The sequence below is a fragment of the Flaviaestuariibacter flavus genome, assembly GCF_004337505.1.
Lineage (GTDB): Bacteria > Bacteroidota > Bacteroidia > Chitinophagales > Chitinophagaceae > Flavisolibacter > Flavisolibacter flavus.
Window position 1 is genome coordinate 1 of sequence record NZ_SJZI01000042.1, and the last position, 55946, is coordinate 55946.

Here is a 55946-nt window from a genome sequence, read left to right on the forward strand (position 1 = left end):
ACCAGGCCTATGCGCCCTCCGAGGGCGACGTGAGCCGCCACAACGGCAAGGTGGTGGTATACCACAATGGCAAGTGGACGAGCTCGACCTCCGAGGTACGTCTCGACAATGGCGCCACGGTGAACTCCCAGGGCCGCGTAACCTATAACGGTGAAAACCGCGACCTCGAAGAAGGCGAACACGTAACGAAGGCCGGACGCTTCTTCGACAAGGCGGGCAACGCCATCGAGCACGGCTGGGATGCCACCAAGACCGGCGTGAAGAAAGGCGCCCAGGCGGTGGGCCATGCCGCCGAAAAAGTGGGCAGCAAGGTGAAGGACGCCGTTACTCCCGATAAGAAGGATCAATAAGCGTTCTTTTTAGCAATAAAGATCCCCGCGGGCTGTTTGCTCGCGGGGATTTTTTTGGCTTGGTCCACGGGAATATTTCTCGCAGAGGGCGCGGAGCGTTTCGCAGCGGGCACGGAGATGCTCGAGCTACCAACAGAAAGGTTTGGAGACATTCCTGCTGCTGGCAATCAACTTCCTGCTCAAGACAGCGGGAGGGGCCCTGCGGGCGGAGTTGGTTGGTGACGACTTTGCCGATACATTACCACCTTACTACGAAGGTGTTACCAGTTGCGGACATAGCGGTGGAAACCGTGCTTCAGGAGGGATACGTTGAAGTTGATCAGGTAGCCCAGCTTCTTTTCGTGGAGGCGGAGGTAGGTGAGCATCTGCGATTCCGCTACCGGCTCCAGCGCCTTCACTGCTTTTAGCTCAATGATGACTTCGTCGTTTACCACGAGGTCCATGTAATAGACGTCGCCCAGGTCTTCGCCTTCGAAAATAAAGGTGATCGGAACTTCGGTGCTGACCCGGAAGCCGCGCTTGCGCAATACAACAGCAAGGGCTTTCTGATAAGCCGATTCCAGCAACCCGGGACCTAAGGCCTTATGCACATAAATAGACGCATCCAGGATGGCGCCGCCGATTTGGTTGAGTTCTTCTTTTTCCATACCCCCAAACCTGCGGCAGCCAGCACAGGATTCCATGTGAAAAACAACAGAATTTCCTGGGTTTTTTCCCATGGAAATCTCCCCCCTCCGCCCGTAGGGCGTCTCTCGCTGTCTCCGTTACAGCGCAAGGGTAGCTACCGTTAAGCGTGCCTCCCAACCTAAATGTTGGTAGCTCGAAGGCCTCCGTGCCCTCTGCGAAACGCTCCGTGTTCTCTGCGAGAAAAAAACCACTTGCGCGGGAAGAAACCTCCTTCCAGCCGGCGCGGGCTTTCTGCGCGTGGAAGAACCCTTGCTCCAATCCGGAGCGCCCTTTTGCGCGCGGAAGAAAGGCTCCTCCAAAATGGCGGGCGCTTTTGCGCGGGCGCAGTAGCCCGCTGCCATGGGCGCGGCCCTTTCTTCCGGGCGCAGCAGCCCCGCGCCGCCGGCGCCTGCAACAAGGGTGCAAAAAGAAACGGGCCGCCGCTTGCAAAGGCCCAATCCCTGCCGTAACTTAATAGGAACAAAAAACCCTTGTCATATGAGATCAAAAGCTTTACACTTAACCCCGCTCACGAACGAGGAATTCATCCAGTTTTTCACCCAGCTTCTCAAGGCCATCGACACCGACCCGCTGCCGATGCCGGCCGTCATGCTGGGCGCCAAGGCCAGCGTTGCCGCGCACCTCGAAGACATCAGCCTGCTCTTCAAGCGCGACCACGCCTCGCGTCTCACCCAGAAGCTCGTGCAGCTGGACGGGCGCCGCGACGACTTCGTAGTCGGGCTGCAGGACCTCTGCGAGGGCCACTGCTATAACCCCGACGAAGCCCTCCGCGAGCAGGCCGCCCTCCTCGACCGCCGTCTCGAGGTGTACGGGCCCCGCATCTACAAGCAGAACTACCAGCAGGAGACAGCCATCATCAACGCCCTCGTGCGCGACTTCCGCGAGGACCCCGACTGCGCCGCCGCCGTCGCTGCCCTCGGCCTCCGCACCTGGATCGACGCCCTCGACCGCACCAACAAAGAGTTCGACGCCCTCTTCCTCGAGCGCGCCGCCCTCGAAGTCGACAAAGACATCCCCTACACCATGATCCAGAAGCGCGACGAGATGCGCGTGGCCTACGAGAACCTGCTCAACAAGCTCGATGGCTTCTACCACACCGCCGAAGGCGCCGAACCCTGGGGCCGCATGGTGAAGCTGGTGGAGATACTGACGCAGGAGTATCGGGAGATTGTGAGTGCCAGGAAAGGAAGGAAGGAGGCGAGGAAGGAGAAGGAGGGAACGGCGGAGGCGTGAATTCTTTAATGGATTGTAATAATAAAGCCGCTGCGGGTGCAGTGGCTTTTGCTTTTTAATAATGCTGCGGCCGGCCCGCCACCAATCAATCGGTGCGGGAATGCCGGTCGGGCCGGTTTCTTTTTCTAAAAAGAGGGTTTGTCATCCTGATGCGCAGCATCAGGATCTCTCTAGGTACTAGTAGGAGGCGGCCTGCTGATGCCCGGCAAGATCCTGATCGCAAGCGGCATCCTGATGCGAAGCATTAGCGGGTCTCTGTACCTACTGGAAAGGGTCGGGGCCTTGGTTACGGGTGGCATCTTGTGCTTCCCGTCAGGAGCTCTGTAAGTACTGCCAGGAAGAGACGTTCTGCGCCGTTAAGATCCTGATCGCAGGCGATCAGGATGACAAAGCGTTTATTGTTCAAAAGGTGCGCCCCGCGAGACACTCAGGTGGCCGGTAGATGCGTGTGCGGGGCGCAGGGAAGTGCCAGGACAAGAAGACTCTTTAATAGCGAGGCCTGTTCCGCGGCAAGTTCCTGATGCTGCGCATCAGGATGACAATAGCTCAATAAGAGATAAGTGCGCCCCGCAAAGGATTTAGTGTAGCCGGTAGATGCGTGTGCGGGGCGCACGGTAAGTGTTGCGTATACCTCAACAGGAGGTGCTGTTGAAAACAACAGAAATTCAATGGGATTTTCACCGGGTTATTCCAGCAGGCAGCTGGAGTTTTGATTCATGAAAGAACACCGCTACTTCGTCTACATCCTTACCAATGCAGGGCGCACGGTGCTCTATACCGGCGTCACCAACGACCTGGCGCGGCGCCTGCAGGAGCATGCGGGTGGCACTCATGACGGCTTCACCAAAAAATACCGGGTGCGCCACCTGTTGTACTACGAAGAATTTGGATGGATACAGGAAGCTATCGCCCGCGAGAAGCAAATCAAAAGCTGGCCGCGGAGGAGGAAGGAGGCGTTGGTGGGGTCGGTGAATCCGGGGTGGGTGTTTCTTGAAGGGAGTTTTCGCAATGTTATTCCAGGTGACAAGCCCTGATGCTGTCGGGAAGCCATGGCGCCTGATAGGTTGCTATGGGCTTGGGCAGGGTTATTGATGATGAACACGGGCGCCCGGCTTCGCCGGATGTAACCTATATGGCGCCCCTTCAGGCCGCGATAGCTGGTCTTCGCCGCGCTGCTTTCTTACCGTTATACCCTACAGGCTGTTGCAGCATTACCTGAATATCAATTTCCCGGTTTCTGTTTCGTCCGAATAAAGCATCCCAAGCCGCTTCATTGGATCCTGCTAAAAATCCTAGCAACTCTTCCTACCTTTACCCTCTCCCAAACCAACCCCAGAACCTCAAAACCCCAGAACCTTCCCTATGGCCTACCGCACCGAACTGCTCGAGAAATTCCAGACTGAATACGCACGCCTCAACGAACAGCAAAAGAAGGCGGTGGACCAGATCGAGGGGCCGGTGATGGTGATCGCGGGGCCGGGCACGGGCAAGACGCAGATCCTGTCGGCGCGCATCGGCCGCATCCTGCTCTCCGACGCGCAGATCGAGCCCGATAATATCCTTTGCCTCACCTACACCGACGCGGGCGTGGTGGCCATGCGCCGCCGCCTCGCCGGATTTATCGGCCCGGATGCCTACCGCGTGGCCATCCACACCTTTCACGCCTTCTGCAACGACGTTATACAAGACAACCTGGGCCTCTTTGAAAAGACCGCCCTCGACCCCATTTCCGACCTGGAGCGCATCGAGCTGCTCAAAGAGCTGATCGACGGCTTCGGCAAAGACCATCCCCTCAAGCGCTACCGCGGCGACGTGTACTTCGAGATGCATTCGCTGCAAAACCTCTTTTCGCTCATGAAGCGCGAAGGCTGGAGCCCCGACTTCATCTGCCAGAAGGTAGACGAGTACCTCAAGAGCCTGCCGGAGCGCGACGAATACATCTGCAAGCGCGCCACCAAGGAATTCAAGAAGGGCGACGTGCGCACCGACAAGATCGCCGAGCAGGAAGAGCGCATGCAGAAGCTGCTGGCCGCCTGCAAGGAGTTCACGAAGTTCCAGACGATGATGCGCCAGCGCAACCGCTACGACTTCGACGATATGATCAACTGGGTCATCGCGGCCTTCCAGGAAAACGAAGACCTGCTGCGCCAGTACCAGGAGAAATACCAGTACATCCTCGTTGACGAATACCAGGATACCTCGGGCTCGCAGAACCGAATCGTGGAGCTGCTCATTAATTACTGGGACAAGCCCAACGTGTTCGTGGTGGGCGACGACGATCAATCCATCTACCGCTTCCAGGGCGCCAACGTGGAAAACATGATGGCCTTCGGCTCCTCCTTCGGGCAGGACCTCATGACCGTAGTGCTCACCAACAACTACCGCTCCACGCAACCCATTCTCGATATCTCCAAAACCCTCATCGACCGCAACGAGGAGCGCCTCGTGAAGCAGATGGGCGGCCTTTCGAAAGACCTGAGAGCTTCCAACGAAGCCCTCGCCGCGCTGGAGCACGGTCCGGAGGTGCACGCCTACCGCACGCAGGGACAGGAGCTCATTGGCATCACCACGCGCATCGAAAAGCTCATCGCCGACGGCGTGGCGCCCAACGAGATCGGCGTCATCTACCGCGAAAACAAGTACGGCGAGGAGCTGGCGCAATACCTGCGCCTCAAGGGCATTCCCTTTTACACGCGCCGCAACCTTAATATCCTCGAGCAGCCCCTCATCCAGCAGCTGCTGCGCGTGCTCGACTACCTCTGCGCGGAGCACGACACGCCCTACGGCGGCGACGGCCTCCTCTTCGAGATCCTCCACTACGAGTGGTTCGGCATCCCGCCGCTGGCCATCGCCAAGGCCGCCATCGAGGTGAGCGACTTCAACTACAACGCCCGCGGCAAAGACAAGACCTCGCTGCGCCGCTATGTGTGCGAGCAGGCGCAACCCAAAGACCTTTTCGACTCGGGCCTGCACCCGCGTATTTGCGAAACGGTGCACATCCTCGAGCGCCTCATCGGCGCCGTGAAAAACGAAACGCTCCAGAACCTGCTGGAGCGCGTGCTCCGCGAGGCGGGCTTCCTCGGCCACATCATGGATTCGCCCGAGCGCGGCTGGCTGCTGCAGCTCGTCACCGGCTTCTACAATCACCTCCGCGACGAAACGCGCCGCCACCCCTATGCAACACTGGATGACTTCATGGGCCGCATCGAGCTGATGCGCCGCGAAGGCCTCGTGCTGCCGCTGGTGCAGGTGGCGGGCCACGAGCGCGGCGTAAACCTGCTTACCGCGCACGGCTCCAAGGGCCTCGAGTTCGACCACGTGTTTCTCGCCGGCTCTACGGCCTCCTCCTGGGAGAAGAAGCGCAAGCCTTTCTCCGGCTTCGCCTTCCCCGACACCCTCTTCGCCTCCAGCGCCAAGGGCAACGACACCGAGGAGCTGCGCCGCCTCTTTTACGTGGCGCTCACCCGCGCCAAGCAACACCTGTACATCTCTTTCTCCAACAGCACCGACGAAGGCAAGCTGCTGGAAGCCTCTATGTTCATCGCCGAGATCTTCGAGGAGCACCAGCTGCCCGTGCAGGCACAGGAGCTGCCGGAAGAAACGATCGCTGAGTTCCAGGTGCTGCAGCTCACGGGCGTGTTCGCGCCCGAGGTGGCACCGCTGGAAGAGGAACTGCTGAACCGCGTGCTGGGCAACTTCCAGATGAACGTGTCGGCGCTCAACAACTACCTGCGCTGCCCGCTGGAGTTCTACTTCAAGAACGTGGTGCGCATTCCCTCGCCGCGCAACGAAGCGGCTGAATTCGGATCGGCCGTGCACCATGCGCTGGAGCAGCTTTTTGTCAAGATGAAGAAAGACGAGCAGCAGAACTTCCCGCAGCTCGACGACTTCCTCAACGACTTCACCTGGTATATGAACCGCAACCGCGAGTGCTTTACCCGTGAGCAGTTTGCGCGCCGCATGGAATACGGCCTCGAAATCCTGAAGCAGTACTACAACCGACACGTGGCGCACCTCAATAAGTTCGTGCTCATCGAGCACAACGTGAAGAGCGTGAACGTGGATGGCCTCCTGCTCAAGGGAAAGCTGGACAAGCTCGAGTTCAGCGGCAACAACGTCACCATCGTCGACTACAAGACCGGCGACCCCGAGAAGAACAACGAGAAGTTTGCCCGCCCCAACCCGAAGATCCCCGCCGGTGGCGACTATTGGCGCCAGGCGGTGTTTTACAAGATCATGATCGGCAACTACAAGCCCGAATGGAACGTGGAGCGCGTGGTGTTCGACTTCGTGGAGCCCAATAAGAAGAAGGAATACGTGCGCGAGGAGGTGCTGATCAACGAGATGGACCTGCAGGATGTGAAGGCGCAGATCCGCGATACCTATGCGGCCATACAGGAGAAGAAGTTTTATACCGGCTGTGGCTCGGAAGATTGCCACTGGTGCCGTTTTGTGAAGACCAACAAGATGGCTGTGGCGCTCCATGAACTGAAGCTGGATGAGGAGGAGAATAAGCGGAGCCTCCTGCGGGTGGTGGATTAGGAAAGAATTGAATTCTGGAGCCAAAGGCGTCGCGCAAGCGACGCCTTTGGCGTCATTGCGAGCGGAGCGAAGCAAACTCCCTGAATAAAAGACTGACCGTAGCCAGTAAAAGCTTCAGCTGGCAAATTCTTGTGGCTTCGAACGCCCTGCGTAAATCCGGAGTTTGCTTCGCTCCGCTCGCAATGACAGCTTCGCTGTCGCTTCGCCCGTTACCTGCAACCTCAGAACCCTAGAACCATAAAACCTTCTTTTAGCCCTTCCTTAACCCGTCGCTATCCGCCATTGCCCTGAAAGACGTTAAGTTTGCCTTCTCCATGAAGAAGGCATTTTTCCTCTTTATTACCGCGCTGGGCGGCGTACTGGCCCTTACGGGCGGCACGGGCTGCGCCACCATCATTCCGCCGCAGGGCGGCCCGCGCGACTCGCTGCCACCGAAGCTGGTGAAGGCCACACCCGCCGAAGGCGCGGTGAACGTCAACACCCGCACCATCGAGCTCACCTTCGACGAGTTTGTGGATATCAGCCGCGAGGGCGGCGGCGAGCTGGTGATGTCGCCGCTTTATACGAAGCGCCCGGATGTCCGCACGCGCCTGCGTACGGTTACCATCGAGCTCAAGGACAGCCTCGAACCCAACACCACCTACAGCTTTAACTTCGACGGGGCCATCAAAGACATCAACGAGGGCAACACGCTCCGCAACTTCACGTATACCTTTTCCACCGGCCCGGCGCTCGACTCGCTCACCTATAGCGGCTCGGTGCAGCTGGCCGAAACGGGTGGCATCGACACGACACTTACGGTGGCGCTCTACCGCAACCTGCGCGACAGCGCCGTGGTGCTGGAGTCGCCCCGCTACATCACCCGTGTTAACGGCAGCGGCAACTTTACCTTCCGCAACCTGCCGGGCGGCACTTTTGCGGTTTATGCGTTCGACGATAAGTCGCGCACCCGCCGCTACCTGAGCAAGAGCCAGCTTTTCGCTTTTGCCGATTCGCCCATCGTGGTGCGTCCCGGCGCCCCTGAGCTGCGGCTCTTCGCCTACGTGGAGCAGCCTGTTGCGGCCGCCGGCGCCAATGGTGCCCGCACCGCGCCGCAGCCCGCCACCGACCGGCGCCTTAAGTATACCCCGGCCGTCACCACCGCCCAGGAGCTGCAGGGCGACTACCGCATCAACTTCGACAACCGGGTGCGCAGCCTCGACAGCGGTAAGGTGCGCCTCGTGCGCGATAGCGTATTTACGGAGGTGCCGCGTCGCCTCTCGCTCGACAGCACCGGCCGCGTGCTGGCGGTGCGGGCCGCCTGGGCCAGCGGCGAGCGCTATGCCCTCATCCTCGGGAAGGATTTTGCTACCGACACCACCGGCCGCAGCCAGCTGCGCAACGATACACTGCGCTTTGCGGCAAAAAAGACCTCCGACTACGGCAACCTGCTGCTGCGCTTCCGCAATGTGAAGGCGGGCCTGAACCCGGTGCTGCAGATGATCCAGAACAACAGCGTGGTGTTCTCGGCGCCGATCGGCTCGGGTGAGCTGTCGCGGGCGCTCTTCATCCCGGGCGACTACGAGTTGCGGGTGCTCTTCGACACCAATGGCAACGGTAAATGGGATCCCGGTGCTTTCTTCAATGGTCGCCGCCAGCCCGAGATCGTGGTGCCGGTAGACAGGCGCCTGGTGGTGAAGCCGGATATCGAAAACGAGATCGAGATCGCGGTGCCGGATATGCCACGGAGATAATCTGAAGATCTCGGATCTCCGATCTCAGATCTTGGTTCCTGGTTTTGACCGCTTCTCTTGTACCTACCGATCCTATTCTTTCATTCGCAACTTCGATCAGAAGAAATGATTCCCCTTCCGTGAGGCAGCAGAGTCTCCGAACTATAGTCCGGCTCCCTAAAAATATCCTTCGCGTTAAATAAAAACGTCCCCGGAAAGGGCAATGCATCAATGGCACGGGGCGGCCTCTACTCGCATAGGCTAGCGTACACGGATGCCTTGCCTGTAGCGGGTTTCAAGAGAATGTTAATCATCATTTTCTGTCGTCAAAGCGGCCCTTTTTTGATGCCTTTTTAACCACTTCCCGGGCCTATATTTTGTATCTTTGGAGCCTTATGCAATTTTCCTCAGCCCTTCTTGAAAACGCGGTCAACGAGTTCGCCAAGCTGCCCGGTATCGGGCGCAAAACGGCCCTGCGCCTCGTGCTGCACCTGTTGAAGCAGGAGCCCGAGGAAGTGCAGCATTTTTCGGAGATCATGAGCCGGATGCGGGGCGAGATCAAGTTCTGCCAGCGCTGCCACAACGTGGCCGATGCTGATATCTGCTCCATCTGCTCCAACTCGATGCGCAAGCAGGATCTCATCTGCGTAGTGGAAAATATCCGCGACGTCATCGCCCTCGAAAGCACGCAGCAGTTCAGCGGTACTTACCATGTGCTCGGCGGCGTTATCTCCCCGCTCGACGGCGTGGGGCCATCGCAGCTCAATATCGACACGCTGGTGCACCGCATCGCCAAGGAAGAGACGGCCGAGGTGATCTTCGCGCTGAGTCCCACGATCCAGGGCGACACTACCATCTACTATATCCAGAAGAAGCTGCCCGCTACCTGCCGGGTAACCACCATCGCCCGCGGTATCGCCTTTGGCGGCGAGCTCGAATATGCCGACGAGATGACCCTGGCCCGCTCGCTGCAGAACCGCCTGCCGATCGAGAGCTATGTGTCGCAGGCAGCGCGCTGAGGCGCAATGTTTAATCAATAATCTTAATGTCCAATGTTGTAGTGAGTTCATCGCTACTTAAGCATTGGACAATATCCATTATAAATTTTCTATTGCCTTATCTTTGCACCCACAGCGGATTTGTTTATTGTTCGGCTCCACAGAACTAATAAACGCAGGCTCCCCTCCTTTAATGGTTCCCCTACGTTTATTGTCCCAACTGCCGGGCAGCCGCCGCTGCTAAATCATTTCTTTATGGCAGATATACGCAAGGCCCTGCAGGAACGCATCCTTATCATCGACGGCGCGATGGGCACCATGATCCAGCGGCACGGGCTGCAGGAGGCCGATTACCGCGGCGCGCGCTTCGCCGACTGGCCCAGCGACCTCAAGGGCAATAACGACCTGCTGTGCCTCACACAGCCCGACATTATCCGCGGCATCCACCGCCAGTACCTGGAGGCCGGCGCCGACATCATTGAAACAAACACCTTCAATGCGCAGCGCGTGTCGCTGGAAGACTACGGCATGCAGTCGCTGGCCTACGAGCTCAACGTGGCCGCGGCGCGCGTAGCCAGGGAAGCCGTAGCCGAATACGTGGCCGCCAACCCCGGCGCGGTAAATAACAGCCCCTGGGTGGCCGGCGCCATCGGTCCGCTCAATAAAACGCTCTCCCTTTCCCCCGACGTCAACAACCCCGGCTACCGGGCGCTCACCTTCGACGAGGCGGCCGACGCCTACTACGAGCAGGTAAAAGGCCTCGTGGACGGCGGCGCCGACCTGCTGCTGGTGGAAACGATCTTCGATACGCTCAACGCCAAGGCGGCGATCTTCGCCATCCGCAAGTATTTCCGCGAAACAGGCAAGGAGCTGCCGATCCTGATCTCCGGCACCATCACCGACGCTTCGGGCCGCACGCTCAGCGGGCAGACGCTGGAGGCTTTCTACACCTCGGTGCGTCATGCGCGCCCGCTCAGCATCGGCCTCAACTGCGCCCTTGGCGCCAAAGAGATGCGCCCGCACATCGAAGAGCTCAGCACCATTGCCGAATGCTTTACCTCGGCCTATCCCAACGCCGGCCTGCCCAACGCCATGGGTGAATACGACGAGCATCCCGCCGACACCGCGCACTTCATCGAAGACTGGGCGAAAGAAGGTTTCGTGAATATCGTGGGGGGCTGCTGCGGCACCACGCCCGATCATATCCGCCACATCGCGGAGCAGGTGCGCACCATCAAGCCAAGACCATTACCGACACTCGAAAAAGAATTAGCATCGTGAGTGAACCCACAGTGATCCATCCCTACCTGCGCCTTGCCGGCCTCGAGCCGCTCGTTGTACGTCCCGAAACGAACTTTATCAACGTAGGTGAGCGCACCAACGTTACCGGCTCCAAGAAATTCGCCCGCCTCATCCGCGAAAACAAATACGAGGAAGCCCTCTCCGTTGCCCGCCAGCAGGTGGAGAGCGGCGCCCAGGTGATCGACGTGAACATGGATGACGCCCTGCTCGACGGGGTGCACGCCATGACCACCTTCCTCAACCTGGTGCAGGCTGAGCCCGACATCGCGCGGGTGCCCATCATGATCGACTCTTCGAAGTTTGCCATCATCGAGGCCGGTCTCAAGTGCGTGCAGGGCAAGTGCATCGTCAACTCCATCTCCATGAAAGAGGGCGTCGGCGAGTTTGTGCGCCAGGCGCATATCTGTCTCGACTACGGCGCTTCTGTAGTGGTGATGGCCTTCGACGAGCAGGGGCAGGCCGATACGCTGCAGCGCCGTGTAGACATCTGCGGGCGTGCCTACAAGATTCTCACGGAAGAAGTGGGTTTCGATCCGCAGGACATCATCTTCGACCCCAACATCTTCGCAGTAGCCACCGGCATCGAGGAGCACAATAACTACGCGGTAGACTTCATCGAAGCCACGCGTATCATCAAGCAGAAGATGCCGCTGGCCAAGATTAGCGGCGGTGTGAGCAACGTATCATTCTCCTTCCGGGGCAACGACCACGTGCGGGAAGCGATCCACTCGGTGTTCCTGCTGCATGCCATCCGTGCCGGTATGGATATGGGCATCGTCAATGCCGGGCAGCTGGTGGTGTACGACGAGATCGAGCCGCAGCTGCGGGAGCTCTGCGAGGATGTGATCCTCAACCGCCGCCCCGATGCGACGGAGCGCCTCGTGTCTTTTGCTGAAACGGTAAAGGCGAAGGGCAAGGAAGAAGTGAAGGATGAAGCCTGGCGCAACAATACGGTGGAGGAACGCCTGAAGCATGCGCTGGTGAACGGCATCACCGAGTATATCGATGCCGATACGGAGGAAGCACGCCAGAAGTACCCGAAACCCCTCGACGTGATCGAAGGCCCGCTGATGGCCGGTATGGACGTGGTCGGTGATCTCTTTGGCTCGGGCAAGATGTTCCTGCCCCAGGTGGTAAAGAGTGCCCGTGTGATGAAGAAGGCCGTGGCAGTGCTGACGCCCTATATTGAAAAGGAAAAAGAAGAGCGCGCCGCGCGCGGGGAGATCTCTCCGGCGGGCGCTGCGAAAATATTGATGGCTACCGTCAAGGGCGACGTGCACGATATCGGCAAGAACATCGTGGGCGTGGTGCTGGGCTGCAATGGCTACGAGGTGATCGATATGGGTGTGATGGTGCCGGCGGATAAGATCCTCGACGCAGCCCAGAAAGAAAACGTGGACGTGATCGGGCTTTCGGGGCTCATTACACCTTCGCTCGACGAGATGGTGCACATTGCCCGAGAGATGAAGCGCCGCAATATGAAACAGCCCCTGCTGATCGGCGGGGCCACCACTTCGCGCACGCACACGGCGGTGAAGATCGCGCCGGAGTATGACGGCGGCGTGCTGCACGTGCTCGACGCCTCGCGCTCGGTAACGGCGGTGAGCAGCCTGCTCAGCCAGGACAACCGCGCACAGTTCCTGAAGGATACGGCGAAAGAATACAACGGGCTGCGCGAGCAGTTCCTGGGCAAGCAGCGCCAGAAGGTGCTCATTCCCTACGAGGAGGCCGTGGTGACCAAAGAGCGTTTCGACTGGAAAAGCTATATGCCTGTGAAGCCGGCTGTGGATGGCGTAAAGGTGTTTCATGAATTCGACCTGGGCACGATCGCCCGCTACATCGACTGGGGGCCGTTCTTTATCGGCTGGGAGATGCCGGGCCGCTTCCCCGAGGTGCTGAGCGATCCCATCTTTGGTGCCGAAGCCACGCGCCTGCACACCGATGCGCTGAAGATGGTGGATACGATCGTGCGGGAAAAATGGTTCACGGCCAACGGCGTCATCGGCTTCTGGCCGGCGCTTTCCAACAACCGGGATACGATCACGCTGCAAACGAAGGATGGAGAGGTCCGGCTTGAAAGCCTGCGCCAGCAGCTCAAGAAAGCCATCGGCCAGCCTAGCTTCTCTCTTGCAGACTTTGTTAAGCCTGGCCCCGCCCAGGCCCAGGCCCCGAGCCCTTCTGAAGGAGAGGAGCGCGGGACCGATTATATGGGTGCCTTCGCCGTCACCATCCAGGGTGCGCGCGAGCACATCGACCGCTTTGCCGCCGACCACGACGAATACAACAAGATCCTTGTGCAGATACTGGCCGACCGTTTTGTAGAGGCCTTTGCCGAGTGCCTGCACGAGCAGGTGCGGAAGAAGTATTGGGGTTATGAGCAAGGAGAGCAGTTCACCAACGAGCAACTCATTCGTGAAGAATACAAAGGCATCCGACCGGCGCCGGGCTACCCGGCCTGTCCCGATCACACGGAAAAGCTGAAGCTGTTTTCGCTGCTTAATGCTAGCGAAAACATTGGTATCGAGTTGACCGAAAGCCTGGCCATGAACCCGCCGGCCTCGGTGTGCGGCTGGTATTTCGCCCACCCCGGAAGCCACTATTTCGGGCTCGGCAAGATCGGCCTCGACCAGCTGGAAGATTACGCGCAGCGCAAAGGCATGACGATCGCGGAAGCGGAGAAGTGGCTGCGGCCCGTGCTCGAATAATTTGGAAAGATTAAATGCAGAAGGCGACGCTTGGGCGTCGCCTTCTGCATTTGGTAGAGCGCGAAGCGACGGCCTCCGGCCGTCATTGCGAGCGGAGCGAAGCAAACTCCCCGATCTGAAGACTGACCGTAGCCGGCAAAAGCTTTAGTTCGTAAACTCTTTCAGATTCGACCACCCTGCGTAAATCCGGAGTTTGCTTCGCTTCGCTCGCAATGACAGCTACGCTGTCGGCTTCGCGCGTAGCATGCTACAGCAAACCTGTTGCTTTCAGCTCTGCTTCCAGTTGCTCCGGCGCCGTAAAGCGGATGCACTGAATTCCCAGCTCCTCTGCCGCCTTTACATTACGCGCATTGTCGTCAATGAAAAGCGTGTTGGCTGCTTCGAGGCCGAAGCGCTCCAGTGTGAGCTGGTAAAATTCCGGGAAGGGCTTGCGCATCTTTTCTTCACCGCTTACCACGCGCCCGTCGAACCAGTGAAGAAACTCGTAGCGCTCCAGCGCGATGGGAAAGAGCTCGGCGCTCCAGTTGGTCAGTGCGTAAATCTTATAGCGGCCGCTTTCCTTTAGCTGCCGGAAGATCTCCACGGTGCCTTCGATGGGCCCGCCGAGCATTTCCTCCCAGCGGCCGTAGTAGGCTTCGATCTGCTCCTTCCATTCGGGATGGCGGTCTACCAACAGTTGCGTGGCTTCGCGCAGGGAGCGGCCGGCGTCCTGCTCCTCGTTCCAGTCGGAGGTGCAGATTTTTTCGAAGAAGTGCCTCTTGTCTTCAGGGCGGCCTTCAAAAACTTTATTAAATACATAGTCGGGGTTCCAGTCGATGAGAACGCCCCCGAGATCGAAAATGATATCCTGGATCACGATGGTTGTTTGTGCGGCAAAGGTAGAAAGCGGCCGGACGTGGAGCGAAAGAACGCTGATTACGCATGCGGAATGCGCAGGTTGTTTATGATTTGCATTCGCCCGCAACCTTATCTGCGTTAATCTTAATAAATCATAAGAAATCTGCGTTCTTTCTCACTCAAAGCAGGCCACGCAATTTCAGGTCGCGGCGCAGGGTTTCGGGGTCACGGAAGACGATGCCGTCCATGCCCAGGTTAACAGCGGTGGCTACATTGCTTTCCCGGTCGTCGATATATACCGCAGTAGCAGCATTGATGTTGAAACGCTCTAACAGTACGAGGTATAGCCCGGGATGCGGCTTGGTCATTCGCTCGGCGCCGCTGAGTACGATGCCGTCGAACCAGTCGAGGAAGGGAAAGTCGCAGCGCGATTGCTCAAAGAGCTCGGCGCTCCAGTTGCTGAGGGCGTATTGCGAAAATCCTTTCTCTTTCAGGGTGCGCAGAATTGCCACAGAGCCTTCGATTTCGCCCTGGAACATTTCTTTCCAGCGTGCGTAAAAGGCACGGATCGGTTGCTCCCACGCAGGGTGCTGCCGCACGAGTTGTTCGGTGGCCTCTTTCACCGGCCGGCCGCCATCAACGGTGTTGTGCCACTCCATGGTGCAGATATGCTCCAGGAAGTGGTCGCGCTCTTTGCTGTCTTTGAAGATTTTATCATAGAGGTAACGCGGGCTCCAGTCTACCAGCACGTTACCCAGGTCCCAGATGATGCTGCGGGTACTCATGAAGTCACCTGCTCTTTGGGTAGCACTACTTTCACCGTGCCTCCGGTTGCCGTTGTGTGGCTTTTGCCGTAGCGAAACTTGAAATACAGCATGATGACCGAGAAGACGAGCACGAGGCTGTTGGTATAAATAATGGGAACGCTCTTTTTGACGATGCCGTACACCAGCCACAGGATGACCGAGATGGTGGCGAAGGTGAACATGAGCAGCGAGATGTCGGCCGCCGACTTCGTGCGCCAGGTCTTGATCACCTGCGGCAGGAAGGTGATGGCGGATATGGAGCCGGCGACCATGCCGAGGATTTCGATGAGTTCCATGTCGTTGTGTTTAAGTGAAGGTACAGCGCGACGGCGATAGCCGTCATTGCGAGCGAAGCGAAGCAAGCTCCTGATTCACGCAGGGTGGTCGAAACGCAAACGGTTTCCGCATAGGTGCTCTCTTTGGTTTCAATCAGCCTTTAGGTCGGGGAGTTTGCTTCGCTACGCTCGCAATGACGAGAAAGGCCCGCGGAGCGGGCCTTTCTCTTAATTACTTCTTGCTTTTCGGCACAATGCTGATCGCGCATCCGCCGCCCGCGGCGAGCTTCAGCGGAAGCTTTGTGGCGGACGTAACCGTCATCGTTTCGATCTTGTAGGCCTTCGGGTTGTTTTGCCAATGGGCATCGTCGGCATCGCGGTAGATCGTTGCGATGTAGGCACCGGGCCCGAGGAAAGACAGGTCGGCTTCGACGCTGCGCGGTTTTTCGTTGCTGATGGCGCCGAGGAACCAGGCATTGCGGCCTTTCGCCTTTCGCGCCACGAGGAGGTATTCGCCGGGCTCAGCGGCGAGGTAACGCGTGTCGTCCCAGTCGGTAGGAACGTCTTTAATGAACTGGAATGCATCCAGGTGCTTCTCGTAGTTCTCCGGCAGGTCGGCAGCCATCTGCAGCGGGCTGTACATCGTTACGTAAAGCGCCAGCTGCTTGGCGAGCGTTGTATGCACCTGCTCCTTCTTCTTCGGGTCATAAGCGCTCATCTTGATCTCGAAGATGCCCGGCGTATAATCCATGGGACCACCCATGAGGCGTGTAAAGGGCAATATGGTTTCATGCGCCGGCGGGTTGCCCACGCTCCAGGCGTTGAACTCGTTGCCCCGTGCGGCTTCCGAAGCCAGCCAGTTGGGATAGGTGCGGTGCAGGCCGGTGGGTCGGGTGGGTTCGTGCATATCCACCATGATGCCGTAGCGGCCGGTCTTTTCTGCCACGCGCACATAATGATTCACCATCCACTGCCCGTCGTGGTGCTCGCCGCGCGGAATGATGCGGCCCACATATCCCGTCTTCACGGCGTCGTAGCCATGCTGCTTCATAAAGCGGTAAGCGGTATCCATCCAGCGCTCGTAGTTGGTGACCGAGCCCGAGGTTTCGTGGTGCATGATCAGCTTCACGCCTTTCTTCTTTGCATAGGCCTGCAGCTCCTTTACGTTGAAGTCGGGGTAAGGCGTCACAAAGTCGAACACATTCTCCTTCCATTTGCCGTACCAGTCTTCCCAGCCCACGTTCCAGCCTTCCACCAGCACCCCGGGGATGCCGTGCTTTGCGGCAAAGTCGATATAGCGCTTCACGTTGGGGGTGTTGGCCCCGTGGTGGCCGTGCGCCACCAGCGTGGAGGCGGATTGCGTGGCGGCGTAGTCCCAGCTGCTTTTGCCCACGTGCATCTCCCACCATACGCCCACAAACTTCTGCGGGCGGATAAAGGCCGTCGACTTCAGCTTCGTGGGCTCGTTGAGGTTGAGGATCATTTTGGTGGAAGCCAGCACTTCGGTTGCCTTGTCGCTGACGATGATGGTGCGCCAGGGCGTATGCGCCGGCGCCTGCAGGTAGGCTGCGTTGCCCACCGCATCGGGCACCAGCACCGATTGCAGCGTATTGTTGCTTTTGTTGACGGCGAGGTCCATCGCGGGGTAGTTCACCAGCGCGGCCTCGTGTATGTTGATATAAAGACCGTCGTCGCTCTTCAGCATGAGCGGTGTCTGCACATAGTCTTTGCCGATGATGCTTTTTACGCCGATCTCGCTATGCGTGCTGTCGGCCCAGGCATCTACGGCGCTGAGGCGCGTGCGGTGGTAAGGATATTCGTTGGAGTCGAAGTCACCGGGGATCCAGAAGGCGTTGTGATCGCCGGCGAGGTGAAACTGCGTGTTCTCGCTGGCCACCACGAAATGCTGCAGGGCTGCCTGCGCCGGGAATTCGTAGCGGAAGCCGAGGCCTTCGTTGAAGAGCCGGAATACCACATCCACGCGTAGGTGCTGGTCGCCGAGGTCTTCGAGCCCGAGGCGCAGCTCGTAGTGGCGGTCGCGGATGCTGGCCCACTCGCCCCACACGGGCTGCCAGCTGGCGTCGTGGGTGCTGGTGGTGTTGGCCGTTATGCGGAACAGCGAGAGGTTTACGTTGGGCTCCTTCAGGGTGATGCCCAGCGTTCCGGGAAGCAGCACCGGTTTGTTTTTGTAGGTGAGGCTATAGCGGAGCTGTCCGGTGGCCTCGTTGGCAACATCAAGGCGCAGGGCGCCGTCGGGCGACTGCAGGCTGAATGTTTTCTGACCAAAGGCAAACAGCCCGGAGGCCAGTGCCACAAGAAGGGAGAGGTAGCGTTTCATAATCATTTGTTTTCAAAGAGCCACCACCGCCGGCGGCGGGGCTTGATCTTGTAATTGGACTGAATGAACTTCCGGATATGCTCCATGCCTTCGTCGACATTGTCGGTAAGGAGTACGAGCTCGAGGTCGGCGGTGGAGATGGTGCCGCGTTTTGCCATATCCTTGATGGCTTCCATCAGCTCCTTGTAATACTCGGTGCCCCACATCACCACGGGGAAGCCCGAAATGGTCTTGGTTTGAATGAGGGTGAGTGTTTCAAAGAATTCATCCATCGTGCCGAAGCCACCCGGCATGATGATGAAGGCGTAGGAATACTTGATCAGCATTGTTTTGCGGGTGAAGAAGTATTCGAAGGTTTTGCTTTTGTGCAGCCACTTGTTTTCCACCTGCTCGAAGGGCAGCTTGATGTTGCAGCCTACCGACATGCCGCCGGCGTCGAAGGCGCCGCGGTTGGCGGCTTCCATAATGCCGGGGCCGCCGCCGGTCATGGTGGTGAACCCGATCTCGGCGATGCGCTTTCCGAATTCCACGGCGGCCTTGTAATAGGGATGTTCCTCCTTGAAGCGCGCCGACCCGAAGACGGTGATGCAGGGGCCGACAAAGTGCAGGACGCGGATGGCGGTAACCAGCTCGCGGAAAACCTTCCAGGCGAACCGGAATTCATAAGGACGGCTTTTGGGCCCTTCGAGGTACACGTGCCGCTTGCGCGGAATGATCGGGTTGTGCTTTACTTTTTCGGGCATGGAAAGGGTTGATGTTCTAAAAGTAGGACCCGCCGGACGAGAAAGCGCGGATGGAATATCATTTCCGGGATGCGCGCCGGTGGCCCCGCCGGTGTTCAAATAAAACGCTGGTCGCGGCGATCCGTGTTAGCGGGGCTTCCGGGTGCCGCCTTCGGGGTTTCGGAGCACGGTATCCCAGCCCGGGCTTGGGCTGCCCAGGGGGGAGTCGAGGGTGATGTCTTCGGATGACGGCTTGTTGAAATCGTCGGTATCGGTAAGCGGCCCGGTATCGGGTGTATAGCGGATGATGGTGCTGTCGGCGGTGGACAGGTCGGTCTCCTGCTCCTTGGCGGAGCGGTCGCCGCAGGCGGCCAGCAGCAGGAGGAGGAAGCAGGCCATTTTCATTTGAATGCTTTTCATCATTGCAGCAATTCTGTTGCCATAGAATTATTCCTTGCCTACCACGCGCGCCCACAGCTCCGGGATGCGCTTGATCCAAACGAGTTCTTTCATCTTCACCGAAGCTTCCTGCACCGGCGAGCCGAAATATTTTTTGCCGCCGGCAATGGAGGCGGGTACGCCGCTCTGCGCATATACCTCGGCGCCCGCGCCCACGGTGAGTGTTTTGCTGACGCCTACCTGGCCCCAGAGAATCACGTTGTCTTCGATGGTGGTGGCACCGGCGATACCTACCTGCGCGGCGAAGAGACAGTTCCTGCCAACGACGGTATCGTGACCGATGTGCACGAGGTTGTCCATCTTGGTGCCGGCGCCGATGATGGTGTCGGCACTCACGCCGCGGTCTATGGTACAGTTAGCCCCGACTTCCACGCCGTCTTCGAGGATAACGCGGCCGCAGCTCAGCATTTTTTTATAGTGGATCGCGCGGTTGGTTTTCTTGTTGTAATAAAACGCATCGGAGCCGATCACCGAACCAGATTGCACGATCACATCATCGCCGAGGATGCAGTGGTCGCCGATGACCACGTTGGGTGCGATGATGCAGTTACGCCCGATGCGCACCGCGTTGCCGATGACCGCGCCCGGCTGCACCACGGTGCCTTCGCCGATGATGGCGGTGTCGGCGATATTTTTCGACAGCGGCGTAAACGGACGGAAGTGACGCACGATGGCGAGGTAGGCTTCAAAGGGTTCGGCCACCAGCAGCAAAGCCTTGCCCGGCGGGACTTCCGTGGGTTGGTTGATGATGATGAAGGTAGCCGCCGACTCGATGCACTTGCGGTAATACTTCGGGTGATCGACAAACACGAGGTCGCCGCTTTCCACTTTGTGAATCTCGTTGATGCCGGTTGCGGCACCTTCTTTATTGCCGATGATTTCAGCGCCGATGAGCGCGGCGATCTCGGTTATCGGAACAGGTTGTTCGAATCGCATACGTTGATTTGAAGAAGCAAAGTTAGGGTTGTGCGTTGGCGGTGTATCGAAATGCGTGCGCGATGACCGCCTTGCCTGTTGCATCATGATGCGCGACATGCAACAAGCTTATCAACGAGAAGAAAAAATGTGAATAAATTTGTGCATAAAATTTTTCCAATAGCGAAAAAACTTTTTAATATTGTGGTAGGAAATTTATTTCCTGACTTACTAACCCAACCCAATATTAGTCCCGGTGTTCTCGCCGGGACTTTTTGTTTCGGTACGTTTGTGTACCGGCACTTTGTAAAAGACGCGCGTAGCGTATTTCCGATACCTTTACTCACACTAAAAAAACGGGCATGCTCAAATCAATGACCGGCTTCGGCAGGGCAGAACAGGCAGTTGGCGACAAGACCTTTCTCATCGATATCAAATCACTCAACGGAAAGCAGTTCGAGCTGCAACTCAAGATGCCGGCTTTCCTGAAGCCCTTCGAGTTCAACATCCGCAAGGTGCTGAGTGAAGGACTCGGGCGCGGTACGGTCGACTGCATCATCTCGCTGAAGGAGACCGGCTCTTCAAAGCCGATCACCATCAACACCGACCTGGTGAAGGCCTACTATCATTCGCTGAGCAACCTCGCCTCCGAGCTGGGGCTGGAGACGGGCGACATGCTGAGCACCATCATCAAGCTTCCGGAGGTGATCACGCCGTCGAGCGAAACACTCACCGACGCCGAGTGGCAGCAGTTTGAGCGCGTGCTCGGCGCCGCCATCGAAGACCTCAACCGGCACCGCGCCGACGAAGGCCGCTCGCTGAAGCAGGACCTCGAGCTGCGCATCTCCAACATCGCCGCCCAGCAGGCCCAGGTAGCCGAACTGGCACCGACGCGCCAGCAGAAGATCCGCGAGGGCATCGTGAAGCTGCTCGAAGAGCACGTGGGCAAGGAGAATTACGACGAGAACAAGCTGGAGCAGGAGCTCGTTTATTACATCGAGAAGATCGACATCTCCGAAGAGCAGGTACGCCTCAACAACCACCTCGAATATTTCACCACCGTGCTCAACGAGGAAGATTCCAACAAGGGCAAGAAGCTTTCCTTTATCCTCCAGGAGATCGGCCGCGAGATCAACACCACCGGCTCCAAGGCCTACGACCACAACATCCAGAAGTGCGTGGTGCAGATGAAAGACGAGCTGGAGAAGGCGAAGGAGCAGGTGCTCAACGTACTTTAATATCTCAGATCCCGGATCTGCGATCTGAGATCTGACATCTGAGATTAGTTTTGTGATATGACCCGACTACTGACGATCTGCCTCTTTTCGGTTTTTGCCCTTTCGGGCTGCGATACGATTGACCTGTACGACCGGGCTGTCAGCATCAGCGGTCATGCCTGGAAGAGCAGCGAAAAGCCCGTCTTCCGCTTCAACATCAAGGATACGACGGTGCCCTACCAGCTGTATGTGCTGCTGCGGCATTCGGCCCGCTATAATTATAACAACCTCTGGATCAACCTGCATACGGTGTCGCCCGACGGCAGCACCAATACGGCGCAGTACGAGCTGCCCCTGGCCGCGGGCGGGCGCGGCTGGCTCGGCAGCGGCATGGACGATATCTACGAGCACCGCATTGCGCTGACGCCGGTGAACCAGGATTTCCGCTTTCACCAGGCCGGCACCTACGTTTTCACAATCGAGCACATCATGCGTGAGAACCCGCTGCAGGAAGTTTACAACGTGGGGCTGCGCGTGGAAAAGAAAACGGCGCGCTGATGTCGCGCACCGATTCGCGCCGCCAGCTGCGCCGCGCCACCATCATCTTCTGGGTACTGCTTTCTTATATCGTCATCGCACTGGCCTGGTGGTTTCTTTCCCTCGAGCGCCAGAACCAGGACCTGCGCGACCTGAAGCGGGAGCAGCTGGCCGCCGTGGCACCGGGCGATACCGCGATGCGTGCCGCCATTGAAGAGCGGTATGGGCGCAATTCGTTGAAGTATGTATATGAAGGCCTCACCTTCCTGCTGCTGCTCATTTTCGGTGCTGCCTATATCTACCGGCTGGTGCGCCGGCAGTTTCGCCTTCAGCAGCAACAGCAGAATTTCGTGATGGCGATCACCCACGAGCTCAAGACACCCCTGTCGGTGGCGCGCCTCAACCTGGAAACGCTCCAGAAGCGGCAGCTGCCCGAAGACAGGCAGCAGCGCCTGCTGGCGGCTACGCTTACCGAAACGGTACGGCTCGACACCCTTATTAATAATGTGCTGCTTTCTTCACAGCTCGACGCAGCAGCCTACCAGCCTACCCGCGAAGAGCTCGACCTGTCGGAGCTCGTGGCCGGGGTGTTGCAGAAGTTCTCGGCCCGCTATCCATCCCGCCGTCTTGCTGCCGACATCACACCCGGCATCGCCTTCGACGGCGACCCGCTGCTGCTGCAGCTGCTGGTGAGCAACCTGGTGGAGAATGCCAACAAGTATTCGCCGCGCGACAAGGCCATTGCCTGCGTGCTTGCCCCCGGCGCCAACGGGCCCGTGCTGACGGTGCGCGATGAAGGTCCCGGCATCCCGGATAAAGAAAAGAAGAACGTGTTTCGCAAATTTTACCGGGTGGGCAACGAGCAAACGCGCAGCACCCAGGGCACCGGGCTTGGCCTCTATATCAGCGAGCTGATCGTGCGCGCCCACGGCGGCGAGATCGACCTGTCGGACAATGTCCCCACGGGTGCTACCTTTACCGTACGCTTTTAGATCACCGCCATGACAACCAACCAGAAGCTTTCCATCCTGCTGGTGGAAGACGAAGAGAACCTCCACGAAACGCTGCGCCTCAACCTTGAACTGGAAGGCTATGAAGTGACATCGGCCTATGATGGCATCGCCGCCCTCAAATCCTTCCAGGAAGAATACTTCGACCTCATCATCATGGACATCATGATCCCTGAGGTCGACGGCTTCAGCGTGACGCAGAACATCCGCCTCACCAACGACGAGGTGCCGATCCTCATACTCAGCGCGCGCAATGCCAGCGAGGACCGCATCAAGGGACTCAAAAAGGGCGCGGACGATTACCTCACCAAGCCCTTTAACCTGGAGGAGCTTATGATCCGCGTGCAGAAGCTGATCTCGAAAAACAAGAAGATCCGCGAGAAGACCACGGTGGGCGATACCTACAGCTTCGGCGGGCATACGATCAACTTCAAGGCGCAGGAGGCCCAGACCAAAGACGGCGGGCGCATCGAGCTCAGCAAGAAGGAAACGATGCTGCTGAAGCTGCTCATCGAAAACAAGAACGACGTGGTGCCGCGCGAGAAGATCCTGCAGTCGGTGTGGGGCTACAACGTGTATCCCACCACGCGTACGATCGACAATTTCATCCTCAACTTCCGGAAGTATTTCGAGGAGGACTCCAGAAACCCGAAGTATTTTCATTCGGTGCGGGGCGTAGGCTATAAATACGCAGAGTAGAGAAAGAACGCAGATTCTTTATGATCTGTTATGATTTACGCAGATTGGAAAACCGGCGTCAGCCAATCATAATAAATCATAACTGATCGACGCATTCCGCTTGCGGAATCAGCGCTCCTTCTCTCTGCCGCCATCAACTAGAGGTCGCCCAGCTGCGGCCTTATCACGATCTCTTCCACCGTGGCCGCATAGGAAAGCTGGCTCGCCGTATAGATCAGCGAGGCGATATCTCCGGGCTTCATGATGCGGTCTTCCGAAACGCCGGAGCCGTTCCAGGAGTCGGTATATACCGCGCCGGGCATCACGGAAGTGACCTTGATGCCCTGCGGCTTGAGTTCTTCGCGCAGGTTCTTGGTGAAGCCGAGGAGGGCGAATTTGGAAATGCTATAGGCGCCGCCGTTGGGGTAAGCCTGCAGCGAGGCGATCGAACAGATGGTAAAGATGTGGCCGCCCTTCGCCGCCATCATTTTCGGCAGCAGCGCGCGGGTAACGTGGTAGGCGCTGTACAGGTTGGTGGCCAGCATGTGCTCGAGCGCGCCTTCCGGCTCCGAGGAGATCGAGCCCGGCGTAAAGGTGCCGGTGTTGTTGACCAGCACGTCGATCGCATCCGCGTGGCGGGTGACCCAGTCGCCGAAGAGGCGGGCGCCTTCGGGCAGCGCAATGTCGGCCGCCAGCGTTTCGATGCGTACGTTGGGAAAGCGGGTACGGAGCGATTCGGCGGTTGCAAGCAGCGTTGCCTCGGTGCGCGCGTTGAGGAACAAGTTGTGGCCGTGGAGTGCGAAAGTTTCAGCGATGGCCTTGCCGATGCCGCGCGAGGCGCCGGTGATCACGACGTTCATCTGTATTTTTGTTGGTTCACGCAAAGCTACTCGATGCCCGCAAGCAAATACCTGCATCTGTTCTTCGACCTCGATCATACCCTTTGGGACTTCGACGCCAATGCCCGCGCCACCCTGGAGCAGCTGCACCTCGACCTGAAGCTGCCGGAGCGGGGCATCCACGACTTCGACGCTTTTTACCAATCCTATATCGGGCATAATGAAAAGCTCTGGGACCGTTACCGCAAAGGATATATCAAGCAGGACGAGCTCCGCATCAAGCGTATGTGGCTTACCCTGCTCGACTTCAAAGTGGCCGACGAAGCGCTGAGCCGGCAGCTGAGCGAGCTGTTCCTGCAGCTGATGCCCACGCGCACACGCGTTTTTCCCGATACACGCGAGGTGCTCACCTACCTGCAGGAGCGTGGCTACGGACTGCACATGATCACCAATGGCTTCGAGCAGATCCAGCACATGAAGCTGCGCGTGTCGGGCCTGGATACCTTCTTCCGTCATGTGATCACCTCCGAAGGCAGCAACAGCCTGAAGCCGCAACCCGCGATCTTTCACTATGCCATGGAAAAGGCCGGCACCATCGCATCAAAAAGCCTCATGATCGGTGATGCGCTCGATATCGATGTGGCAGGCGCGCGGGGCGTGGGGATGGACGCGGTGCACGTAAATTACAACGGGGTGCCGCAGAGCTTTCAGCCAACCTATACCATCACGGCGCTGAAACAGTTGATGGATTTCCTGTGACGGCGGGCCCCTTTCCTGCAGTATTTGTTTTTTTGAAAAGCAAAACAGCGGCCCGCGGGCGGCGCGAAAATGCCTGTAGTGGTCCGGCTACATTTTGAAACAAAGCTCATCAAATAGGGGCTGCGCCTGCCATTGGCGGTACTTTTAGCGCTTCATACCTTGAAAACGATGCAGTCCACCTTTCATATTTTTCACGCCGACGACGATCCCGAAGACCGCTGGTTGTTCGAGGATGTGCTGAAGCAATGCGACCCCGGCGTACGCCTTACCCAGTTCGAAGACGGGGATTACCTGCTGCGACACCTGCAGTCCGGCGCACCCGAATTCGGTACCACACCCATTGTCGTCTGCGATATGCAGATGCCCCTGGCCGGCGGCGCCATGGTGTTACGCAGTATCCGGAACATTAAGGGCTGGGAAAAAACACCGGTGATCATTTTCACCACCTCTTCCTTTTACGAGGATGTACGCTTCTGCCTGCAGGAGGGCGCCCTCGCCTTTTTCACAAAGCCAAACACGGTGATGGAGTGCGTGAACGTAGCGCGCAAGATGCTCGACTGCTGCGCTGCCTGCAGGCCTATCGGGGCCTGATCGGCAAAGCCAGGCGTACCTGGCAACCGTCGCCGGGATACGACGTGATGTCGACGCGGCCATCCATCACCGCAGCTCTTGTCTTCATGCTCTGAAAGCCCATCCCGGCATTTACCCGGGTCATATCAAAGCCTTTCCCGTCGTCGCGTATGGAAAGCTCCAGCTCGTTATTGCTAAAGTGAATAGTGACGATCACGTTATGGGCATCGGCGTGTTTGATCACATTGGCCAGCTGCTCCTGCAAAATGCGGATGACGGTAGTTTTTATCTTGGATTCGATCAGCGGCTCGTCGGGGAGCTCGAAATTCCTGGTGAGGTTGAAAAGCTTAAGGTCCACCACGTAGCCCAGCACGTCTTCGAGGGACTCGGTAAGCTGTTTTTCTTCAGGTGAATAATCAAGCAGGGCGTTGGAGAGTTTTTTCACCTCGTCGATCGCTTTCAGCACAAGCTCATGCCCGCGTACGAGAAAGGCGTCGTCCACGCGTTCGGCCGATTTGGCCTTTTCCAGGAAAAGCCGCGCGGTAAACAGGATCTGGTTGATATTGTCGTGTAGTTCCTGGCTGATTTCCATGCGCTCCATTTCCTGGGTGGTGAGCACTGCATCGCGGATCTGCCGCTGGCTCTGGTCTTTCAGGCCCCGGCGCAACAGCACCATGTCGGTCACTTCTTCAACGGTGTGAAGAATGCAGGCGATGCTGCCATCGTCGCTGAATACCGGTATGTTTGTCGGCTTCCAGAACCGGATCCTGAACCTGTCGGTGCCTGGTTGCAGCGTGTCGTAGCGCTGTATCGCCATCTGGTGCGGGGCGCGCCCGTTGAGCACCTGGTGCAGCGATGCCGTCAGGTTTTTTACACCACTTGCATCCGGCTGCCCGGGGTTGTCGGGAAAAACTTCGAAGAGCGGGCGGCCGATGATGGCGCGGGTGGTTTGGGTAATACCGAGGTAGGCGGCGTTGACATCCAGTATGGTGAAGTCTGGCGGCTTGGGTGCCAGCAGGAGACAGGCTCCGGGAAAAGAATCAAAAAGCTTCCGGTAATCAAGCATGATGCAGATTTAAAATATCCGGCTGCGCTGTACACGGTTTGTCATTACAAAGGTACCCCGCTGCCATAGCCCTTGCCAATAATAAGGGCTTTTGTTAATGTTTACCGGAACAGCTGACGCGTTGCGCTTTGCCTGTGGCGGCCAGGCTTCCGGTCGCCGGATTTTGGCCAAAGGTTTAGAAACCGGGGAAAGATATTTGTAGCCGGGCCGCTACATTTCAGCCGCCGATGGGGTAATGTATATTCTGTAACGATTTAAAAGTGTATTTCGCGCCGTGGAGAAAAAGGTTCTTATTGTAGATGACCATGCAGTGATGCGCGCGGGCCTGAAGCTCCTGCTTCAGGATGCTTTTGCCAACCTGCAGCTGTTCGAGGCCGGCGACGGCGACGAGGCGATGGAGGTGTTGCGCCAGCAGCACATCGACATTCTCGTGATGGACATACATATCCGGAACACCGACAGCATCAGCCTGGTGGAATTGATATCGATCCGGTATCCCAAAACGTATATCCTGGTTTTTTCGATGCTCCCGGAAAAGGTGTATGGCCGCCGCATGCTGGCCGCGGGCGCGCGCAGCTACCTGCCCAAGGAGTCCACACTGGATGAGATCAAAAAGGCCTTTGAGCTTGTGTTCCGGCGTAAAACCTATATGAGTCAAAACTTTGCCGAGATCATGGCCGGCGCCGGCGCCACGCAGGCATTGAACCCCTTCGACCAGTTATCGCGACGCGAGTTCGAGATCGTCAACCTGCTGCTGTCCGGCGCCAGCATCAACGCTATTGCGCAAAGCATCAACGTGAAGCCTTCAACCGTGGGCACTTATAAAGCCCGTGTGTTTGAAAAACTACGGATTGCCACGGTATTCGAGCTGAAAGACCTGGCCGTACTTTATAAAATGCATCATCACTCGATGGGCTTCTGACCCGTAGCCAGTGAACACAAAAAAGCCCGGGCGCACTGCCCGGGCTTTTTTTTCTGGTAAGTAGAAGGTCGAGGTGCGCTTACATTTTCGCGCAGCTCTTCATGTCTTTTTTGCAGGCCGACTTTTCCATCTTCTGGCAGCAGCCCTGCTTTTTCTTTTTGCCTTTGTCTTTCTCACCATTCACGGTGGCGAAAACAGTACCCGCGGCGAAGAGGCCGGCGAGGGCGATCAGCATGTATTTTTTCATATCGGAGCGATTAGTATTTTAAAGATAGCCCAATTCCTACCATTTGCCGAGCACGGTAACACCGCCCTTCACTTTCTGGTTGATCTTGACGTCGAGCCTGGTACCGATGGGCAGCAGCAGGTCTACACGCGAGCCGAACTTGATAAAGCCCATCTCTTCGCCTTGCTTCACCTTCATGCCGGGCTTCAGGTAGTTGACGATCCGCTTGGCCAGGGCGCCCGCGATCTGCTTCACCAGCATCTGCTTGCCATGCAGCTCGTACACCACGCTGTGCCGCTCGTTCTCGGTGCTCGACTTCGGGTGCCAGGCCACCAGGAACTTGCCGGGATGATACTGGCTGTACAGCACCTCGCCGTCGCAGGGGTTGCGGTTTACGTGTACATTCAGCGGGCTCATGAAGATCGACAGCTGGAGGCGCTTGTCCTTGAAGAATTCGTCGGCCTCCACTTCTTCCATCACCACTACGGTGCCGTCGCAGGGCGCCACGATCAGGTCTTCACCCGTGGCATGGTTGCGCTTCGGGATCCGGAAAAAGGACAGAATGAAAATAAGCAGGCCCACCATTCCGATCATGATAATCCAGCCCAGCACGGGATAACTGGGCATCACCAGGAAAAGCGTCAGCAGGTTAACGGCCGAAACCACGATAGTAGCAATGAGGATCGTGGCCAATCCTTCTTTATGTATGCGCATGCGAAGCTTTTATGCGGGCAAAAGTAACGCATTCGGCCACGTGCCGGATACCGGGGCTTCAAAAGAAAAGTCCCGGCGCGGGCGTCGGGACAATCGTGTTTGGCGAAGCTTGTAGTTGGTTTGTTGACGACAGCGGGAAGCAATGCATCAAAACTATTTGCCCCGGCGGCTGCGGGCAATACCTACCGGAAGGTATTTTGGAAATACGGCTAAAAGGCAAGGAGCACATAAAGCCACACGCAGGGCGCCGCGAAGAGTAGCGAATCGAAGCGATCGAGGAAGCCGCCGTGGCCGGGCATGAAGTTGCCGCTGTCTTTAACGCCCGCGGTACGCTTGAGCTTGCTCTCGAACAGGTCGCCGATGGTGCCGGTGACCGCCGCAATGGCGCTGATAGCGGCGGCATGGTACCACTCGGGAAAGCCGACCCACACTGCCAGCAGCGTCATTACCACCACGGCCAGCAGGGCGCCGCCGACGGTGCCTTCCCATGTTTTCTTCGGCGAGATGGGCGAAAGCGGCGTTTTGCCGATGAGCGATCCCACGATATAGGCCATGGTGTCGTTGATCCAGATGCTGAAGATGAGGCCGCATACGAGCGTAAGGCGCGCCCCGTCGTAATCCGAAAATGCCATTTCCTCGCGGGTCGTGCCGAGGAAGTTGGTGCGCAGGTCGCACAGCAACAGGATGGGAAGCGTGATGTACAGCAGGCCGCCGATGATGTCGCCGGCGGTGATACCCGTAGAACTACGGCCCGGAAAGCTGCGGCGCAGTCTGAGGAATTCGGCCCAGGCACCGAAGTGCACGATGGTGAAGAGGCCCACAAAAGTGGCTGCGTTGATAAAGAGACCGGCGGCCATTACGGCTACAAATACGATGGCGGTGAGGGCGCGGGTGCGGAAGGTTTGCCAGTGGAAAGCCATGATCAGCGGAGTTCGTTCGTTTCGGAATAGGGATCGGCTTCTGCGCCGTAGACCTCCTGGTAGGAAGTGTCGCTGCTGCGCTTCATCCGGAGCACGACCCAGGCGGTGAGGCCGGCGCTGATGACGGCTGCCGGGAGCAGCTTGAGCGCCGACATATCGGTGATGGTTTCACCGCCGGCAAGCTCGGGGTGAAACCAGGCGGCTACCAGCTGGATGGAATTGAAAAGGGCGTGTGCCACAACGGCCACCCAGATGGAGCCGCTGTACCAGTAGGCCGCACCGAGCAGGATGCCGAGGATGAGGCGGGGCACAAAGCCATAAAATTCAAAATGGAAAAACGAGAAGAGCGCCGCCGTAACCACGATGCCGGGCCAGGGGCTGCGAAAGGCGCGGACGAGGATACGCTGCACCACGCCCCGGAAGAACAGCTCCTCGCTGAGGCCGGCGAGCACGCCGATGAGCAGGATATTGATCAGGAGGTTGCCGATAGAGCGGTCGGCGAGCATGAGGAGCTGCATCCTTTTGGCGCTTTCTTCCATTTCGCGGATGCTTCTGGCAACCGAATCGGGAAAGGAGGCGCGCTGGTTAAGCAGTCCCGTGAATTCCACCAGGGGCACCGCCACCAGCAGCACCGCGATGCCCAGGATCCACATGGAAGCGTGCTTCGGCAGGCGCATACCCAGGTAACGGGCGGGATGGGCGTCGGCGAACTTTGCATAAACCAGGCTCGGGATGAGGAAGAGGCCGAAATCCTGCAGTACCACGAGGCCCCGCAGGTTCCAGATCATAGCGGGCGTGCCTTTGGCGCCGTTATAAATACCCATATCCCGGAGCGGAATGCCCGTGATGGCCGAAAGGAGGATGCCGCCAAGGCCGCTGATAATAAGCAGGGAACTACAGGCGATGCCCAGGAAGAGCAGGAGCTGCACCAGGGCGGGCCGTGATTTAAGATATGTTTGCATAAAGCGCCGGCGCAGAATGGTACCTTTGCGCGCCGGCTGCAAGATAAGCCGGCCTTTTCAATACCGTGGTCACCATCGATCAAATACAGTTACCCGACTTCCCGCTGCTGCTGGCACCAATGGAAGATGTGAGCGATCCGCCCTTCCGCGCCGTGTGCAAGGTGAATGGCGCCGACCTCATGTATACCGAGTTCATCTCCTCCGAAGGACTCATCCGCGACGCTATCAAGAGCCGCCGCAAGCTCGACATCTTCGAGGCGGAGCGCCCCGTAGGCATCCAGATCTTTGGCGGCGATGAAGAGGCAATGGCCCTGTCGGCAAAGATCGTGGACACCGTCAACCCCGACCTGCTGGACATCAACTTCGGCTGCCCCGTGAAAAAGGTGGTCAGCAAGGGCGCCGGCGCCGGCGTATTAAAAGACGTTGACCTGATGGTGCGCCTCACCAAGGCCGTGGTTAACTCCACTAAGCTGCCGGTGACTGTGAAGACGCGCCTCGGCTGGGACGACAATACCATCAACATCGACGAAGTGGCTGAGCGCCTCCAGGATGTGGGCATCAAAGCCCTCGCCATCCATGGCCGCACACGCTGCCAGATGTATAAAGGCGTGGCCAACTGGGAGCCCATCGCCCGCGTCAAGAATAACCCCCGCATTCATATTCCCATCTTCGGCAACGGCGATATCGATTCGCCGCAAAAGGCCGTTGAATACAAGAACCGCTACGGTGTGGACGGCGTCATGATCGGCCGCGCCGCCATCGGCTATCCCTGGATCTTCCGGGAGATCAAGCACTACATCGCCACCGGCCAAATGCTCGCCCCGCCCACTGTGCAGGAGCGCGTCGACGTAATCCGCCGGCACCTCTATACATCAGTTGAATGGAAGGGGCCGGTAGTAGGTATCAACGAGATGCGCCGGCACTACGCCAACTACCTGAAGGGGCTTCCCAATATCAAGGAGTTCCGGGCAAAGCTGGTAACGCTTCCCGACATCGCCTCCATAGATCCCGTGCTCGACGAGATCGTTACCTATTATGGTGGGCTTGAGCTGCCGCGACCGGAAGAGTATTTCTATGCCGGTACCTGCCGGGGATAAGAAGTGGAACAAGTTGGCGTGCGAAGCCGACGCGAAGCGTCATTGCGAGCGTAGCGAAGCAACCTCCCCGACTTTAAAACTGACCGTAGCCAGTAACAGCTTCAGTTCGAATTTTTTTTCAGGCGCTACCATCCTGCGTAAATCAGCAGTTTGCTTCGCTACGCTCGCAATGACGGGCTACGCCCGTCGCTTCGCCTACTGTCAGACAGTCTTCAAAAATCCTTTGAAATATTCCCGCATCTTCGCCAGCTTCGGCGAGATCACGCTCTGGCAATACGCCTTCGACGGATCGTTCTTGTAATAATCCTGGTGATGGAGCTCGGCGGGGTAGAACTTTTCCAGTGGCACGATCTCGGTCACGATCGGCTTTTCATAATAGGCCTGGAGCTCTTCCACCACGGCCTTCGCCGTTTGCGCCTGTTCGGCGGAGTGTGTGAGGATGATGGAGCGGTATTGCGTGCCCACGTCGGCACCCTGGCGGTTTTTGGTGGTGGGGTTGTGCATGATCAGGAACACCTTCAGCAGGTCGCTGTAAGCGATCACCTTCGGGTCGAATTCCACCTGCACCACTTCGGCATGGCCGGTATCGCCTTCGCATACGGCATAATAGGTCGGGTTTTCTGTGTGTCCGCCGGCATACCCCGAGGTGACGCTGTGCACCCCGCGCAGCTGGTCGAGGTAGGCTTCGATGCACCAGAAGCAGCCGCCACCAACCGTGGCTGTTTCGAGCGCGGCCGTAGAACTACGGTCGGTGGCATCACCGGTGCCTTCTGTTTTCTTCAGCGAAGCCGAATTGATGCAGAAGCGCAGTCCCGAAGGCGGCGGCCCGTCGGGGAAGACGTGCCCAAGGTGCGCATCGCATACATTGCACAGCACTTCCACGCGTTGCATGCCGTAGGTGTTGTCCATCTTATAGCGGATCACGTTGTCTTTGACCGGCTCGGTAAACGAAGGCCAGCCCGTGCCGCTCTCAAACTTGGTGGTGGAGTTGAAAAGCTCCGTGCCGCAGCATACGCAGGCATAAATGCCGGGCGCATGCGCCTCGCAGTATTCACCGGTGAAGGCACGCTCGGTGCCGTGCTGGCGGGTGACGCGGTATTGCTCCGGCGTCAGCTGCGCCTTCCATTCTTCATCGGTCATTTCCACGCGGCGGTCAGGCGCCGCGGTGTTTTTTGTATGGTTGATTACGTCGTTCCAGTTCATCGTACTCCTGTTATCTATAAACGAATGTAGACCCGTGCCGGTTCACCCAAACGGCAGAGCGGAGGACCTTGCACGGGGCTTTAACATGATTTTACGGCAACCCGATTAACCCCCGCGACTCTTTTTCCATCTATTGTATAAAGGGAAAAAACCTTCAACCTAACTTATGAAAAAACAGGTACTCCTCTTCGCCGCCCTCGCCGCCGCCACTGCCTCTTTTGCCCAGCAAAAAGTAACCGTAAATGTTAAAGCCGGTGTCAACTCGGCCTCCATCGTGGGCAACGCCAGCAAGAGCCTCAACTCCCTCGTCGGCTATACCAACGATATTTTCCAGACCCACAGCAAGCTGGGTGTGTTTGCCGGCGCTTCGGTAGGCATCCCGGTGAGTGAGCAGTTTTCGATCGAGCCCGGTATCAACTACGACCAGAAAGGCTACGAGCTCCGCGGCTCTTACCAGTTCGACGGCATTGCCTCCGTGCTGAGCCCGACCGCAAAGGCGCAGCTCAATCTCGATTATATTTCGATGCCCGTACTGCTGAAGGGCAACTTCGGCGGATTCAACGTCTTTGCCGGCCCGCAGGTTTCCTACCTCGCCAACTCCAAGGTGCGGGTGACGGCCGGTGCGCTGGGCTTCAACGCGCTCGACAAAAGCTTCGACGCGGGCAACCAGTTCAACAAGTGGGATATGGGTATCCAGGCCGGCCTTGGCTACCAGCTTAAGAATGGTCTCAATATCTCCGCTGCCTGGGATCGCGGCCTCACCAAGGTCGATGCCAACCGCAATATGGACGCATACAACCAGGCCTTCAAAGTCGGTGTCGGTTTCCGTTTTTAATTCGTCCCTTTTACAAGCCCCAAAATAGAAATGGCTTCCATGCGGAAGCCATTTCGTTTTATACAGGTATTGCACTATCGCTTTAATGCCTCTTCATAGGCGTTGATCCACTGGTCGGGTGTCATTTTGGTTGCGAGCTGGCCGATCAGTTCAAACGGAATGGCTTCCGGCTTCTTGAAGCGGACGCAGCTCTTGCCCATATCCAGCTTCGTCTTCGAATGCTTCGGGTATTCCGACACAAACCACTCGAGCAGCTTCGGGTTGCTGTAAAGACCCATGTGGTACACTGCAATGAAATTCTTCTGGCTGGCGATGGCCAGGAAGGGGAGGGGCTGTTTCGGGTTGCAATGGTAGCCCGCCGGATAGCGGCTGTGCGGCACCACCCAGTAGAGCATCCCCGACGCCATGCAGTCGGAGAAGCCTGCGGGCAGGTTCCCGGCGATCGTTTCATAGAGCCGGCTCATCGCATCTTTACGATCATCGGGAAGCGAGGCGATATAGTCCTGGGGGGTGGTAGCGGTGGAGGTCATAGTAGTATCTGTTCGGTGATTTATCGGAAAGGACGCGTGTCAGGCTTCCTGTACCTGGGCTTCGAGCGCCTGCAGCATCAGGTCCTGCGCGTCTTTGTCGGGAAACGTGTAAAACGACGGCGGCTCCATCGAGTAAATGATGCTGAGCGTTCCGTTTTCAATGCGGCGCTGGAACGGGAAGATGTCTTCGCCGTTCTTCAGCACGGCGTACAGCGTGGCCGCCAGCGACTCGTTGCCATCGATCTTCTGCTCCTGCAGCCAGCCGTGCACGTCGCGCTTCCACTCGATGTTTTTGAGGATGCGCTTGATGGCCATCTTGGTGTCGACGGTAAAGTCGCCTTTCATCATCCACTGCAGGTAATCGGGGTCGCTGTCGGCGGGACGGCCGTAGTGCTTGCCGAAGTTGAAGACGATGATGCCTTCATCGTTGCGGATGAATTTGCCGCTCGGGTCAACGAGTTTGCCGCCGCCGAGGTAGTCGTGCAGGAAGGAAGTGTTGGGCTGCAGGTCGTCGTAGCGCAGCAGCTGCTTCTTCAGCACGTCGATGGTGGCGAGGATGTCGGCCTTTGCGCCGTGGGCGCCTTCGTGCTCGCGCTCGCAGTAAAAGCGAACGGCGCCGGCGAGGTCGCGCTTCTCCTTGCTGTGGAAGATGCCCATTACGTCTACCAGCTTCACGTCTTTTACCACGATCGGGTACTTCTTGCAGCGGTGAAATTCCTCCATCAGCATCGGCACGTCGAAGCGGCGGATGTTGTAGCCGCCGAGGTCGCAGTTGCAGAAGAAGTTGGCGAATTCAGCGGCTTTCTCCGCAAACGTCGGCTTGCCCTTCACCATTTCGTCGGTGATCTTGTGCACGGCGGTGGCGCCGGCCGGTATCGGGATGGTGGGGTTGAGCAGCTCGTGGAGTTCCTCCTGGGTGCCGTCGGGGTTGAGCTTGATGGCACACAGCTCAATGATGCGGTCGGACGAAACGCTGGTGCCGGTGGTCTCGAGGTCAAAAAAGACCAGCGGACGCTCCAGTTCCAGGAATTTCCCGGCAGGTGGTGGTATAAAATAAGGCTGCTGCTCCATAGCGGACGGACCGGCAAGGTACAAAGGAAATCTAAGGATGTCCGATCTTCGATGTCCGATTTGGTGCCGCGGTTGTCCCTGAGCGGGACTTTTCTTCCCATTCGGACTTCAGCAGGCCGAACACGAGGGAGTCGTGCAGCACGCCGGCTACGTTCCAGTGGCGGCGGAGCCGGCCTTCGGGTACAAAGCCGGCGCCACGGGCAAGTGCCAGCGAAGGTTCGTTGTCGGCTCCGATCAGTGCCTCCACGCGTTCGAGCCCAAGGTCTTCGAAGCCATGTTGCAGCACCCGCGTAAGGGCTTCGCGCATCAGCCCTTTGCCTTTCGCTTCTTCCTGCGTCAGCGCATAGCCGATCTCGGCGCGGCGGTGCTCGGGGTACCAGTTGTGAAAGCCGCAGGAGCCGATGACGTGCCCGCTCGCTTTTTCAATAAGGTGAAAATAGCGGAAGGTGCTGCGGTAGGTTTCCATGCCGCCTTCGTGGCGCCGCCGCTCGAGGGCGAGCGCGTCGGCGTCGCCGGTGCCGAAGAAGGCTTCGAGTTCCGCACCGGAAAGCTGCTCGAAGGCATAGCGATAGGTGTGCTTGTCGTGTACGCGCAGCCGGAGGCGCGGCGTGTCGAGGTATTCGAAATTCATGCGGTGGCGATTGACGCAATTTCTTTGAGTTGCTCCACGTGGCGCTCGGTATGGTTAACCAGGAAGTAGAGCCAATCGCTTACCGTCATATTGCCCAGGGCCGGGTGCGGGAAGAGGCGCCGGTCGATGGGGAGCGCGCCGCCGCTGATGGCCGCTTTCAGGGTTTCGCGCTGGCGGGTAAACCGCTCTTCGAAACCGGCAAGGCTTAGCAGCTCGCCGCCGGGCTGGAGGCGATCCGGCGCCGTGCGCTTGATATCGCGTTTGCCAACGATGAGGTGACGCAGTTTGGATGCGCCATATACTTCAGGATTATCGTGCTGCTCTTCTGAAGGGCGCTGCAGCAGGCTGGTGATCAATGCCTCGGTGAGGCAGATATGCTCGAGCACCTGGAGCGGCGTCCAGCAACCTTCGGGCGCGGTGTTCAGCGCTTCGGTGGAAAAGCTGCGGGCCTGGGCCAGCGTTTCGGCGCTTGTGCGGTCGAGCAGGGAAAAGAATTCGTCTTGTTGCATACCATCGTTTGAGGATTAAAGATAAGCCGACGTTCCGGCACCGCCTTTGCACGGTTTTTCAAAACGAGGCCATGGAAGAAAACAAGAACCTTGAAGGCGGTTCCGCGCCGCAGCGGGAATATGGTAACGCGCAGCAACCGGCGCCGCAGCCCGTCACCCACAACCGGCCGCAGCCGTCGCTGGAAGAACCGGTGGACGAGCATCCCGATGAGCGCGCCCGCCGCGGGCACTCGGGTGAGGGCGATCGCACCGATGCCGATGATATGACCCTGCATGAGTAATGGGAGAATGGGGTAATGGGGGGATCCAGGCAAACACGCCTGCATAATCAACTGACTTCCAAAAACTCATAGGCCGAATTGAGGAATGTTTTGCCGGCATTTCCGGTGCCGATCCTAAATGAGTTAGACCCGTATCCGGTATTTCCGGAAGTGATCCTAACTGAGGTGCGGTCACCTCCGGGATCTGCGGAAACGATCCTAACTCCGTTAGACCCTGTTGCGGCATCTGCGGAGCCGATGCTAGCCGGATTATACCTCCTGTCGGCATTTGCGAAAGTGATCCTAACCCAGTTGGAGCCGGTTCGGCCATTTGCGGAGGCGGTTCCGGGGCTTTCGGGATCACTACCGCTGTACCCTCACCCCCGGAATACCCATCCCCGTCCCTTCCCAAAGGGAAGGGTGCCTCTGCTGGTCATTCATTTCTGTCTGCTACCTTTTGTTGGTTGAATATCCTGCAAGAGCGGATGCCATCGGCATCCGCTCTTGTGTTATTAGCTCCAAATAGAAGACTCTTCCAAACGATAGGAATATACCCGAGAGACACCCCTTCCCCTTGGACAACCAAGCGAAGGCGCAGGTTGCGCGCGAAGCGCTGGCAGGGGGATGGGTCTGGGCCGGCGCGTGGCGATGAGATGCTTTAACAAGGGTTCCGGATGAGTTGCATCCAACCTTTTGGACCTTACCTTTGTTATTCACCACCAAAGCAGCATCCCATGAAATTATTGTTCCTCGCAACCCTCTTAACCATGATCACAGCAACCGGACTTTACGATTTTAAAGTGGACGGCCTCAGCGGCGGCACCATCGATCTCGCGCAGTACAAAGGCAAGAAGATCCTGATCGTCAACACGGCTTCGGAGTGCGGCTACACGCCCCAATACGAAGGCCTGGAGCAGCTGTATAAGAAGTACAGCGACAAGCTGGTGGTGATCGGCTTTCCCGCCAACAACTTCGGCGGCCAGGAGCCGGGCTCCAACGAACAGATCGGCGCTTTCTGCAAGAAGAACTATGGCGTCACCTTTCCCATGGCCGCCAAGGTATCGGTAGTGGGCGACGACGCGCACCCGCTGTTCAGGTACCTCGCTGAAGAAGCCAGAAAGCAGGGTGTTGAAGGCCCCGTCATCAAGTGGAATTTCACCAAGTTCCTCATCGACGAAAACGGCAAGCTCGTACACGTGTTCCCGAGCAAAGTGGCCCCGATGAGCGAGGAGCTGACTTCGTACCTGAAATAGAAGATGCAGGCTTTGCGAAGATGCAAACCGAATATAAACTATGCCCCTGCCGGAATGCAGGGGCATAGGTCTTTTTATGGCGAGCCGCCGGCCGCGGACTTTCAGTCAGGGCTTACGAATGACCGTGATCTTCTTTCCCAGCCCTTCTATCACCGGGAGCTCCGTGCAGCCCACTTCTTCCCGCCAGAAATGCGCATCGCGGAATACATCGATTACAAGCGGGAAGTCGCCGTCCTGCGAATAAATGCGCCCGCCGGGCGACAGTAGCGGGTATAAGTGTTTAAGGCAGGTGCGCGTGCTGGAGGCAAGGTCAACGTCCAGGTAGGCAAGCGCCACCGGCTCATGGAAGGAAGGCATGGTTTCTTCGAACCATCCCTTTACGAAGCGGCAGCTTTCGGGGATGCCGTAATTGCGGATATTCTCCTGCACCTCGCCGAGTGTGCCGCAGAATTTTCCTTCCTGGAACCAATCCCGGATGGAGTGTCCCTCCAGGCTCCTGTCATGTTGCTCGTTGTTGGCAGGAAGACCCTCGAATGAATCGAAAATATAGAAGTCGCGCCCGCGCCGGCGGGCGAAATGAGAGATCTTGCAGGCACTTGCCCCTTTGTAGGTGCCTGCTTCCACGATACAGCCGGGCATCTCTTCGGGAAGCTCCAGGATGGCAAGCAGGAACTTAAGAATATGACTGGCATTGTGGGAGGAGCGTACGTTCTTGTCGATGCGGTGCAGCTTATCCAGCCAGGCTTTCTGCTCGGAAAATGTCGGAAAGTAGGCCGCCATTTCTTTTTGCAGCCGCGCAAGCTCCGCGTATTCCCGGAAAACCTTCAGTAGCTTCATGAGTGCCAAATTACGGCATCGTCCCAGCTTTTCTACAGGCTGCCTTCTTCATCCCGCCCGGCCTGTTTTATCGGATAATAACTAAAGGTTTCAAGTGAAACTTTAGACATTGCCTTTATTACCGCATTCCCACATTACCGCATTACCGCATTAACTTGCGGGCCTATGTTCCGCGACGTTATCGGCCAGCAAGAAGTGAAACAGCACCTCGTAGAGATGGTGGCGCAAAACCGCCTCAGCCATGCCCTGCTTTTCCTGGGCAAGGAGGGAAGCGGTGCCCTGCCGCTGGCCCTGGCATTTGCCGAATACGTGGCGCTGCTGCCGAATAAAAAGGCGGATCCGTCAGCTGGCGGCATGTTCGGCGAAGCCGTGGAGGTAAAGCTCCCCGGAACACCCGAAGCCGCCGACGCCTGGATGGAAGGGCAGGACGCCTTTGCCAAGGCTGCCGGCCTGGTGCATCCCGATATTCACTTTTCCTACCCCGTTATCCCGAAAAAGTCGGGCGACAAACCGGTGAGCACCGACTATATCACCGAGTGGCGCGACTTTGTGAAGCAGTCGCCCTACGGAAACGTGTACGACTGGCTGCAGTTTATCGGCGCCGAGAACAAGCAGGGGAATATCACGGCCTACGAGTGCAACGAGATCATCCGGAAGCTCAACCTGAAAAGCTTTGAAAGCGGCTACAAGGTGCTGCTGATGTGGATGCCCGAGTACCTCGGCAAGGAGGGCAACAAGCTGCTGAAGCTGATCGAGGAGCCGCCCGCCGATACGCTTTTCCTGCTGGTGGCCGAAAATGAGGGCGCCATCCTGAATACGATCCTGTCCCGCACGCAGCTGATCAAGGTGCCCGCGCTCGAGCCGGCCGACATCGAGGCGGCGCTGGTAGCCCGCGCCCGGGTGGACGCCAATACCGCCCGCACCCTGGCCAATGCCAGCGGCGGCTCTTACCGCGAGGCCCTGCACCTGCTGCAGCATGCCGACGAAGACTTCGGCACCCTGCTGAAGGAATGGCTCGGCGCCACCATCCGCTATAACCCTTCGGCCCAGCTGAAGGTGATCGAGGAGCTTGCGCGCCTGGGCCGTGAGAAGCAGAAGCAGTTTCTCCGCTATTTCAGCCACCTCATTGAGCAGGCGCTTCGCCTGGAGGTGCTCGGGGGCACGCCCGCCGAGGCCGGGCTCACCGCTACCTTTTCACCTACGGAGCTCGACTTCGCCCAGCGCCTCAACAAGGTGCTGCACGCCGGCCAGAAGGAGGCCGTAGCCACCGAGCTCGACGCCGCGGCCTACCACGTGGAGCGCAACGCCAACGCCAAGATCCTCTTTCACGCGGTGACGATTAAGCTGTTTCATATTATCAAAAACGGGGTGGTCGTGTCCGTTTGACAAAGACCAATTTTCAATAATCAATGCTCAATGCTCAATTTTCAAGTGGGCCCATCCTTGTACATTGAAAATTGAACATTGGGTATTGAACATTTCCTTCGGTCGGAAAACAGCTTCAAAGGAGTATATTTGCGTAAGCCCGCGAGGGCCCCGACATATATCCCCGAGGTTCCGGACCTGTGCCGACCGAATGAATTTGCTATCGAAAACTCACTATAAAAGGTGGTTCCCCCCGGGGTTCCGTCCCTTGCCCCGCCTGCCAGAGCCCGCTCCTGCGCCTTCCCCTACACCGGAAACCCCGCATCGCCTGGCAACCGAGCTTCGTAGCCTTTCGGCGTCCGTCCGCTTCCCCGGTCATTATTAACCTTAAGAACAGACCTAAACATATGGGATGTGGAAATTGTGGCTCCAAGGGTACGCCCAACGGTTGCAAGAGCAACGGCAGTTGCGGCACCAACAGCTGCAACCGCCTGAATGCCTACGACTGGCTGGTGAACCTGCCGATCGTAGACAATGACAGCTATTGCCGGGTGGTTGAGATCACCTTTGGCAGCGGGAGCCGGAAAGAATTTTACCGAAACAGCACCCTCCAGTTTTTTGCCACCGGCGAGCTGGTGGCCGTGGAAGGCGTGTCGGGTTTCGATGTGGGCGAGGTATCGCTGACCGGCGAGACCGTTCGCCTGCAACTCAAGAAAAAAGGAATCAAGGAAGGCGCCTCCGATATGAAGCGCATCCTGCGCAAGGCTTCGGACCGCGATGTGGAGCTCTGGAACCAGAATAAGGCCCGCGAGCGCGACGCCCTGGTCCGCACCCGCGCCATCGTGCGCCAGCTGAAGCTCAACATGAAGATGAGCGAGGTGGAGATCCAGGCCGACGGCAAGAAGGCGACCTTCTTTTACATCGCCGACGACCGCGTGGACTTCCGCGAGCTCATCAAGATCCTCGCCGGCGAATTCAAGGTAAAGGTGGAGATGCGCCAGATCGGTGCCCGCCAGGAAGCGGGTAAGGTGGGCGGTATCGGCTCCTGCGGCCGTGAGCTCTGCTGCGCCACCTGGCTCACCGAGTTTAAATCGGTGAACACCGCCGCTGCGCGCTACCAGAACCTGTCGATCAACCAGACCAAGCTCTCGGGCCAGTGTGGCCGCCTCAAGTGCTGCCTCAACTACGAGCTGGATACCTACCTCGACGCCCTCCAGGGCTTCCCCGAGCATGCCGACCTGCTGCGCATTCAGCGCGGTACGGCAACGCTCATCAAGAAAGATATCTTCAAGAACCTGATGTGGTACGTGCTGCCCGACTCTTCGAAGCAGTACCCGCTTACCATCGAGCGCGTGAAGGAGATCAAGGCCCTGAACACGCAGGGTGTCATCCCCGACGAGCTCGGCGTGGTGGAGATCGTTTCCACGAAAGACAAAGAAATTGAGCCGGAGTTCGTGGACGTAGTGGGTCATATCTCGCTGCGCTCGCTGGAGAAAGCCGATCGCAAGCGCCGCGACCAGCGTCGCCAGCAGGGCGGCGGTGGCGGCCGCGCCCCGCAGAAGGGTGGCGATACCAAGAGCAATCTCCCCGTGCCTGCCCGTCGTGGCGGCGGTGGTGCTGGCCAGCAAGGCCAGAAGCCGCAGCAGCAAGGTGGAGGCGGCGGTCGTCGTGGTGGCGGACCGAATCCGCCGGTTGGCGGACAGCAGCCGAAGGCGGAAGGCCAGCAGCAGCAACCGAAGCCCCAGCAGGGTGGCGGCGGTCAGCAGCAAGGCCAGCGGCCGCAGCGCGAGCAGCGCCCGCCGCGGGAGCCCCGCAACCCGCAGGCCGGCGGCGAAGGACAACAGCCGAAAGCCCAGGGTCAGCGCCGCGAGCCCCGCCAGGGTGGTGGCCAGCAGAACCAGAATCCGCCAGCAGGCGGAGGTCAGCAGCAGCAACCCAAGCAAGGCGGCGACAACCTGCCGCGCTCGCAGGGCAGCCGGCGCCGGAGAGACGGTGGCGGCAACGCACAAAACGACAACCCGCCAAAAGCAGAAGGATAAAAAGAAAACCCCTCACCTGAGGGGTTTTTTATTTTAGCAGCATGCTGCTGATTGAAATAGACTGGATCATTAATGTGGCGCGCATCGTTCAGGCGGCCGCGCTCATACTGGTCGTCCTCCTCATTGTACGCCGCCTGCGTGGCAACCAGCGCTTCTGACCGCTCAGCGCTTATGGCTGCTGCTCCGTGCCGATGGCGCGGTAGATGGCATCCAGCACCTTGCCGCGGATATTCAATTCCCCCAAAGTATTGGTGCGGCCGCTGTTTACACGGTTCGACAGGAAAACATATACGAGTCCCGACTTCGGGTCGGCCCAGACGGCGGTGCCCGTAAAGCCGGTGTGGCCGAAGGTTTCGGGCGACACCAGCGAGCCCGGGTACGGCTCCTTGCGCGTGTCGTTGTCGCGCTCCGGCTTGTCGAAGCCAAGGCCGCGGCGGCTCGTGGTGCTGCCGTATGCGGTAAAGAGCCGGATCGTTTCGGGCTTCAGGTAACGCTTGCCGGCGAAGGTGCCGCCGTTGAGCAGCATCTGGTAAAGGATCGACAGGTCGTAAGCATTGGAGAAAAGCCCCGCATGCCCCGACACGCCACCAAAAAGCGCTGCCGTTTCATCATGCACATAAGAGCGCAGCAGCTGGCGGCGGAAATAATTGTCGGGCTCCGTGGGCACGGTTCGTTCCACCCCAAAGCGGATGAAAGGACGGAAGCCGGTCGTCGTCATACCCAGCGGGCCGTAAAATGTTTTCTGCGCATACTGATCGAGCGGCTGCTTCGCGATGGCCTCCACGATCTTGCCCAGCAGGATGAAGTCGAGATCGCTGTACACGTATTTACCGGGTGTGCCCAGCTTGCTGTTGTAAATCTTCGCCATCATTGAATCTGTCCAGTCGTTGCGCAGCCACAGGTTGCGGGCTACCGGGATGCCGAAGGTGTCGTTGGGCTCGCTGCGGTAGTAACGCTGCGAAGGCATCTTCGTTGCCGGGTCCATCGTTTCGCCATAAAGCCCGATTCCGGGCACGAGGCCTGCCTGGTGCAGCAGGATGTCGCGCACCTTGATCCCGGCCTTGTCGGTGCCGCGTGCCGCAGGCAGGTAGTCGCCGAGCGTTTTGTCAAGGTCCAGCCTGCCTTCGTCATACAGCTTCATCAGCGAAACCGTCGTGGCCGAGACCTTCGTTACCGAGGCGAGGTCATAGATACTTTCGAGGTGCACGGGCTGCGCCAGGGAGTCGTATTCATATTTGCCAAAAGCCTTATGGTAGCGCACCTGCCCGTCTTTTACGGCCAGCACCACCACACCCGGGTAGGCGCGGCGCGCGATGCCGTCGCGGAGGATGCTGTCAACCGCCAGCCAGGGCGCTGAAAAGCCTACCGGTACAAACCGGCCTACGGGCGCGTTGTTACCATAAGGGAAGGTGCAAACCGTTACCGGCAGCTTGCCCAGCGCCTTCACGCGGTCGAGCAGGAAGGCGGCACCGGTCTCCTGCGTGATGGAATCGTCCTGGTAAAAGGCCACCAGCGTGGGTGCGTCGCAGAAGTTCTTTGCTGCGTACACATTGCCGAAGAGCAGGGTAGCGGTGGTGGGGCGATTGAGCTTGCTCCACAGCAGCTGGCTGCTGGTAGTCATGCCGAAATTGCCCGCGGGCCGCAGGCTGTAGTCATGCATGCCTATCACCACCGCATCGTAGCGGCCGGCAAGTATTTGCGCGGCGAGGCTTTCGGCGGCGGCGCTGTCCTGGCGATAGCTGAAAGTGAACACGTCGGCACGTTCTTCTTCGCGCAGGCGGCGCGCAGTCACCGTTTCCTTACCGCTGCCGATCGCAACATAAGCGATCCGCTTCGGCCCCATCGGGAGCATTCCGGTGGCATTGCGGAGTACCGTCACGGTATTGCGGGCAACGGCTTCGCGGATGCTGTCCGTTTCGGAGTTGAGGTCGGCCAGCAGGTTGGTGGTATCCACTACCTGCGGCTTATTCAGCCCGAGGCTGTATTTGGCATAGAGCACTTTTTTCACATGCTCCTCGATGTCTTTTTTCTTGAGGCGCTTGCCGTCGATGGCCTGCTGGATGGCAGCGATGGCCGCGGGAACGTCTTCGGGCAGGCAAAGCATATCGTTGCCGGCCTCGAGCGCGCGCACGGCGGCTTCGCCGGCCGGGAAATACTTGGCCACGCCCTTCATCTCCAGGGCGTCGGTAAAGGTGAGTCCCTTGTATTTGAGCTGGTCGCGCAGCAGGCCTTCAATATTGTTGCGCGACAGCGAGGTGGGCAGGTGCTGCGTGGTGTCGATGGCGGGAATGGCAAGGTGGGCGATCATCACGCTGCCCACGCCGGCCTTGAAGATGGCTTTGAAAGGATACAGCTCCAGCGAGTCGAGCTGCTCCGCGCTTTTGCTGATGAGGGGCAGGTCGTAGTGCGAGTCCACCTCCACATCACCGTGGCCGGGGAAGTGCTTGGCCGTGGCCATCACGCCGTTGTCCTGCATGCCTTTCATATAGGCTACACCCATGCGCGCCACTTTGTATTTGTCTTCGCCAAAGGATCGGTAGCCGATCACCGGGTTGTTGGGATTGTTGTTGACGTCCACCACGGGCGCATAGTTCACGTGCACGCCGATTCGTTTCATCTGCCGGCCGATGGCGGCCCCCATTTTATAAACGAGGTCTTCGTTGGGCAGGGCGCCGAGCGTGGACTGGTATGGATATTTCGTCACCGAATCGAGGCGCATGCCGAGGCCCCACTCGCCGTCGATGGTCACCATCAGCGGCGTGCGGGCAATGCTTTGGTAATGATTGGTGAGCAGGGCCTGCCGCACCGGGCCGCCCTGGAAGAAGCAGAGCGCACCGACGTTGTATTGCCGGATCAGGCTGTCTACGTGGGCCACGTGCTCGGGGCCGAAGTTGCTGTGGGCACGCACCACCATCAGCTGCGCGATGCGTTCTTCGGGCGATAAGGTTTTGAAGGTGCTGTCAACCCAGTGACGGGCAGCCCTGGTGGGCTTTTGGGCGGATACAGTAAGGGTACAGGTGCCCAACAGGAGGGCGGAAAAGAGATAGCGCATCATACAACCGTTCTAGGGCCACAATTTAGGCCAAATCGGGCCGCCCGGCCGGATCAAAAGGCGTGAACGGCGGATTATAACGCGTCTTTTTGTGAAACTTTGCGACTATTTGTGTTCGTGGTGAAAAGGTCGTCGTGCGTCAGCGGCCCCGGGTGGTAGCAAAAGAGGCGGTACATCAGCCAACCGGTAAGCAGGCCTACGGCGGTGCCGCCCAGGATGTCGCCCGGGTAATGGACGCCAACATATATTTGCGCATACCCGATGGAGGCTGCCCAGAAGATGAAGGCCCAGGCCCATCTGCCGATGAAAGGACGAAGCAGCAGGAACAGGAGCATGGCAATGCCGAAGTGGTTGGCCGCGTGCGAAGAGGTAAACGACGACGACATGGGGCAGTAGGACACGATGAAGCGTACGCTTCCGAGGCTGGGGTCGCTGCAGGGGCGTTGCCGGAAGACGAGATTTTTGATGATGGTGCTGCTGATCGTGTCGGTGAGTGTGGCGGTGGAGATGGCATAGCCGATAATCCACCAGCGCTTGCGGAAGTTGACCAGCACGAATACGAACAGGAACAGGTAAAGCGGCAGCCAGGTAAGCGAGTTACGCAGGAAAGGCAGCACCGCGTCGAAAAGCGCGTTGTGCCAGCGCCCGTTGAGCAGGCGAAAAAGCGAGCGGTCCAGTTCCAGCAAAGCGTTCATCGGGGCGAAGATAAGGCCGCTTCGCGGGGGAGAGAAAGAACGCTGATTTCTTATGATTTTTATGATTTGCGCAGACAGGATCGCGTGCGTCTGCCAATCATAATAAATCATAATCGATCTGCGTATTCCGCTCGCGGAATCAGCGCTCTTTCTCTCCCCGGCTTCACAAAAACAGAACACGAAACATGAACATTCCGCGCCCGATACAGTGGTCTTTTTATATCAGCATCATCTTCCTGGTGTTGTTTACACTCTTCCGTTTTTTCTTTTATATCGCCTACCACCCTGCCGGTGAAAGCTTTCCCGCTGCCGCATTCTGGATGGGGTTCAGGTTCGACGCGCGGATTGCCGCGGTGCTGGGCGGACTCTCGCTCCTGCTCACCTTCATCCCCGCCCTCCGGCCCTGGCGCAGCCCCCGCGCACGCCGCTTCTGGGTGCCGCTGCTCGTGCTCCTGGCTTTCCTCGTGCTCTTTTTTTACGTGATCGATTATTATCACTACGACTACCTCCAGCAGCGCCTCAACGGCGCTTCGCTGAGCCTGCTGAAGGAAACGGCCATCTCGGCGCAGATGGTATGGGAAACCTACCCGGTCATCCGCGTGCTGCTGGCGCTGCTGCTGCTCACGGTGCTGTTCTCGTTCCTTTTCCGCCGCCTCTTCCGCGCCATGGCGGCCACGCCGCAAAAGCCGGTGGCCTTCCGCTGGGCCCACTATACGGCATTTTCGCTGCTGTTGCTCGCCGGCATCTGGGGCTCGCTGAGCCAGTTTGCACTGCGCTGGAGCGATGTGTTCGCCTTCCCCCGTTCCTTCGACGGGCAGCTGGCACTCAATCCCTTTCAGAGCTTTTTCAGCACGCTTAAGTTTCGTACATCCTCCTACGACCGTAACAAAGTGGCCGCTTATTACGATACGATGGCGCCCTACCTGGGCGTTACCGAGCTCAATCGCGACAGCCTGAACTTCGGGAGAAACGTTACCCCTTCACCGGCGGCGCTCCCCAAAGGCACCAACGTGGTGCTCGTGATCTGCGAAAGCTTCTCCGCCTACAAAAGCAGCATGTGGGGCAACCCGCTCAACACAACGCCTTATTTCAAGAGCCTGTGCGATTCGGGTGTGTTCTTCCGCAACTGCTTTACCAACTCTTACAGTACGGCCCGCGGCGTATGGGCCACGCTCACCGGCCTGCCCGACGTGGAAATGAATGGCTCCTCGAGCCGCAACATGGCCACGGTAGACCAGCACATCCTGATGAACGACTTCGCCGGCTACAGCAAGTACTACTTCATCGGCGGCAGCGCCTCCTGGGCCAATATCCGCGGGCTGCTGTACAACAACATCGCGGGCCTTAACCTCATTGAGCAGGACCGCCTCGAGGGCGACCAGGTAGACGTGTGGGGCATTTCCGACAAGAACCTGCTGCTGCAGGCCACCACCCGCCTTACCAAAGAGCCGAAGCCTTTCTTCGCCATCATCCAGACGGCGGACAACCACCGCCCCTATACCATTCCCGGTGAGGACAAGAATGAATTCAAAGAGATCACCGTGCCCGACGCGGAGCTGCACCGCAACGGCTTTACGTCGAATGCCGAGCTCAATGCCTTTCGTTATACCGATTTCAGCTTCCGGAAATTCATGGAGTCGGCACGCCGGCAGCCCTGGTTCAACAACACACTCTTTGTATTCGTGGGCGACCACGGCATCAAGGGTGATGTGGGCAAGCTGATGCCGCCGGCCTGGAGCGCTGTGAGCCTCGAGAGCTTTCACGTGCCCCTGCTTTTCTACGCACCCGGGCGACTCGCGCCCCAGCTGCGCCATACGCTCTCCTCGCAGATCGACATCATGCCGAGCATCGCCTCGCTCGCCGGCGTGTACCCGCGCTATTCCTCGCTCGGGAAAAACCTGTTCGACAGCACCGGCACGCAGCGGGAGCGCTGGAACAGCACCTTCATCTTCTCGCCCAACGACGGCTCTATCGGCTACTTCGAAGGCGACACGCTTTACTACCGCCCTATCGGCGGCGGGCGCAACCGCCTGCTGTCGCTGACCAACGGTGCCCTGCCCGCCAACCGCGCCGCCGCTGAAGCACACATGGACCGCATGGTGATGGGCTGGTGGGAAACAAACCGCTGGTTGCTTTACCACAACAAAAAAGGCGCTCAGCGATAGGGCCGCCTGCCGGTGGGATCGCGGTCTGCTGTTTCAGTGGAATTGCGGGCTGATGACGTTTTATAGCAAGGATGCACGGGACGGGGAAAATAGCCGCGCTACCGAATGTGTTGCCGATTTTCGCTCCAGCGCACGCAGCTTCTCCAGCAACTCCTTCGCGGTAACGATGATGAATTCAGGCTGCTCCAGCCCGCGGCTTCCCACAATGCCCCATTTAACGGAAAGAAAAAGCTTTCCTCCGCTGCGCTTGGTGAGCAGCACCGTTACCGGCTCGCCGGCGGGCACTGAGTCGAAGTGTGCCACGTCGACGGAAAAGCTCCCTTCCACGATGCTGTTGCTGTTGTGAAAAAGGAGGAAAGCGGCACCTTCTTCGAGTGGCGCGGCGGTAACATCGAATGCTGTGCTTTCTTCGCCCTGTTCGGTAAAACGGCTGCAGGAGATGAGCCCGAGCACCGGGCAATGAAAAGAATAATAGCCGGTGCCCACGCGGTGCGCTACGGGTGCCGCGTTGTTGCGGGCAAAGCGGTTGCCCGACTTCAGGTCATAAATGGCGTTCCAGTTGAGGCGGCCGCCTTCGCGGCTGCCCGTGAAGAGCTGCATGCCGGGGAGCTTTTCTTCGAAGGGGAATTCCAGGTCCACAAGAACGCCGGGGCGCAGCTGGCAGTCGGCATCTGCGGCGCGGGCTTCCACCAGCACGGCACCGGCGGTTTCCAGCAGTCGTCCGAAAGAGACGGTAGAAATACGGGCGCCGATCATGTCGGCCGGGGTGTAAAATTCGCGCAAGGTAATGGTGACCGGCCCCGCCGGCTCGCTGCCGTCGGCCAGCACCAGGCTGTTGGGCGGCAGGGTGAGCACGGTGCCGCGCCAGCCGTTGACCACGTTGTGGGCCCGCGGGTCGATGGGGTGCACCAGCACACTACCGTCGGCCGATGCCAGCAATTCATCGAGCGATCGGGTTTTGGAAGATTTGCCTGCTTTGGCAGCGATGCGCGGCGCGGGGACTGGCAGCTCCCTGCGGGATAAGCTTTCCGCCGGGCGGGGCACCTGGGCCTCCGGCGCGGCGGCCGGGCTGCAGGAAAAAAGAGCAAGGCCCAGCAGGGCCGAAACAGTTGGTGTGCGCAGCATACGCGGACGTATTTAGGTTGAAGTTTTTCACCCTCACAACACGGCTGTTCCGGTCACACACGGAGCCTGCCCCTACCAAAAAACAAAAAACCGGTACAAGGGATAAAAAACGGGATACCCGTAACGTTATTGCAGGAACGAAGAATTTCTTTTCAAACGCGGAAGCGTCACGAGGTTCGGAAGGTTGGTAGAAAATAGTTCGGCAGGGAAGGGCTGGCAGAGAACACGTACCAATTAACCAATAGACCAATTAACCAATATACAAAGCCCCCGGGGTATCCGGGGGCTTCGCCAGTTGTTTCTGTATTTCGGTTATACGAGTTCGATGTCGAAGTTCACCAGCTCCTGGAACTGGCGGATGCGGGCTTCGATATCGGCCTTGCTGAGTTCGCGGAGGCGCTCGGTGCCGAACTTCTCCACGCAGAAGGAAGCCATGGCCGAACCGACGATGATGGCGGTCTTCATGTTTTCGTAGGAGATGTCCCTGGTGCGGGCGATGTGGCCGATAAAGCCGCCGGCAAAGGTGTCGCCGGCACCGGTGGGATCGAATACGTCTTCGAGCGGCAGGGCCGGTGCAAAGAACACGTTGTCGCCGTGGAAAAGGAGCGCGCCGTGCTCGCCCTTTTTGATGATCAGGTACTTGGGACCCATGGTGAGGATCTTGCGGGCAGCCTTCACCAGCGAGTATTCGTTGCTCAGCTCGCGGGCCTCGGAGTCGTTCACCAGCAGCACGTCCACTTCCTTGATCACTTCGAGAAGGTCGGCGTGCGCCACTTCCATCCAGAAGTTCATCGTGTCCATCACGATGAGGCGGGGACGCTCTTTCATTTGCTTGATCACGCTGTGCTGAACGGCGGGAACGAGGTTGCCCAGCATCAGGAACTCGGCGCCCTGGTACGATTCCGGCACGATCGGCTCGAAGTTGGCCAGCACGTTGAGCTGGGTGTCGAGCGTATCGCGGGTATTCATATCCATGTGGTAGCGGCCGCTCCAGAAGAAGGTCTTTTCATCCTTTTTGATTTGTACGCCTTCCATGACCACACCGCGGTCTTCCAGTACGGTCAGTTCTTCCTTGGGGAAGTCATAGCCCACCACGGAGAGCTGCCGGATCGGCTGGCAGAAGTTGCTGGCACTCCAGGCGATATAAGTGGCGGCTCCGCCGATGATGCGGTCGCTTTTGCCAAAGGGGGTTTCAATAGCATCGAAGGCCATGGAGCCTACAACCATTAACGACATAAGAAATTCCAGTGTTTTTGAGCGATGAAGATGGCGGAAAAGGCCATCGCCCGACGAAAAGAAGGGCGTGCAAACCTAAGCCAATCGGGCAGGATGCCCAAAAAAAAGCGGCCCGGGGCCGCATGGAGATGTCAGATGTCAGATGTGATGAGGTCAGATTTGTACCTGCTTTTAACTCCCTCCCTTTTGGCGAGGGCCGGGGAGGGGTCTAAAACCGGATGCCGATCGAGCCGCCGATGCGGAAGCCGGGCAGGAAGCCGCTGTAGTTGGTGCTCACGGTACGGGCGTTTTCATCAACAACAATGTTTTTTGCGAGCTGATCGCCCACAAGCGGTATATCGTTTACCGCGTCGCGGATCTGCCGTTCTACATCCTGGCGGCGCCCCGGTACAAGGTTCCAGGGCAAATTATTATTGGGGTCATGGAAGACGGCGTCCACTTTACCCGTATTGGCCTCGGGTCCCAGCAGGAACAGGTCGAGCGTCACCACTTTTGCAATCACAAACTGGACACCCAGCTGGGCGCCAATGCCAAAGGTGGAGCTCTTTACCGTAAGGTCGTATTCGTCGCCTTTCACCAGCGTATTTTCATCGTAAACCCCGTTGCCTTTGTAATTCACATATTTCAGGAAGGGCTCAAAATAGAATCCGCGCATCGGCTTTTTCCCGAAATACATGCGGTAGCCGCCCTGCAGGAAAAACGTCTTGTTCGTGATTTGGTAGTCGGAACCGTTGTCTTGGCGGTGGAAAGTAGATTGCACCGGGATGCCCACGCCGAAGGTGATCGACTTCTTGTTCTTGTAGTTGTATTCGCCGTGAAGGGCAACATTTCCGAAAGAGAGCCCGCCGGGGTTCCACTTCACCGCCCATTGGCGGGCGGCCGGGTTCTGTACCTTGATTTTTTCTTTTTCGGTCTGGGCCCGGGCGCTGCCGCAGAAGAGCGCTGCCGCAAGCAGTAGTTTAGTTGATTTACGCATAATTCAGGTTGGGTTGAGAGCTGTAAAAGTACAGGCCGGCGCGCAAATGACATAGCCGGCGGCCGGAATGCGCGCTTTGGCCCCCGTCGGGCAGCACCGGCGCCGCATCCCCCGGGTCGGGGACCCTGAACCCCTCCGGGGGCTTCCGATGAACCAGCCATCCCTTACTCTGGGAAACGCGCATGCCTCCGGCATGCCTTTCTTTCCCTTTTTTGAGGGAGCGCCACTCCCTCCCCTTTTGGAGCGGGTTGGGGTGGGGCCGTGTTCCGTATCTTCGCGCCGCTTTGCTATGATCCACTTCCATCCTCTTACAGTGAAAAAGGTGCAGCGGGAAACCGACGACTGCGTGTCCATCACCTTCAACGTGCCCGCCGACCTGCGGGAAGCCTTCCGCTTCCGCGCGGGGCAGACCCTCACATTTCGCAAAACCCTCGACGGCGAAGAGCTGCGCCGCAACTACTCCATCTGCAGCTCACCCCTCGAGGGGGTGCTGCGCGTAGCCGTGAAGCAGGTGCCCGGCGGCAAGTTCTCCACCTGGGCCAACACGGAACTGAAGGCTGGCGACACCCTCGAGGTGATGCCGCCCACCGGCAAGTTCTGCATCGACCTCGACGCCACCCAGCGCCGCCAGTACGCCTTCTTCGCCGCCGGCTCGGGCATCACACCCGTGCTGTCGCTCATCAAGACGGTGCTCGCCACCGAGCCCGGCAGCCAGTGCACTCTTGTATTCGGCAACCGCAGCAAGAGCTCCATCATCTTCAAGGAGGAGCTGGAGGCGCTCAAAGACAAATACATCGACCGCTTCCGCATCTACCACGTGCTGAGCCGCGAGCGTACCGACGCCGCCGTCAACTACGGCCGCATCGACCGCGACAAGTGCGCCCTGCTGGTAGACAAGCGCCTCCTCGATCTTAACAGCACCGACCACTTCTTTATCTGCGGGCCCGAGGAAATGATCTTCTGTGTGCGCGACTTCCTGCAGGACGCGGGCGTCGACGGAAAGCGCATCCACTTCGAGCTTTTCACCGTGCCGGGCCAGAAAGGCTCCACGGTGCATACCGAAACGCAGCCCGTGGCCGACAGCGGCCCGCGGAGCGCCGTAACGGTGAAGCTTGACGGCATCGCCTTCGACTTCGAGCTGGCGCAGAACGGTCACAGCATCCTCGACGCTGCCCTGAAGCAGGGCGCCGACCTGCCCTATGCCTGCAAGGGCGGCGTATGCTGCACCTGCAAGGCCAAACTCCTCGAGGGTACCGTGAATATGGACCAGAACTGGGGCCTCGAGCCCGATGAGGTAGCCGCGGGCTTCATCCTCACCTGCCAGGCCCACCCGACGACGGGAAGGGTGGTGGTGGATTTTGACGCGAAATAGAACCGCTCCCCGGCGCCCTTTGTTAAAGCGAAAATCAACGGTGCCCGGAAACGTAAATTTGTAAGGATAAACTACCGAATATGAGCGTACAGGAACTCGAGAAAATCTTCCAGGACAAGGTCGATGCCGAAGTGCGGATCGAGCCCAAAGACTGGATGCCGGAGAAATACCGCCAGAACCTGATCCGCCAGATCTCGCAGCACGCGCACAGCGAGATCGTGGGGATGCTGCCCGAGGGCAACTGGATCTCGCGGGCCCCGTCGCTGAAGCGCAAGCTCATTCTTATTGCCAAGGTGCAGGACGAGGCAGGCCACGGCCTTTACCTCTACAGCGCCGCCGAAACCCTCGGCATTTCGCGCGACGAGATGACCGAGCAACTGCTCTCGGGCAAGGCCAAATATTCCTCCATCTTCAATTACCCCACGCTTACCTGGGCCGATATGGGTGCCATCGGCTGGCTCGTGGATGGCGCCGCCATCATGAACCAGGTGCCGCTCTGCCGCACCTCCTACGGACCCTATAGCCGTGCCATGATCCGCGTGTGCAAGGAAGAAAGCTTCCACCAGCGCCAGGGCTTTGAGTCGCTGCTGGTGCTGAGCCAGGGCACCGGAGAGCAGAAGGCCATGGTGCAGGACGCCATCGACCGCTGGTGGTGGCCAAGCCTGATGATGTTCGGGCCCACCGACGATGCCTCGCCGCACTCGCAGCAGTCGATGCGCTGGAAGATCAAGCGCTTCTCCAACGACGAGCTGCGCCAGCGCTTCGTGGATATGATCGCCGAGCAGGTGAAGCTCCTCGGCTGCACCCTGCCCGACCCCGAGCTTAAATGGAACGAAGCGCGCGGCCACTACGATTTCGGCCCCATTAACTGGGAGGAGTTCTGGAACGTGGTAAGCGGCAACGGTCCTTGCAACAAGGAGCGCCTCGCCGCCCGCCAGAAGGCCTGGGACGAAGGCGCCTGGGTGCGCGAAGCCGCCGTGGCCCATGCGGAGAAGCGGGCTGCCCGCCGCACCGCGCAGGTAGCATAAAATCTCAGATCTCTGATCTCTGATCTCGGATCTGTTCGAAGAATTCAAACTATAAAGCACATTGCGCTATGCAACTGTTTCGCAGGTTTTTTTACGGAGATTATGACGCCATCCAGAAGGGTGGCGAACCCGGACCCACCCCCGGCCCCTCGCAAAGGGAGGGGAGCGCCGCCCCCCTTCCCCTCGGGAAGGAACTGGGGGATGGGTCTGAATGGCCTTTATGGGAAGTCTTCATCCGCTCCAGGCAGGGCCTCGACCACAAGCACGTAGGCTCGCTGCATGCCGCCGATGCCGCCATGGCCATCGAAAACGCCCGCGATGTATATACGCGCCGCCAGGAAGGCGTATCGATCTGGGTGGTGGAAAGCAAATTCATCCACGCCTCCAACCCCGACGAAGCCGAATCGTTTTACGAGCCGGCGAACGATAAAGTTTATCGTCATCCGACCTTTTACGACCTGCCGGATGAACTGACGCATATGTAAAATACCGCAGAGAAAGAACGCTGATTCCGCAAGCGGAATGCGCAGATTGGTTATGATGTACGGGCATGGTACCGATACCTGCGTACATCATAACAGATCATAAAAAATCTGCGTTCCTTCTCTCTTCTCCAGGCATCACGAATCTAACTTCTACACACGTGGCACAACAGCACTTCGAATACATCCTGCATCTCGCCGACAACGCCCTCATCCTCGGACAACGTAATGCCGAATGGTGCGGTCATGGGCCGGTGCTGGAGCAGGACATCGCCATTACTAATATCTCGCTCGACCTCATCGGCCAGGCGCGGATGCTGTTTCAGCATGCCGCTGAAATCTATAACGCCATGGACGATGCCGGCAAAGCATCGGTAGAAAAGCTGCTGCCCCGCACCTGGAAGACCTATGGCCGCGAGTTGCAGGAAGACGATCTCGCCTTCCTCCGAGACGAGCGCCAGTACCGCAACCTGCTGCTTACCGAGCTGCCGAAAGGCGACTGGGCACAGACGATCCTGCGGCAGTTCTTCTTCTCCGCCTTTCAATACGCGCAATACGAGGCGCTGCAGCAAAGCGGCGACAGCACGCTTGCGGCCATCGCCGAGAAGTCGCTCAAGGAAGTGACCTACCACCGCCGCTGGAGCGCCGAATGGGTGGTGCGTCTTGGTGACGGTACCGAAGAAAGCCGCCGTCGCATCGAAGGGGCGCTGCAGGAGCTCTGGCCCTTTACGGGCGAGGCCTTCAAGGCCGCCGGTTTTGAAGACGGTGATTTCGCCCCCGATCCCGCTCGCTTCCGTGCGGCCTGGGACGAGCGCGTAGCCGCGGTTTTTGCCGAAGCCACGCTTGCCGTGCCCGCTACCGGCACCTGGAGCCAGGAGGGCGGAAAGCGCGGCATCCACACCGAATACATGGGTTACCTGCTGGCAGAGATGCAGACCCTGCAGCGCAGCTATCCGAATGTGACCTGGTAGGATGGAAATCTTTCGATCTCGGATCTCAGATCCCAGATCGGAAGCCTGGCAATAAAGTTAAGATCTGAGATCTGACATCAGCCATCTGACACTAACTCTGTGCTTTCTGAAGATGCAATATGGACCCTGCTCGCGGATGTCAAAGACCCCGAGATCCCGGTGCTTTCCGTGCTGGACATGGGCATCATCCGTGCAGTGTCGGTGACCGGCGACGCGGTTGAGATCGTCATCACGCCCACCTACTCGGGCTGTCCCGCGATGGATGTCATCGCGATGGACATACGTCTCAAGCTGATCGAGCGGGGCATCCGCAAGGTGCAGATCCGCCACCAGCTTTCACCCGCCTGGACTACCGACTGGATGTCGGAAGCGGGCAGGGAAAAGCTCCGCGCCTTCGGAATCGCGCCGCCCAACCCGAAGCAGCAATTCTGCAGCACCGATATGTTCGTGGAAGAAGCCGTGCAGTGTCCCCGCTGCGGTTCCTGGAACACCGAGCTCATCTCGCAATTCGCCTCCACCGCCTGCAAGAGCATGTACCGCTGCAGGGATTGCAAGGAGGCCTTTGATCATTTTAAATGTCATTGACGTCAACCGGGAGTTGCTTGCGTGCGAAGCCGACGGGCAGCGCCCGTCATTGCGAGCGGAGCGAAGCAAACTCCTCAATTACGCAGGGTGGTCGTGGCCATAAGGAGCTTTCGCATCGAAGCTCTCTCCGGCAACAGCCAGTCTTTAGGTCGGGGAGTTTGCTTCGCTCCGCTCGCAATGACGCTTCGCGTCGGCGGCGCCTACCAGCCATTCCGGATTCCCGATTCCGAATCCCCTAGTTTTGACCCCCTAAAGTCCTGCTGATGTCATCAATCCTTTTCGAAGTGCGCGACAGCATCGCCCACATCACCCTCAACCGCCCGGAGAA

53 protein-coding genes (1 of these 53 running past the window's edge) are annotated in these 55946 nt (G+C 58.5%); 28 read left to right on the forward strand and 25 right to left on the reverse strand.

The window, feature by feature from the left end; translation table 11 throughout:
- A partial coding sequence (locus EPD60_RS16930) for a DUF6799 domain-containing protein (RefSeq protein WP_317126048.1) occupies positions 1–350 on the forward strand: 350 nt, incomplete at its 5' end.
- Between the two features lie 260 nt (positions 351–610).
- Here the strand turns inward: EPD60_RS16930 and EPD60_RS07980 are convergent.
- Positions 611–997 carry a GxxExxY protein gene (locus EPD60_RS07980; protein WP_131448487.1) on the reverse strand — a complete coding sequence of 129 codons (387 nt, stop codon included), beginning with the start codon at positions 995–997 and terminating at the stop codon, positions 611–613.
- 517 nt (positions 998–1514) lie between these two features.
- Here EPD60_RS07980 and EPD60_RS07985 point away from each other — a divergent pair.
- The 7 genes from EPD60_RS07985 (at position 1515) to metH (ending at position 13529) form a co-directional block, all read left to right on the forward strand.
- On the forward strand, positions 1515–2270 hold the full coding sequence (locus EPD60_RS07985; protein WP_131448491.1) for a DUF6261 family protein: 756 nt from the start codon (positions 1515–1517) through the stop codon (positions 2268–2270).
- Between the two features lie 716 nt (positions 2271–2986).
- Entirely contained in the window at positions 2987–3304 is a 318-nt protein-coding gene (locus tag EPD60_RS07990) for a GIY-YIG nuclease family protein (protein WP_131448582.1), read from the forward strand.
- Positions 3305–3632: 328 nt separating this feature from the next.
- Complete coding sequence (locus EPD60_RS07995; protein ID WP_131448584.1) at positions 3633–6812, forward strand: ATP-dependent helicase; 3180 nt, start codon at positions 3633–3635, stop codon at positions 6810–6812.
- 314 nt (positions 6813–7126) lie between these two features.
- Positions 7127–8545 (forward strand): Ig-like domain-containing domain, encoded by a 1419-nt coding sequence (locus tag EPD60_RS08000; RefSeq protein WP_131448586.1) that lies wholly within the window; start codon positions 7127–7129, stop codon positions 8543–8545.
- A 374-nt stretch (positions 8546–8919) separates the two neighbouring features.
- Positions 8920–9543 (forward strand): recombination mediator RecR, encoded by a 624-nt coding sequence (gene recR / locus EPD60_RS08005; protein WP_131448588.1) that lies wholly within the window; start codon positions 8920–8922, stop codon positions 9541–9543.
- Positions 9544–9777: 234 nt separating this feature from the next.
- On the forward strand, positions 9778–10803 hold the full coding sequence (locus tag EPD60_RS16935) for a homocysteine S-methyltransferase family protein (protein ID WP_165871472.1): 1026 nt from the start codon (positions 9778–9780) through the stop codon (positions 10801–10803).
- The gene (gene metH, locus EPD60_RS08010) at positions 10800–13529 is read left to right on the forward strand and encodes a methionine synthase (protein ID WP_243647786.1); all 2730 of its coding nucleotides are present in this window, start codon (positions 10800–10802) and stop codon (positions 13527–13529) included. The genes EPD60_RS16935 and metH overlap by 4 nt, the downstream gene beginning before the upstream one ends.
- 247 nt (positions 13530–13776) lie before the next feature.
- On the opposite strand, the gene EPD60_RS08015 is transcribed toward metH, so the two are convergent.
- The 7 genes from EPD60_RS08015 to EPD60_RS08045 form a co-directional block, all read right to left on the reverse strand.
- Positions 13777–14385 carry an HAD family hydrolase gene (locus tag EPD60_RS08015; protein WP_131448590.1) on the reverse strand — a complete coding sequence of 203 codons (609 nt, stop codon included), beginning with the start codon at positions 14383–14385 and terminating at the stop codon, positions 13777–13779.
- Between the two features lie 160 nt (positions 14386–14545).
- The gene (locus EPD60_RS08020; RefSeq protein ID WP_131448592.1) at positions 14546–15151 is read right to left on the reverse strand and encodes an HAD family hydrolase; all 606 of its coding nucleotides are present in this window, start codon (positions 15149–15151) and stop codon (positions 14546–14548) included.
- Complete coding sequence (locus EPD60_RS08025) at positions 15148–15468, reverse strand: SemiSWEET family sugar transporter (RefSeq protein ID WP_131448594.1); 321 nt, start codon at positions 15466–15468, stop codon at positions 15148–15150. The genes EPD60_RS08020 and EPD60_RS08025 overlap by 4 nt, the downstream gene beginning before the upstream one ends.
- 211 nt (positions 15469–15679) lie before the next feature.
- Positions 15680–17785: a glycoside hydrolase family 97 protein gene (locus tag EPD60_RS08030; RefSeq protein WP_131448596.1), complete on the reverse strand. Its 2106-nt coding sequence runs from the start codon at positions 17783–17785 to the stop codon at positions 15680–15682.
- 2 nt (positions 17786–17787) lie between these two features.
- Positions 17788–18528: an LOG family protein gene (locus EPD60_RS08035; protein WP_131448598.1), complete on the reverse strand. Its 741-nt coding sequence runs from the start codon at positions 18526–18528 to the stop codon at positions 17788–17790.
- A gap of 126 nt (positions 18529–18654) precedes the next feature.
- On the reverse strand, positions 18655–18930 hold the full coding sequence (locus tag EPD60_RS08040; protein ID WP_165871473.1) for a hypothetical protein: 276 nt from the start codon (positions 18928–18930) through the stop codon (positions 18655–18657).
- A gap of 24 nt (positions 18931–18954) precedes the next feature.
- Positions 18955–19902, reverse strand: coding sequence for a UDP-3-O-(3-hydroxymyristoyl)glucosamine N-acyltransferase (locus EPD60_RS08045; RefSeq protein ID WP_131448602.1), 948 nt, complete (start codon positions 19900–19902; stop codon positions 18955–18957).
- 341 nt (positions 19903–20243) lie between these two features.
- On the opposite strand from EPD60_RS08045, the gene EPD60_RS08050 reads away from it, so the two are divergent.
- Genes EPD60_RS08050 through EPD60_RS08065 form a run of 4 tightly spaced genes read left to right on the forward strand, consistent with a single transcriptional unit; the run spans position 20244 to position 23344 of the window.
- A complete protein-coding gene (locus tag EPD60_RS08050; protein WP_131448604.1) occupies positions 20244–21119 on the forward strand; it encodes a YicC/YloC family endoribonuclease in 876 nt (291 codons plus the stop codon).
- A 57-nt stretch (positions 21120–21176) separates the two neighbouring features.
- A complete protein-coding gene (locus EPD60_RS08055) occupies positions 21177–21656 on the forward strand; it encodes a gliding motility lipoprotein GldH (RefSeq protein WP_131448606.1) in 480 nt (159 codons plus the stop codon).
- The gene (locus EPD60_RS08060; protein ID WP_131448608.1) at positions 21656–22627 is read left to right on the forward strand and encodes a sensor histidine kinase; all 972 of its coding nucleotides are present in this window, start codon (positions 21656–21658) and stop codon (positions 22625–22627) included. Before EPD60_RS08055 ends, EPD60_RS08060 begins: the two co-directional genes overlap by 1 nt.
- Before the next feature lie 9 nt (positions 22628–22636).
- Complete coding sequence (locus tag EPD60_RS08065) at positions 22637–23344, forward strand: response regulator transcription factor (protein ID WP_131448610.1); 708 nt, start codon at positions 22637–22639, stop codon at positions 23342–23344.
- Positions 23345–23481: 137 nt separating this feature from the next.
- Here the strand turns inward: EPD60_RS08065 and EPD60_RS08070 are convergent, their stop codons facing one another.
- The gene (locus tag EPD60_RS08070; RefSeq protein WP_131448612.1) at positions 23482–24183 is read right to left on the reverse strand and encodes an SDR family oxidoreductase; all 702 of its coding nucleotides are present in this window, start codon (positions 24181–24183) and stop codon (positions 23482–23484) included.
- 33 nt (positions 24184–24216) lie between these two features.
- Between EPD60_RS08070 and EPD60_RS08075 the strand changes: the two genes are divergently transcribed.
- Both EPD60_RS08075 and EPD60_RS08080 read left to right on the forward strand, forming a co-directional pair.
- Complete coding sequence (locus EPD60_RS08075) at positions 24217–24921, forward strand: YjjG family noncanonical pyrimidine nucleotidase (RefSeq protein ID WP_131448614.1); 705 nt, start codon at positions 24217–24219, stop codon at positions 24919–24921.
- Positions 24922–25089: 168 nt separating this feature from the next.
- On the forward strand, positions 25090–25512 hold the full coding sequence (locus EPD60_RS08080; protein WP_131448616.1) for a response regulator: 423 nt from the start codon (positions 25090–25092) through the stop codon (positions 25510–25512).
- On the opposite strand, the gene EPD60_RS08085 is transcribed toward EPD60_RS08080, so the two are convergent.
- Complete coding sequence (locus EPD60_RS08085; RefSeq protein ID WP_131448618.1) at positions 25499–26557, reverse strand: sensor histidine kinase; 1059 nt, start codon at positions 26555–26557, stop codon at positions 25499–25501. The two genes, EPD60_RS08080 and EPD60_RS08085, sit on opposite strands and share 14 nt — an antisense overlap.
- 274 nt (positions 26558–26831) lie before the next feature.
- On the opposite strand from EPD60_RS08085, the gene EPD60_RS08090 reads away from it, so the two are divergent.
- Positions 26832–27479: a response regulator gene (locus EPD60_RS08090; protein WP_131448620.1), complete on the forward strand. Its 648-nt coding sequence runs from the start codon at positions 26832–26834 to the stop codon at positions 27477–27479.
- 79 nt (positions 27480–27558) lie between these two features.
- On the opposite strand, the gene EPD60_RS16940 is transcribed toward EPD60_RS08090, so the two are convergent.
- The 4 genes from EPD60_RS16940 to EPD60_RS08105 form a co-directional block, all read right to left on the reverse strand.
- On the reverse strand, positions 27559–27726 hold the full coding sequence (locus EPD60_RS16940; RefSeq protein ID WP_165871474.1) for a hypothetical protein: 168 nt from the start codon (positions 27724–27726) through the stop codon (positions 27559–27561).
- Between the two features lie 36 nt (positions 27727–27762).
- Positions 27763–28419, reverse strand: coding sequence for a phosphatidylserine decarboxylase family protein (locus EPD60_RS08095; protein WP_131448622.1), 657 nt, complete (start codon positions 28417–28419; stop codon positions 27763–27765).
- A gap of 209 nt (positions 28420–28628) precedes the next feature.
- On the reverse strand, positions 28629–29339 hold the full coding sequence (locus EPD60_RS08100) for a phosphatidate cytidylyltransferase (protein ID WP_131448624.1): 711 nt from the start codon (positions 29337–29339) through the stop codon (positions 28629–28631).
- Between the two features lie 2 nt (positions 29340–29341).
- Entirely contained in the window at positions 29342–30301 is a 960-nt protein-coding gene (locus tag EPD60_RS08105; protein ID WP_131448626.1) for a CPBP family intramembrane glutamic endopeptidase, read from the reverse strand.
- Between the two features lie 65 nt (positions 30302–30366).
- Between EPD60_RS08105 and dusB the strand changes: the two genes are divergently transcribed.
- Positions 30367–31398, forward strand: coding sequence for a tRNA dihydrouridine synthase DusB (gene dusB / locus EPD60_RS08110; RefSeq protein ID WP_131448628.1), 1032 nt, complete (start codon positions 30367–30369; stop codon positions 31396–31398).
- Between the two features lie 201 nt (positions 31399–31599).
- Here dusB and EPD60_RS08115 read toward each other — a convergent pair whose 3' ends face one another.
- Positions 31600–32601 (reverse strand): bifunctional methionine sulfoxide reductase B/A protein, encoded by a 1002-nt coding sequence (locus EPD60_RS08115; protein WP_131448630.1) that lies wholly within the window; start codon positions 32599–32601, stop codon positions 31600–31602.
- A gap of 166 nt (positions 32602–32767) precedes the next feature.
- Between EPD60_RS08115 and EPD60_RS08120 the strand changes: the two genes are divergently transcribed.
- Complete coding sequence (locus tag EPD60_RS08120) at positions 32768–33436, forward strand: porin family protein (protein WP_131448632.1); 669 nt, start codon at positions 32768–32770, stop codon at positions 33434–33436.
- A gap of 74 nt (positions 33437–33510) precedes the next feature.
- Here the strand turns inward: EPD60_RS08120 and EPD60_RS08125 are convergent, their stop codons facing one another.
- From EPD60_RS08125 to EPD60_RS08140, 4 genes are read right to left on the reverse strand one after another with little or no spacing between them, the layout of a single operon-like run.
- Positions 33511–33966, reverse strand: a complete 456-nt coding sequence (locus EPD60_RS08125; RefSeq protein WP_131448634.1) for a DUF1801 domain-containing protein — start codon at positions 33964–33966, stop codon at positions 33511–33513.
- A 39-nt stretch (positions 33967–34005) separates the two neighbouring features.
- Complete coding sequence (locus tag EPD60_RS08130; protein WP_165871475.1) at positions 34006–35061, reverse strand: 3'-5' exonuclease; 1056 nt, start codon at positions 35059–35061, stop codon at positions 34006–34008.
- A 7-nt stretch (positions 35062–35068) separates the two neighbouring features.
- Positions 35069–35668: a GNAT family N-acetyltransferase gene (locus tag EPD60_RS08135; protein ID WP_131448638.1), complete on the reverse strand. Its 600-nt coding sequence runs from the start codon at positions 35666–35668 to the stop codon at positions 35069–35071.
- Positions 35665–36177, reverse strand: a complete 513-nt coding sequence (locus tag EPD60_RS08140; RefSeq protein WP_131448640.1) for a DinB family protein — start codon at positions 36175–36177, stop codon at positions 35665–35667. Before EPD60_RS08140 ends, EPD60_RS08135 begins: the two co-directional genes overlap by 4 nt.
- Before the next feature lie 71 nt (positions 36178–36248).
- On the opposite strand from EPD60_RS08140, the gene EPD60_RS08145 reads away from it, so the two are divergent.
- Both EPD60_RS08145 and EPD60_RS08150 read left to right on the forward strand, forming a co-directional pair.
- Entirely contained in the window at positions 36249–36458 is a 210-nt protein-coding gene (locus EPD60_RS08145) for a hypothetical protein (protein WP_131448642.1), read from the forward strand.
- Between the two features lie 746 nt (positions 36459–37204).
- The gene (locus EPD60_RS08150) at positions 37205–37690 is read left to right on the forward strand and encodes a glutathione peroxidase (RefSeq protein WP_262708837.1); all 486 of its coding nucleotides are present in this window, start codon (positions 37205–37207) and stop codon (positions 37688–37690) included.
- A 105-nt stretch (positions 37691–37795) separates the two neighbouring features.
- On the opposite strand, the gene EPD60_RS08155 is transcribed toward EPD60_RS08150, so the two are convergent.
- On the reverse strand, positions 37796–38527 hold the full coding sequence (locus EPD60_RS08155; protein WP_131448646.1) for a TylF/MycF/NovP-related O-methyltransferase: 732 nt from the start codon (positions 38525–38527) through the stop codon (positions 37796–37798).
- 165 nt (positions 38528–38692) lie between these two features.
- Here EPD60_RS08155 and EPD60_RS08160 point away from each other — a divergent pair, with 165 nt between their 5' ends.
- Positions 38693–39913 (forward strand): DNA polymerase III subunit, encoded by a 1221-nt coding sequence (locus tag EPD60_RS08160; RefSeq protein WP_131448648.1) that lies wholly within the window; start codon positions 38693–38695, stop codon positions 39911–39913.
- A 386-nt stretch (positions 39914–40299) separates the two neighbouring features.
- The gene (locus EPD60_RS08165) at positions 40300–41931 is read left to right on the forward strand and encodes a PSP1 domain-containing protein (protein ID WP_131448650.1); all 1632 of its coding nucleotides are present in this window, start codon (positions 40300–40302) and stop codon (positions 41929–41931) included.
- Between the two features lie 169 nt (positions 41932–42100).
- Here the strand turns inward: EPD60_RS08165 and EPD60_RS08170 are convergent, their stop codons facing one another.
- Together EPD60_RS08170 and EPD60_RS08175 are read right to left on the reverse strand one after the other, a co-directional pair.
- The gene (locus tag EPD60_RS08170) at positions 42101–44986 is read right to left on the reverse strand and encodes a serine hydrolase domain-containing protein (protein WP_131448652.1); all 2886 of its coding nucleotides are present in this window, start codon (positions 44984–44986) and stop codon (positions 42101–42103) included.
- 71 nt (positions 44987–45057) lie between these two features.
- On the reverse strand, positions 45058–45678 hold the full coding sequence (locus EPD60_RS08175; RefSeq protein ID WP_165871476.1) for a phosphatase PAP2 family protein: 621 nt from the start codon (positions 45676–45678) through the stop codon (positions 45058–45060).
- A gap of 185 nt (positions 45679–45863) precedes the next feature.
- Here EPD60_RS08175 and EPD60_RS08180 point away from each other — a divergent pair, with 185 nt between their 5' ends.
- On the forward strand, positions 45864–47843 hold the full coding sequence (locus EPD60_RS08180) for an LTA synthase family protein (protein ID WP_131448656.1): 1980 nt from the start codon (positions 45864–45866) through the stop codon (positions 47841–47843).
- 60 nt (positions 47844–47903) lie between these two features.
- On the opposite strand, the gene EPD60_RS08185 is transcribed toward EPD60_RS08180, so the two are convergent.
- The 3 genes from EPD60_RS08185 to EPD60_RS08195 all read right to left on the reverse strand — a co-directional run bounded on the left by EPD60_RS08185 (position 47904) and on the right by EPD60_RS08195 (position 51180).
- Positions 47904–48968, reverse strand: coding sequence for a hypothetical protein (locus EPD60_RS08185; RefSeq protein ID WP_131448658.1), 1065 nt, complete (start codon positions 48966–48968; stop codon positions 47904–47906).
- A 312-nt stretch (positions 48969–49280) separates the two neighbouring features.
- Positions 49281–50204 carry a PfkB family carbohydrate kinase gene (locus tag EPD60_RS08190; RefSeq protein ID WP_131448660.1) on the reverse strand — a complete coding sequence of 308 codons (924 nt, stop codon included), beginning with the start codon at positions 50202–50204 and terminating at the stop codon, positions 49281–49283.
- A 208-nt stretch (positions 50205–50412) separates the two neighbouring features.
- The gene (locus EPD60_RS08195; protein ID WP_131448662.1) at positions 50413–51180 is read right to left on the reverse strand and encodes a DUF3575 domain-containing protein; all 768 of its coding nucleotides are present in this window, start codon (positions 51178–51180) and stop codon (positions 50413–50415) included.
- A gap of 289 nt (positions 51181–51469) precedes the next feature.
- On the opposite strand from EPD60_RS08195, the gene paaE reads away from it, so the two are divergent.
- The 6 genes from paaE to EPD60_RS08225 all read left to right on the forward strand — a co-directional run.
- Complete coding sequence (gene paaE / locus EPD60_RS08200) at positions 51470–52552, forward strand: 1,2-phenylacetyl-CoA epoxidase subunit PaaE (protein ID WP_131448664.1); 1083 nt, start codon at positions 51470–51472, stop codon at positions 52550–52552.
- Between the two features lie 80 nt (positions 52553–52632).
- Entirely contained in the window at positions 52633–53580 is a 948-nt protein-coding gene (paaA, locus tag EPD60_RS08205) for a 1,2-phenylacetyl-CoA epoxidase subunit PaaA (protein WP_131448666.1), read from the forward strand.
- A gap of 68 nt (positions 53581–53648) precedes the next feature.
- The gene (gene paaB / locus EPD60_RS08210; protein WP_131448668.1) at positions 53649–54065 is read left to right on the forward strand and encodes a 1,2-phenylacetyl-CoA epoxidase subunit PaaB; all 417 of its coding nucleotides are present in this window, start codon (positions 53649–53651) and stop codon (positions 54063–54065) included.
- 158 nt (positions 54066–54223) lie between these two features.
- On the forward strand, positions 54224–55033 hold the full coding sequence (gene paaC / locus EPD60_RS08215) for a 1,2-phenylacetyl-CoA epoxidase subunit PaaC (protein ID WP_243647787.1): 810 nt from the start codon (positions 54224–54226) through the stop codon (positions 55031–55033).
- A 99-nt stretch (positions 55034–55132) separates the two neighbouring features.
- Positions 55133–55618: a 1,2-phenylacetyl-CoA epoxidase subunit PaaD gene (gene paaD, locus EPD60_RS08220; RefSeq protein ID WP_131448673.1), complete on the forward strand. Its 486-nt coding sequence runs from the start codon at positions 55133–55135 to the stop codon at positions 55616–55618.
- Between the two features lie 263 nt (positions 55619–55881).
- A protein-coding gene (locus EPD60_RS08225; protein WP_207896566.1) for an enoyl-CoA hydratase-related protein crosses the window boundary here: on the forward strand, positions 55882–55946 show its 5' portion. It continues 709 nt past the right edge of the window; 65 of the gene's 774 nt are visible here — the first part of the coding sequence; the start codon lies at positions 55882–55884; the stop codon falls past the right edge of the window.

What these genes read in the sequence shown, in the direction of transcription:
- EPD60_RS16935 (WP_165871472.1), top strand. Translation starts at nt 9,778, where the DNA reads ATGGCAGATATACGCAAGGCCCTGCAGGAACGCATCCTTATCATCGAC.
- EPD60_RS08075 (WP_131448614.1), top strand. Translation starts at nt 24,217, where the DNA reads ATGCCCGCAAGCAAATACCTGCATCTGTTCTTCGACCTCGATCATACC.
- EPD60_RS08045 (WP_131448602.1), bottom strand. Translation starts at nt 19,902, where the DNA reads ATGCGATTCGAACAACCTGTTCCGATAACCGAGATCGCCGCGCTCATC.
- EPD60_RS07995 (WP_131448584.1), top strand. Translation starts at nt 3,633, where the DNA reads ATGGCCTACCGCACCGAACTGCTCGAGAAATTCCAGACTGAATACGCA.
- EPD60_RS08125 (WP_131448634.1), bottom strand. Translation starts at nt 33,966, where the DNA reads ATGACCTCCACCGCTACCACCCCCCAGGACTATATCGCCTCGCTTCCC.
- EPD60_RS08120 (WP_131448632.1), top strand. Translation starts at nt 32,768, where the DNA reads ATGAAAAAACAGGTACTCCTCTTCGCCGCCCTCGCCGCCGCCACTGCC.
- EPD60_RS08190 (WP_131448660.1), bottom strand. Translation starts at nt 50,204, where the DNA reads ATGTCGTTAATGGTTGTAGGCTCCATGGCCTTCGATGCTATTGAAACC.
- EPD60_RS08055 (WP_131448606.1), top strand. Translation starts at nt 21,177, where the DNA reads ATGACCCGACTACTGACGATCTGCCTCTTTTCGGTTTTTGCCCTTTCG.
- EPD60_RS08030 (WP_131448596.1), bottom strand. Translation starts at nt 17,785, where the DNA reads ATGAAACGCTACCTCTCCCTTCTTGTGGCACTGGCCTCCGGGCTGTTT.
- EPD60_RS08085 (WP_131448618.1), bottom strand. Translation starts at nt 26,557, where the DNA reads ATGCTTGATTACCGGAAGCTTTTTGATTCTTTTCCCGGAGCCTGTCTC.
- EPD60_RS07985 (WP_131448491.1), top strand. Translation starts at nt 1,515, where the DNA reads ATGAGATCAAAAGCTTTACACTTAACCCCGCTCACGAACGAGGAATTC.
- EPD60_RS08150 (WP_262708837.1), top strand. Translation starts at nt 37,205, where the DNA reads ATGATCACAGCAACCGGACTTTACGATTTTAAAGTGGACGGCCTCAGC.
- paaA (WP_131448666.1), top strand. Translation starts at nt 52,633, where the DNA reads ATGAGCGTACAGGAACTCGAGAAAATCTTCCAGGACAAGGTCGATGCC.
- EPD60_RS08185 (WP_131448658.1), bottom strand. Translation starts at nt 48,968, where the DNA reads ATGCTGCGCACACCAACTGTTTCGGCCCTGCTGGGCCTTGCTCTTTTT.
- EPD60_RS08115 (WP_131448630.1), bottom strand. Translation starts at nt 32,601, where the DNA reads ATGAACTGGAACGACGTAATCAACCATACAAAAAACACCGCGGCGCCT.
- EPD60_RS08145 (WP_131448642.1), top strand. Translation starts at nt 36,249, where the DNA reads ATGGAAGAAAACAAGAACCTTGAAGGCGGTTCCGCGCCGCAGCGGGAA.
- EPD60_RS08040 (WP_165871473.1), bottom strand. Translation starts at nt 18,930, where the DNA reads ATGATGAAAAGCATTCAAATGAAAATGGCCTGCTTCCTCCTCCTGCTG.
- EPD60_RS08095 (WP_131448622.1), bottom strand. Translation starts at nt 28,419, where the DNA reads ATGCGCATACATAAAGAAGGATTGGCCACGATCCTCATTGCTACTATC.
- EPD60_RS08020 (WP_131448592.1), bottom strand. Translation starts at nt 15,151, where the DNA reads ATGAGTACCCGCAGCATCATCTGGGACCTGGGTAACGTGCTGGTAGAC.
- paaE (WP_131448664.1), top strand. Translation starts at nt 51,470, where the DNA reads ATGATCCACTTCCATCCTCTTACAGTGAAAAAGGTGCAGCGGGAAACC.
- EPD60_RS07980 (WP_131448487.1), bottom strand. Translation starts at nt 997, where the DNA reads ATGGAAAAAGAAGAACTCAACCAAATCGGCGGCGCCATCCTGGATGCG.
- EPD60_RS08180 (WP_131448656.1), top strand. Translation starts at nt 45,864, where the DNA reads ATGAACATTCCGCGCCCGATACAGTGGTCTTTTTATATCAGCATCATC.
- recR (WP_131448588.1), top strand. Translation starts at nt 8,920, where the DNA reads ATGCAATTTTCCTCAGCCCTTCTTGAAAACGCGGTCAACGAGTTCGCC.
- EPD60_RS08035 (WP_131448598.1), bottom strand. Translation starts at nt 18,528, where the DNA reads ATGCCCGAAAAAGTAAAGCACAACCCGATCATTCCGCGCAAGCGGCAC.
- EPD60_RS08135 (WP_131448638.1), bottom strand. Translation starts at nt 35,668, where the DNA reads ATGAATTTCGAATACCTCGACACGCCGCGCCTCCGGCTGCGCGTACAC.
- paaB (WP_131448668.1), top strand. Translation starts at nt 53,649, where the DNA reads ATGCAACTGTTTCGCAGGTTTTTTTACGGAGATTATGACGCCATCCAG.
- EPD60_RS08175 (WP_165871476.1), bottom strand. Translation starts at nt 45,678, where the DNA reads ATGAACGCTTTGCTGGAACTGGACCGCTCGCTTTTTCGCCTGCTCAAC.
- EPD60_RS16940 (WP_165871474.1), bottom strand. Translation starts at nt 27,726, where the DNA reads ATGAAAAAATACATGCTGATCGCCCTCGCCGGCCTCTTCGCCGCGGGT.
- EPD60_RS08000 (WP_131448586.1), top strand. Translation starts at nt 7,127, where the DNA reads ATGAAGAAGGCATTTTTCCTCTTTATTACCGCGCTGGGCGGCGTACTG.
- EPD60_RS08105 (WP_131448626.1), bottom strand. Translation starts at nt 30,301, where the DNA reads ATGCAAACATATCTTAAATCACGGCCCGCCCTGGTGCAGCTCCTGCTC.
- EPD60_RS08065 (WP_131448610.1), top strand. Translation starts at nt 22,637, where the DNA reads ATGACAACCAACCAGAAGCTTTCCATCCTGCTGGTGGAAGACGAAGAG.
- EPD60_RS08160 (WP_131448648.1), top strand. Translation starts at nt 38,693, where the DNA reads ATGTTCCGCGACGTTATCGGCCAGCAAGAAGTGAAACAGCACCTCGTA.
- EPD60_RS08080 (WP_131448616.1), top strand. Translation starts at nt 25,090, where the DNA reads ATGCAGTCCACCTTTCATATTTTTCACGCCGACGACGATCCCGAAGAC.
- EPD60_RS08155 (WP_131448646.1), bottom strand. Translation starts at nt 38,527, where the DNA reads ATGAAGCTACTGAAGGTTTTCCGGGAATACGCGGAGCTTGCGCGGCTG.
- EPD60_RS08170 (WP_131448652.1), bottom strand. Translation starts at nt 44,986, where the DNA reads ATGATGCGCTATCTCTTTTCCGCCCTCCTGTTGGGCACCTGTACCCTT.
- EPD60_RS07990 (WP_131448582.1), top strand. Translation starts at nt 2,987, where the DNA reads ATGAAAGAACACCGCTACTTCGTCTACATCCTTACCAATGCAGGGCGC.
- EPD60_RS08100 (WP_131448624.1), bottom strand. Translation starts at nt 29,339, where the DNA reads ATGGCTTTCCACTGGCAAACCTTCCGCACCCGCGCCCTCACCGCCATC.
- EPD60_RS08195 (WP_131448662.1), bottom strand. Translation starts at nt 51,180, where the DNA reads ATGCGTAAATCAACTAAACTACTGCTTGCGGCAGCGCTCTTCTGCGGC.
- EPD60_RS08050 (WP_131448604.1), top strand. Translation starts at nt 20,244, where the DNA reads ATGCTCAAATCAATGACCGGCTTCGGCAGGGCAGAACAGGCAGTTGGC.
- EPD60_RS08070 (WP_131448612.1), bottom strand. Translation starts at nt 24,183, where the DNA reads ATGAACGTCGTGATCACCGGCGCCTCGCGCGGCATCGGCAAGGCCATC.
- EPD60_RS08025 (WP_131448594.1), bottom strand. Translation starts at nt 15,468, where the DNA reads ATGGAACTCATCGAAATCCTCGGCATGGTCGCCGGCTCCATATCCGCC.
- EPD60_RS08140 (WP_131448640.1), bottom strand. Translation starts at nt 36,177, where the DNA reads ATGCAACAAGACGAATTCTTTTCCCTGCTCGACCGCACAAGCGCCGAA.
- EPD60_RS08165 (WP_131448650.1), top strand. Translation starts at nt 40,300, where the DNA reads ATGGGATGTGGAAATTGTGGCTCCAAGGGTACGCCCAACGGTTGCAAG.
- EPD60_RS08060 (WP_131448608.1), top strand. Translation starts at nt 21,656, where the DNA reads ATGTCGCGCACCGATTCGCGCCGCCAGCTGCGCCGCGCCACCATCATC.